A 57,671-nucleotide genomic window follows, 5' to 3' on the forward strand; every position below is an offset into this window, starting at 1 on the left:
GATGTTCACCACCAAGCAGTTCTTCTTCCCGGCGACCAAGGCCCTGCTGGCCGACCCGTCGTTCACCGGTGACGCGCCCGCCTTCTACGGCGGCCAGAAGGTCAACGAGGTGTTCAGCGCGGTCAGCGACACGGTTTCGCCGTCCTTCCAGTGGCCGCCGTTCCTGGACCAGGCGGTGACCGACTGGACCGAGACCGTCGGCAAGTCACTGGCCGACAAGACCGACACGGCCGCCGCGCTCGGCCAGTGGCAGACGCGGATCACGACGTTCGCCAAGAACCAGGGCTTCACGGTGCAGGGCGGATGAGCACGGTGAAGCACCGCTCCGCCGGGCCGTGGTTCGTGGCCCCGTTCCTCATCCTGTTCGCGCTGCTCTTCGTCACCCCGCTGGGCTACGCCGCCTACCTGAGCTTCTTCCAACACAAGCTGATCGGCGGCACGGTCTTCGTCGGGCTGGACAACTACGCCAAGGCCGTCACCGACCCGCAGTTCCTCCGCGGGGTGCTGCGGGTGGCCACGTTCTTCGTCGTCCAGGTGCCGGTGATGCTGCTGCTGGCGCTGCTGTTCGCGCTCGCGCTGGACAGCGGCCTGATGTGGCTCGCGAAGGTGGTCCGGCTGGGTGTCTTCGTCCCGTACGCGGTGCCCAGCGTGGTCGCGACGCTGATGTGGGGCTACCTCTACGGCCAGGACTACGGGCCGTTCGCCCAGCTGAGCCGGTTCCTCGGGCTGCCGGTGCCGAAGTTCCTCACCGACAGCTGGATGCTCGGCAGCCTCGCGAACGTCGTCACGTGGGAGTTCGTCGGCTACAACATGATCATCCTCTACGCCGCCCTGCGGACCATCCCGGGCGAGCTGTACGAAGCGGCCGAAGTGGACGGTGCCGGCGCGTGGCGCACGGCGTGGTCGATCAAGCTCCCCGCCCTGCGCCCGGCGCTGCTGCTGACCCTGCTGTTCTCGGTGATCGGCAGCTTCCAGCTGTTCAACGAACCGAAGCTGCTGCAGACGATCGCGCCGAACGTCATCGACAGCTCCTACACCGCGAACCTGTACGCGTATTCGCTGGCCTTCACCGGCCAGCAGGTCAACTACGCGGCGACGGTGTCGTTCCTCCTGGGAGCGGTGATCGTCGTCGTCTCCTACACCATCCTGATCACCGCCAACCGCCGGAGGCAGCCGTGACGCGCCGCCGCAGCGTGCCGCTGACCATCGCGATGCTGGCCGCGCTCGCGTACTTCCTGCTCCCGCTGTTCTGGCTGGCGATCGCCTCGACCAAGAGCACGCAGGACCTGTTCACCTCCTTCGGGCTGTGGTTCTCCAAAGCACCGCAGCTGTTCGCGAACATCGCGGACACGCTGACGCACGGCGACGGGATCTTCGGCCACTGGCTGCTGAACACGGTGCTCTACGCGGTGGTCAGCGCGCTCGGCGCGGCGCTGCTGGCGGCCACCGCGGGCTACGGCTTCGCGAAGTTCCGCTTCCGCGGCCACGGCGCCGGGTTCAACCTGGTGCTCGGCGCGGTCATGGTGCCCGCGACGGCGCTGGCCATCCCGACGTACCTGCTGTTCTCGCAGGTGGGCCTGGTCAACACGCCGTGGGCGGTCATCCTGCCGTCGCTGGTGAACCCGTTCGGGCTCTACCTGATGCGCATCTACGCCGAGGACGCCGTCCCGGACAGTGTCATTGAAGCGGCCCGCATCGACGGCGCGGGGGAGGCCGGGATCTTCTTCCGGATCGCCCTGCGGATGCTGGCACCGGGGCTGGTCACCGTCGTGCTGTTCACCCTGGTGGCCACCTGGAACAACTACTTCCTGCCGCTGATCATGCTCAACGACCAGAGCCTGTACCCGGTCACGGTCGGGCTCGCCTCCTGGGCCGCCCAGGCCCAGAACGGCGGGGCGGGGTCCAGCGGCGAGATGCTGCCGCTGGTCCTGACCGGTTCCCTGCTCTCGATCATCCCGCTCGTCGTGGCGTTCCTGGTCCTGCAGCGGTACTGGCAGAGCGGGCTCGCGACCGGTGCCGTCAAGCAGTGACAACGATCCATTGTGGAGGTTTCCCCATGGCGGTCCTGCCCGCCCGCGTCCTGTTCGGTGCCGCGTACTACCACGAGTACCAGCCCCACGAGCGGCTCAAGACCGACCTCGACCTGATGGCCGAGGCGAAGTTCACCGTCATCCGCGTCGGCGAGTCGGTCTGGTCCACCTGGGAACCCGAAAACGGCCGCTTCGACCTCGACTGGCTGCAGCCGGTCCTCGACGGGGCCCACGAACGCGGGATCTCCGTGATCCTCGGGACGCCGACGTACGCGGTGCCGCCGTGGCTGGCCCGGCAGTACCCGGAGATCACCGGCGAACGCGCCACCGGCCGGCGCATCGGCTGGGGCGCCCGCCAGGAGGTCGACTTCACGCACCCGGCGTTCCGGTTCCACGCCGAGCGGGTGATCCACGAGATCCTCGCCCGCCACGCCGGCCACCCGGCCGTGATCGGGTTCCAGGTGGACAACGAGCCGGGCCTGGAGCTGTTCCACAATCACGGTGTCTTCCAGCGGTTCGTCGACCACCTGCGGGCGAAGTACGGCGACGTCGAGACGCTCAACCGCGAGTGGGGCCTGGTCTACTGGTCGCACCGGCTCTCGACGTGGGCCGACCTGTGGACCCCGGACGGCAACGTCCAGCCGCAGTACGACGTCGCCTGGCGGGCGTTCCAGGCGCGCCAGACCACCGAGTTCATCGCCTGGCAGGCCGACCTCGTCCGCCGGTACGCCCGTCCCGGGCAGTTCGTCACCACGTGCATCTCCTACACGCGCCCGGCGGTCGAGGACGACGAGCTCACCGACCGCCTCGACATCGCCTCGGGCAACCCCTACTACGTCATGCAGGACGGGCTCGCGCTGCCGGACCCCACCCCGGCCGGCCACGAGCAGAAGTGGAAGACCACCGGTGTCTGGGCGCTGTACCAGACCGCGGACTGGATGTTCTCCTCGCGGCAGGCGCCGTTCCTGGTCACCGAAACCAACGCCATGCACATCGGCCAGACCTGGGACAACCGGCCCGCCTTCGACGGCCAGTGGCGCCAGGCCGCCTGGGCGCTGGTCGCGCGCGGGGCGCGGATGATCGAGTACTGGCACTGGCACACGCTGCACTTCGGCGCCGAGACCTACTGGGGCGGGATCCTGCCGCACAGCGGCCGGCCGGGCCGCACCTACGCCGAACTGGCCCGCCTCGGCGAGGAGTTCGAGCTCGCCGGAGCCACGGTCGCCGGGCTCGAGCCGGACGCGGACCTCACGATGGTGTACTCGACGCCGAGCAAGTGGCTCATGCAGAAGTACCCCGCACTGTCCACACCGGACGGCGAGCCGGACGCGGCGTCCTACCACCGGTTCTTCGATCCGTTCTACCGGGGCGCGTTCGACGCGGGGCGTCAGGTCCGGATCGTCCACATCAGGCAACTGCACGATCCCCACGGGGAACGGGAAGGCGTGGCGCCGGAAGAAGCCGCACGACGTCACCCCGTGCTGGTCGTCCCGGCGCTGTACCTCGCCGGGGACAGCACCCTGGACTGGCTCGCCGAGTACGCCCGGGCGGGCGGCCACCTCGTCCTCGGCCCCCGCACCGGCTACGCCGACCACGAGGGGCGGGCGCGGCCCGAACCGGCACCCGGCCGGCTCACCGACATCGCCGGCGTCCAGTACGACGAGTTCAGCAACCTCACCGCGGACATCCCGCTCGAGCCGGTCCCGGACAGCCCCCTGGAGCTGCCCCCGGACGCGGCGGCGACGCGCTGGGTCGACGGCCTCACCGTGCTCGACGCGAAGGTGCTCGCCGGGTACGACCACCCGCACTTCGGCCGCTGGCCCGCGGTGACCACGCGGACCGAAGGGGACGGCCGCGTCACCTGCGTCGGCACGGTCCCGGACGCCGCGTTCGGCCGGGCGCTGGCCCGCTGGCTGGTGCCGCTGCCCGCGCACGCGTGGCCGAACCTGCCGGAGTCCGTCACCGCGACCACCGGGACCGCACCCGACGGCCGCCGGGTGCACGTGATCCACAACTGGAGCTGGACGCCCGCGACCGCGACCGCGCCCGCGCCCCTGTCCGACCTGCTAGACGGCACGAGTGTGCCGACGGGGATGGCCCTGAGCCTCGGCCCGTGGGACGTCCGCGTGTTCGTGGAACGACCCCCGGTGAGGAAGTAGCGATGGTCTCCCGATCTTTCAAGGTGCTGCTGGTCTTCGCGGTCGTGGCGCTGCTGGGGCTGAGCCCGGCGGCGACCGCGCAGACCAGCGGCCCGACGACGATCTTCAAGCCGACGGCGGCCGCGGGGTACGTCGACCCCGGCGTGATGTACGCGCGGTCGATCACCCTGCACCACAACGGCGAAGCCAACGGGACCGTGGTTTCGACGTTCGAGGTCTACCGGAACGCCGGTGCCCCGGTGTTCCCGGTGTACCGCAGCGGCGACGCCGGGAAGAGCTGGACGTACGTCTCCCAGGTCACCGACACGGTCAACGGCTACGGCCTGCGCTGGAACCCGGAGATCTACGAGCTGCCGGCCCCGCTCGGCACGCTCCCGGCCGGGACCCTGCTCGTCTCGGGCCTGTCGGTGCCCGCGGACCTGAGCTCCACGGAAATCCTGCTCTACGCCAGCACCGACATCGGGAAGACGTGGAAGCTGCTGAGCTCGGTCGCGAAGGGCGGCGCGGCTTCCGTGGCCGATCCGAACACGCCGATCTGGGAACCCGTCCTGCTCATGCACGACGGCAAGCTGATCGTGTACTACTCGGACCAGCGCGACAACGCGAAGCACTCCCAGAAGCTCGTTCACCAGGTCACCACGAACGGCCGGACATGGGGGCCGGTGACCGACGACGTCGCCTACCCCGCGCAGCGGGCCCGGCCCGGCATGGCCACCGTCGCGCAGCTGCCGGGTGGCCGGTGGATCATGACCTACGAGTACTGCGGCGCGCCGCAGGGCAGCTGCCCGGTGTACTACAAGATCGCCACGGACCCGGAGAAGTTCCTGCAGGCCGAGGACCAGCAGATCATCCTCGACGACGGCACCAAGCCGTGCTGCCAGCCGTTCGTCGTCTGGACGCCGGCGGGCGGGCCGCAGGGCACGATCGTGGTCAGCGACGGCGGTCAGACGGCGCTCGCCGTCAACACCGCGGGCGGTGACCCGGCCCAGTGGCGCTCGCAGGCGTCCAACGCGCCCGGCGGGTACAGCCGCGGCCTGATGGTGCTGCCGGACGGCGTCACGGTCATGTCCGTGACCGGCGGCTACCACGACAGCACCTACCTCAACACGGTCGAGTTCGCGCTCGACCACGTCGCGCCGGGTCTCTCGAACGGGGCGACGTACACGCTGACGAACGAGCAGTCCGGGCTGAACCTCGGGGTGACCGGGACGTCGGTGGTCCAGCAGAGCACGGGTGCGCCCTGGGTGCTCACCCGGCAGCCGAGCGGGTACTTCACCGTAGCCGACGCCGGCCGCGTCCTGTCGGTCGTCGGAGCGTCCACTCTGGACGGTGCCTGGCTGGAGCTGCGCACGCCGGCGCCGGGGTCGGCGACCCAGGAATGGGCCGTCGCGCAGCAGCCGGACGGGACGTTCGAGCTGGTGAACCGCAAGAGTGGCAAGCTGCTCACCGCGTGGTCCACGGCGCCGGTGACGCAGGGGCCGGACACCGGCGGCCGCCACCAGCGGTGGACCCTGCACCAAACGGCCCGGCCCGACCTCACGACCGGCGACTTCACGATCCGGAACGCACTGGGCAGGTACCTGGAGATCCCGGGCGGCTCCACGGCACCCGGAACCCAGGCCGACCAGTGGTGGTACGCCAACCAGCCCTGGCACCTGTGGCACTTCGCGGCGGCGGACGGCGGTTACCGGATCCTGAACGCGAAATCGGGCCTGGCGCTGACGGACACCCACCCGGCGATCACCCAGGCGGCCGTCGACACGGGCAACGCGCAGCAGGTGTGGACGGTGGCGTCGGGCGGGGACCGGACGGTGATCAGGAACGTCGGCAGCGGACGGGTGGTCACGATCGCGAACGGATCGCCGTCGGATCTGGCGAAGGCGGTTTCCTGGGCGGAGCTGGGGACGCCGGACCAGGCGTGGACCGTGCGGCGGATCAACTGACGCCCGCCGGCTTCGCGGTGAAGGACCGGCGCCTCAGCGGAACCCGTGGCCCGCGCCCGAGCGCATCGGCGCCGGGCGGGGCCGCTGCGGGAGCGGCAACGAGCCCTGGTTCGGCGGCCACAGCGTCGTCTCCGGCACCTCCCGCAGCTGGGCGCGCAGCTTCGGCAGCGGCAACGGGCGCCGGCGGGTCAGCAGCGTCGTCGTGCGGGGGTGGAGGTCCACGAACGGGTAGGTCGTGTGCAGCGCCGCCAGCCGGTGCTCGAGGCGGCGGCTGCGCTCGGTCAGGTCGGCCGGCGACACCACGGGCTGGACCACGAGGAATTCGCCGGGCCCGAGCCGCACCGCGCGGTCGAGGGGACGCAGGCCCTCGCGGAGCAGGTCGGCGATGTTCTGCTCGGTGTGCATCCGGACGCGGGCGCCGTGCCGGCGTTCGACCGCGGCGGGGTCGTCGACCCCGATCAGCACCAGCCCCAGCGGCACGGTGTCGGTCGCGTCGCCGAGCCAGGCGGCTATCCCGGCGAGGGTGGCGAGCCCGGTGTCCGGGTCGACGGCGGGGCCGGTGACCGGCGGCGGGGTGGCGCGGTCGCGGGCTTCGTCCAGCCGGGCCGCCACGTGCCGCAACGCCGCTTCCGCCCGGCTTTCGACGTCGATGGCGGCCGGCGTGCCGACCGAGGCCAGCACCTCGTCGACCTTCCGCCGCACCGCCGGGGGCAGCCGGTCGCCCATCGCGTCGCGGAGCCGGACCACCTCGGCGTACGCCTCGTCACGACGCAGGCCCCAGCGGCCGCTGAACAACCGGGCGCGTTCGACGGTGGCCGCCTGCGGGTCGACCTCGTCGAGGTCCTGCGCGACGACGGACGCGCCGAACGTCGGCGACAGCACGGCGACCGACCACTCCCGCGCCATCGGTTCGTCGGGCCGCAGCAGCACCGGCGTGACGCCGTGCGGCAGGTCGGGGCGCCCGGAGTCGACCATGCCGACGACCGTGACGGCGGCCCGGCGCGCGATCTGCGCGTACACCTTGCGTTCTCGTTCGAAGTAGGGCAACCGCTGGAACAGGGCGAACACGACCGTGTCGTCGCCGACGCCTTCGGCGAGGGCGGCGCGCTCGACCGCGTGGGACGCCGTCACCAGGGCGCGCTTGGAGAGCACGCCGGCGCGCGCATCTGCCTGGGGCATCGTGATCGCCTTCGCGCGGGGGAGGGGGAGATACCGACCGTACTGACGAGCGCCGCTCACGGATAGTCACCCGATGGCGTTAACTTGGGTACTCACCGCGAGCGGCGCCCGGCGCGTCCGGTTACTTGCGGACCATCGGGTTGCCGTAGCCGATGACCAGCCCCGCGGTGAACGCGGTGACGCCGAACGTCTTGTTCAGCAGCGCCGCCGCCGGGGCGGTGAGGGCCAGCGTGACCCCGGCCGGGGTCGCCGCGCCGAGGGTGAACAGGTCGGCGCGGGCGCCGAAGTCGATCTTCCCGCTCAGCACGCCGCGGTTGAGGTCGATGGTGTAACCGGTCAGGTAAAGGCATTTCCCGCCGGCGCGCAGCAGCAGGCCGCCGACGTGCTCGATCGTCCCGTCCTTGGGGTTGCCGACGATCGTGAAGCCGAACACGGTCTTGCCGCCGGTGTGCCGCACCGTGGCCAGCACCGGGGACACCTTCACGCCCAGCGACGTCAGCGCGCTCGCCGCGGCCGCGTCGAGCGTCAGGTCGGTGCGGCCCTTGCCGAAGTGGTACCCGTGGTGGTGGTGCGAGACGGCGTGGGACGGTGCGTGGGCCGGCTGGGCCGCTTGGGCGGGGGCCGCGGCGACGCCGGCCAGGGCCGCGGCGGCGGCGAGGGACAGCCCGAGCATGCGAAGGCGCATGATCACTCCGTTTCCGTTGCTTCCTGGACACGAGGGGATACGCCGGGAAGCGGCCGGCCGGATGCAGCCGGGACCGGGGAACTTCGGCGGCCGGGCGGTCAGCCGCGGAACGTGCCCTGCAGCATGCTGACGCCGTGCTCCTGCTGGCCGAGGTGCTGAGCGGAGACGTCGACGACCGGGAACCGGCTCCAGGTGAGGGTGGCGGGCACGGCGACGTCGGCTTCGCTGCCCGCGGTGACGCCGAGCGGGATCATGGTCGTGCTGCCGTCGTAGAGCCAGATCTCGTACAGCCCGGCCGGCGCGGGCATGCCGGTCAGCTCGACCTTCAGCCGCAACGACCCGGAGCCCGCGTCGACGATCCGCACCCGGCCACCGGCACCGGCGGGCGCGGCGGCCTGGCGGGTCAGCTGCGCCTCGGCGACGACCCGCTCGCCGCCACCGGCGTCGACCGCGAGCACGGTGCCGGCCACACCGATCGCGGCCGCGGCCGCCGCGACGGCCGCGTAGCGAGCGCCGCGGGGCAGCCGCCGCCGGGCCGGTCGCCGCTCGTCCGGGGCGGGGTGGTCGGCGGCGCGCGGCTGGCCGGTTTCGGCGGCGATGCGGTCCCAGACGGCTTCGGACACCGGCGGCAGGGCGGTTTCGGTGCGGCTTTCGCGGCCCAGGGCCGCGACCGCGCGCAGGGACTCGACCTCGTCGCGGCAGTCGGCGCAGTCGTCGAGGTGGGCGGCGTCCGCCGGGCCGGGCGGCTGGTCGTCAAGGGCGAGCAGCACGAGCCGATCGGGGTCCGGGTGCGTCATCGGTCACCTCCTCCGGGGCGCGGTCGAGCTGGGAGCGCAGGTGCTGCATGCCGCGGCGGAGGTGGCTCTTGACCGTGCCCAGCGGCAGGCCGGTGCGCTCGGCGATCTGGGTGTGGGTGAGATCAGCGTAGAAGGCCAGGTGCAGGACTTCCCGTTGCGGGTCCGGCAGCCTGATCAGCTCGTCGGCGATGACCAGCCGGTCCAGCACGCGTTCCGGGGATTCGGCCACCCCCTCGGCCACGGGGGCGACGGCGGCGGCCGCGGCGGAATCGCGGTGCTGGCGGCCGCGGGCGCGCAGGAGGTCGACGATGCGGCGCCGGGTGATGCCCAGCAGCCAGGACAGCAGGCCCGCCTTCTCGGGGTCGTAGGTGTGCCGGCCGCTCCAGGCGGAGACGAAGGTCGCCTGCACGACGTCGTCGACGTCCGCGCCATCGCTCAAGCTGGCGCGAGCCAGCCGCTGCACGGCCGGGCCGTGGCGGTCGAACACCGCGCGCAACGCCTCCGGCTCGCCGGCGGCGAAGCGCCACGCGAGGTCGTCGTCGGACACAGCCGCCACCCTAGCCTGCGCGGACCGCCGCACGGCGTTCGCGCAGGCTGCGGGGTGGGTGGTGGCGGTGCGGTTCACCAGCGCGGGCCGTCGCGCCGGCCCGATCGCCGGCCTCAGGCCGTGGTCCGGGCCGCCGGTTCGCCGGCCGGGACCACGTGGCGGCGCCGGGTGGGGGCCGCCGACGTCGGGTGGCGGACGCTCCAAGCGGCGCTGCGGCAGATGAACTCCTTGAGCCGGGCGGCCGTCCGGCCGGTGAGTGCGGACGGTTTCGGCCGGTCGTCCGGGGTCACCCACTGCACGATGGCGTCGTGCCGGCCGAGGCTGATGCACTGGGCGGTGTAACCGATCTTGTTCGGCGGCAGCGGGCGCCCGGTCAGGCGGGCGGCGATCGCGTCGGCCGCGTGGTGGGCCGAAGGCACCCCCGACGCGCAGGACATCCGCAGCGGCGTGCCGTGCGCGCCCGGGGCGTACGCCGCGTCGCCGACGGCGTAGACGTCGGCGTGCGAGACCGACCGCATCGTGTCGTCGACGACGATCCGCCCCGTCGGCGACACCTCGAGCGCGGTGGCCGCGGCGATGGGGTGGACGGCGAAGCCGGCCGTCCAGACGGTCACGTCGGCCGGGATCGCGCGGCCGTCGGTCGTGACGACGCGGTCCGGTTCGACCGCCGCGACGGCGGTGCCCTCGTGCACGGTGACGCCGAGCCGGGTGAGCGTCCGCCGGAGGTGGCTGCGGGCCTTGTCGCTCAGCCAGTCGCCGAGGCCGTCGCGGGCGGCGAGGGAAACCGCGAGGTCCGGGCGGGCTTCGGCGATTTCGGTGACGGCTTCGATGCCGGTGAGCCCGCCCCCGGCGACGAGCACGGTGCCGCCCGCGGCGAGGCCGGCGAGCCGCTCGCGCAGCCGCAGCGCGGCCGTCCGGCCGGCGAGGTGGTGGGCGTGCTCGGCGACGCCGGGGACCCCGTCGAGGGCGGCGGTGCTGCCGAGGGCGTAGACGAGCGTGTCGTAGGCGAGCTCGCCGCCGCCGTCGAGGGCGACGGTCCGGCGTTCGACGTCGACGGCGGTGACCCGCGCCGTCCGCAGCTGCACGCCCGTGCCGGCGAAGACCTCGGCCAGCGGGCGCGGTTCGAGGTCCTGGCCGGTCGCGAGCTGGTGCATGCGGACCCGTTCGACGAACCCGGCTTCGGCGTTGACGAGGGTGATTTCGGTGTCGGCGGCGTGCAGCCGCCGCGCCAGGCGGCCGGCGGCGTTGGCTCCGGCGTACCCGGCCCCGAGGACGACGATGCGGTGCTTCATGGTGGTGCTCCTGTCCGGTCGGTTGTGCTCCCTGAACCGGGCAGGGGCGCGGAACCTGACAGCAGCGCGGTGTGATTCAGGTCACCAGTTGCCGGAGAGGGGTTCGCCGGGGCCGGACGCGGCCCACTGCCGCGTCGCGCGTTCGAGCTTGGCGGGGTTGGCCTGGGCGTGGACGGCCGCGACGCCCTCGGCGGTCACCTCCAGCGTGAAGACGGCGGCGACCCGGTCGCCGACCACCATGACCAGCGCGGGCCCGCCGTTGGCGACCGCGGCGAACAGCTCGGGCCGGCCGCCGATCATTTCCCACTTGGCGTCGGTGGGCCGGAACAGCGTGCGCAGGAACCTCGCCACCCGCAGGGCGCCGGTGACCGGGCGCGGCACCGAGAAGACCACGCCACCGCCGTCGCCGGCGCTGACCACGTCCTCGGTCAGCAGCTTCACGAGCGAGTCGGTCCGTCCGCTGAGGGCGGCGGCGAGGAACTCCTGGACGATCCGGCGAGCGGCGGCCGCGTCGACCTCCGCCCGGCGCCGATCGGTGGCCAGGTGCTGCTTGGCCCGCCGGTGGATCTGCTGGCAGTTGACCTCGGTGAGGTCGAGCAGCTCGGCGATCTCGCCGTGCGCGTAGCCGAACGCCTCGCGCAGCACGTAGACGGCGCGTTCCCGGGGCGAAAGCCGTTCCATCAGCGTGAGCACGGCGATCGACACCGACTCCCGCTGCTCGACGGTGTCGGACGGCCCGAGCATGCGGTCGCCGGCGAAGACCGGTTCGGGAAGCCATTGGCCCACATAGGTTTCCCGCCGCGCCCGCGCGGAGGTGAGCCGGGTGAGGCAGAGGTTGGTGAGCACCTTCGTCAGCCACGCCTCGGGCGTCGCGATGAGCGCGTGGTCGGCCGACTGCCAGCGCAGGTAGGTGTCCTGCACGGCGTCCTCGGCGTCGGCCGCCGACCCGAGCAGCCGGTAGGCGATGGCCTCCAGCCGCGGCCGGGCCCCCTCGAACGTCTCGACCTCGCGCGCGCCCACCAGCATGGGCCCAAGCTACAACAGGCCGGCCGGGCGGACGAGGATCTCGTTGACGTCCACTGTGGCCGGTTGGCCGACCGCGTACAGCACCGCGCGCGCGATGTCGGCGGGGTCGAGCTTGGGGTCCCCGGCCCGCTCGGCGGGGATGCCGCCGGTGTCCACCAGGCCCGGCTGGACCAGGGTGACCCGGACGCCGGTGCCGGCGCACTCGGCGCGGATGTTCTGGGCGAGGCCCGTGACGGCCCATTTCGTGGCCGAGTACAGGTTTCCCGGCCGCACGCCGCGGCCGGCGGCCGAGCCGGTCAGCACGAGGTGGCCGCCGGAGGCCACCAGGGCGGGGAGTGCGGCGCGGGCGGTCAGGGCGGGGCCGTAGACGTTGGCGAGCACCATGTCCCGCCACTCCTGCGGGGGCGCGCCGCGGTGGCCGAGGAACGACGTCACCACGCTGGCGCCGGCGTTCGCGAAGACCACGTCGAGCCGGCCCCACTTGTCCTGCACGCGGTCGACCAGCCCGCTGAGCTGCGTCCACTCGGTCACGTCGCAGGCGGCCGGCCACACCCGGCCGGGGTCGCCCAGCTGCGCGGCCAGGCCGGTCAGGCGGCTCTCGTCGCGCGCGACGAGGACCAGGCGGTAGCCGGCTTCGGCGGCGAGCCGGGCGGTGGCGGCGCCGATGCCCCGGGAAGCGCCGGTGATGAGGAACACGCGATCGGTCACGGGGCACAGGCTAGCCAACGAACCCCAAATGGTCTAGACCATAGGGGTACCCGTCACGTCAGCGAGGAGAACCCGTGGACTTCACCACCGACTTCGGCGCGGCGGTGCGCGAGCACCTCCGCCTGATCGAAGACCGCAACACCGCCACCCTCGACGCGGTGGCCGCCCGCCTCCTCGACACCGTCCGCGCGGGCCAACTGGTGCACACCGCGGCGGCGGGCCACAGCCTGGCCGCGGTCCTGGAGACGTTCTACCGCGCCGGCGGCCTGGCGTGCGTCCGCCCGCTGTTCCACCCCGGCCTGTTGCCGCTGCACGGCGCCCAGGCCAGCACGCAGCTGGAGCGCGTGCCCGGGCTGGCCGCGACCCTGGTCGCGCAGGCCGGGGTCCGGCCCGGGGACGTGGGGATCGTCTTCTCCAACTCGGGCGTCAACGCGTTCCCGGTCGAACTGGCCGGCGAGCTCCGGAAGCAGGGTGCCTACGTCGTCGCGTTCTCGTCCCGGCCCCACATGGAAAGCGCGCCGGCGCGATCGTTCGCCAAGCTCGGCGAACGGGCCGACGCCGTGGTGGACACCGGGATCCCGCCGGGTGATGCAGTTGTTCCCAGTGCCAGCGGTACCACCGGTGCGTTGTCGACGATTTGCTCGACTTATCTGTGGAATCTGTTGCTGGTCCGGCTGACTGCGCTGGCGGGGGACGAGGCGGTGCCGCTTTGGCAGAGTTCGAACCTGCCCGGCGGGGATGCGGCCAACGCGGGGTTCCTCGATCGGTACCGGAGCCAGGTGCCGATGCTCTGATGCCGCACCGGAGGTCGTCACCGCCTGCGGGTCACCTGCCCGACGACCGGCCCGCCAGCACCCGCCGCACCTCGTCCGCGCCCAGCACCACCGGGGAGCGCAGCGACCCGACCTCCCCGATCTCGATCTCGACCACATCGCCCGCCCGCAGCCCGGAATCGAGACCCGGCACGACCGACGTCCCCGTCGACAGCACGGCCCCGTCCGGGAAGTCGTTGTCCCGCCACAAATACTCGACCAGGGCCGCCGGTTCGCGCTTGAGCTGGGCCGTGCTGGCCTGGCCGGCGAACACCTCCCGGCCGTCGCGGAGGATGCGCATGGCCAGGTCCAACGACAACGGGTCCGGGACCTCCCACGCCGGCCGCACCCGGGCCGACACCGCGCACGCGCCGGTGTAGATCTTGGCCTGGGGGAGGTACAGCGGGTTCTCGCCCTCGATGCTGCGGGAGCTGACGTCGTCGACCACCACGTACCCGGCGATCTCGCCGCCCGCCGTCAGGAGGAGGCCGAGTTCCGGCTCCGGGACGTTGTTGGCCGAATCGGTGCGGAGGGCGATCGGCTCGTCGTCGGTGACCACGCGCCACGCCGCCGACTTGAAGAACAGCTCCGGCCGCTGCGCGCGGTACACGCGGGCGTAGACGTCCTCGTCGGTGCTCTCCTCGCGGCGGGCCTCCTCCGACCGCAGGTAGGTCACCCCGGCGGCCCACACCTCCATCCGGCCGTCCAGCGGCGGCAGCAGACGCGCTCCGGGCACGGGCTCCCCGGCCGCGTCCACGAGTTCGCGGATCCGCGCCACCGGGTGGCGCAGCAGCTCACCCATCGACGCCACCGCGAGCGGCCGCAGCTGCTCGCCGGTGAGCAGGCCGACGCGGGTGTCGCCGGCTCCGTCGGCGAACCGCACCAGGTGGCTCATCCCGGACCTCCCTCGCTCGCTGTCGAACCTACCGGGACGGCCCGGTGCCCGTCAGTACTCCCGGCGGTGGCCTTTCGGGGCGTCCGGCGGTGACCGGTGATCATCGGAAACCCGGGTCGCTAGCATCGTCGGGTGACCAACCCCCTCGTCGCCCAGCCGCAGGACTCCACCAAGGCATACTCGGGCATCTCCCTGCTGGAGAGCGCCGCCGACCTGAAGTCGGCCATCGAGAGCGGGGACTGGGCGTCGGTCGCGATGGGGGCCGTGGGGACCGCGCTGGACGCCCTGTCCATGGCGATGGACCCCTTCGGCGCGATCCTGGCGGCCGGGGTGGCGTGGCTGATGGAGCACGTCGGACCGCTGAAGCAGGCGCTCGACGGCCTCACCGGCAACGCCGACGAGATCGCGGCCCAGGCGGAGACCTGGAAGAACGTCGCCGGCGAGTTGCAGGCCGTCGGCACCGACCTCGGCGACATGGTGAAGGCCGACCTGCAGTCGTGGACCGGCCCGGCGGCGGACGCGTACCGGCAGCGCACCGAGGACGCCGTGGCCCTGCTGGAGTCCGCGCAAAAAGGCTGCGAAGGCGCCTCGAGCGGGGTGAAGACCGCAGGCGAGGTCGTGGCCGCGGTGCGCGCCCTGGTCCGCGACATCATCGCCGAGCTGATCGGCCACCTGATCAGCTGGGCCCTGCAGGTCGTCTTCACCCTCGGGATCGGGCTGACCTGGGTGGTGCCGCAGGTGATCGGCGCGGTCGCGAAGACCGCGTCGAAGATCGCCGACCTGGTCAAGCGGCTGGTCACCGCGCTGAAGAAGCTCGTGCCGCTGCTGAAGCGCGCCGGGGACCTGTTCGGTGACGCGGCAAAGGCGATGAAGGGCCTCAAGGGCGGCGGGAAGGTGTCCCCGCCGCACAAGGTCGGCCCCATCGACGCCACGCCGAAGGCGCCGAAGCCGCACGGCAGCGACTCGACGACCCCGTCCGGGAGCCACTCGCCGCCGAAGGGCGGCGACTCGACGACGCCGTCCGGCGACCACACGCCGCCGAAGGGTGGCGGCTCCACCACTCCCGGCGGGGACCACACCCCGGGCGGGGACCACCACACGCCCGGCGGAACATCCGGTGGCACCACGGCGTCCGGCGCGAAGGGCGGCGGGATCCGCGGCGGCAACAGCAACCCGCCGCACAACTCCACGCCGACCCGCGACCTGCCCGACTGCGGTGACCCCGTCGACGTCGCCGCCGGGCGGATGTTCCTGCCCCAGACCGACGTCGAGCTGCGCGCCGCGCTGCCGCTGATCGTCTCGCGCACCCACCTGTCGGACTACCGCTGCGGCCGGTCGTTCGGGCCGACCTGGGCGTCCACTTTGGACCAGCGGCTGGAGGTCGACGACGCGGGGATCAGCTTCGCCGCCGAGGACGGCGCGCTGATGACCTACCCGCTGCCGGGCGCCGCGGAGCCGGTGCTGCCCGAGTTCGGGCCCCGCTGGCCGCTGGCCCGCACCGCGGACGGCGGCTTCACCGTCACCATGCCCGAGCTGTCGCAGACGCTGTTCTTCGCCCCGGCCGCCGGTCCGGAGCGGCCGGTGACCGCCGTGCTGCGCGGTTCCGGCGCCCGGATCGACTTCGAGCGCGACGGCGACGGCGTCCTGACCGCGATCAGCCACTCCGGCGGGTACCGGCTCGCCGTCGAGTCCGCCGGTGGCCTGGTCACCGGGCTCGGCCTGGCCGGCGGTGCCCGGCTGCCGGACGGCTCCCCGGCGGACCTGCCGCTCGTCCGCTACCGCTACGACGACGCACGCCGCCTGGTCGAGGTCGTCAACTCCTCCGGCCGCCCGCTGCGCTTCGGCTACGACGCCGACGGGCGGATCACGAGCTGGGAGGACCGCAACGGCGTCTCCTACCGCTACCACTACGACGCCGCCGGCCGCTGCGTCCGCACCGAAGGCGACGGCGGCTACCTCGACTACACCTTCGCCTACGACCCGGCCGCGCGCGTCACCCGGGCGACGGACTCGCTCGGCGGCGTCATCACCTACCACTTCACCGAGTGGGGCCAGGTCAGCCGCGAGATCGACCCGCTCGGGCACGAGGTCCGCTCCGAATGGGACCGCCACCACCGGCTGCTGGTCCGCACCGACGAACTCGGCGGCGCCACCACCTACACCTACGACGACGCCGGTGACCTGGTCGCCGTCGGCCACCCGGACGGGACGAGCGACTCGGCGCGCTACGACGAGGCGCACCGCCCGGTGCTCACCGTGGACGTCGACGGGGCGCGCACGATCCGCGAGTACGGCGAGCTCGGCGAACTGGTCGCCGCGGTCGACCCGGCCGGCGCCCGCACCACCTACAGCTACGACAGCCTGGGCAACCTGGCCACGATCACCGACCCGGCGGGCGGCCGGACCACCGTCGTCTCCGACGCGCGTGGCCTGCCCGTGTCGATCACCTCGCCCACCGGCGCGGTCCGCACGTTCGAGTACGACGGCTTCGGCCGCCTGGTCGCGGAAACCGGCCCGGCCGGCGAGACCACCCGCTACGCCTGGACCGTCGAAGGCCGCCCGCTGCGCGTGACGCGCCCCGGCGGGGGCACCGAGCACTGGTCCTACGACGGCGAGGGCAACCTCCGCGAGTACCGGGACGCCACCGGCGCGCGGACGCTGCACGAGGTCGGTGCGTTCGACCTGCCGGCCGGGCGGATCGCGCCGGACGGCAGCCGGATGGAGTTCACGCACGACACCGAGCTGCGGCTGGTCTCGGTCCGCAACGAGCAGGGGCGCCGCTGGGAGTACCGCCACGACGCGGCGGGGAACCTGGTCGAGGAGACGGACTTCGACGGCCGGGTGCTCCGGTACGGCTACGACGCGGCGGGCAACCTGCTCAGCCGCACCAACGGCGCCGGCGAGACGCTCGAGTTCACCCGGGACGCGCTGGGCCGGGTGACCGAGCAGCGCGCCGGTGCCGACGTGACCCGGTGGACCTACGACGCCGCGGGCCGGCTCCTGCGGGCGGTCAACGCGGACGCCGACGTCACCTTCACCTACGACGTGCTCGGCCGCGTGCTGACCGAAACCTGCAACGGCCGGACCGTGCGGTCGGAGTACGACGTGCTCGGCCGCCGCGTCCGGCGCACCCTCCCGTCCGGGCTGGCCACCGAGTGGGCCTACGACGGCATCGGCGCGGCGACGGCGTTGCGGGTCGGCGGCCACACCATGAACCTGCGGCGCGACCAGGCGGGCCGGGAGGTCCAGCGCGAGTGGGGTGTCGCGGACCTGCGCCGGCACTGGGACGCGGCGGGCCGTCTCGCCGCACAGACCGTGGCGGCGGCCGGCGGTGCCCTGGTGCACCGGCGCGCCTACGACTACCGCGACGACGGCCTGCTCGTCGCGACGCACGACGCCGCCACCGGGACGCGGTCGTTCGAGCTCGACGCGCTCGGCCGGATCAGCGCGGTCACCGGCGCCGCGCACGCCGAGCGCTACAGCTACGACAGCACCGGCAACGTGACCGGCGGCCAGGCGGGTGCCGTTCCCGACGCGCTCGCCGGGCCGCGGACGTACGCCGGTGGCCGGATCACCGGCGCCGGCGCCGCCCGCTACACCCACGACCGGCAGGGCCGGCTCGTCGAGCGCACCGCGCCCGGGATCGACGGGCGGCCGCAGGTCTGGCGCTTCACCTGGAACGCCGAGGACCGGCTCACCGGCGTCACGACGCCGGACGGGCAGCAGTGGCGCTACCGCTACGACCCGCTGGGCAGGCGGGTCGCGAAGCAGCGCCTCGCGGCCGGCGGCGCGGTCGCCGAGCAGATCGACTTCACCTGGGACGGGCCGGCGCTGGCCGAGGAGCACCGGCTGACCGCGTCCGGGCAGCGGCACCTGCTGAGCTGGGACGTCGAACCCGGCAGCGAGCTGCCGCTGCTGCAGTGCGAGCAGGTGCTCGCGCCGGACGGGTTCCAGCGGGTCCTCGACCAGCAGTTCTACTCGATCGTGACCGACGTCGTGGGCACCCCGACCGAGCTGGTCGGGCTCGACGGCGTCGTCGCGCGCCAGCAGCCGCAGACGATCTGGGGCCGGGCGCTGGACACCGCGCCGGCCGTGACCCCGCTGCGGTTCCCCGGCCAGTACTTCGACGCCGAGACCGGCCTGCACTACAACTACCACCGCTACTACGACCCGGGCACCGCGCGCTTCCTCAGCGTCGATCCGCTCGGCCTGGCCGGCGGGCCGAACCCGCAGGCGTACGTGGCCAACCCGCTGGCGTGGATCGACCCGTCCGGGCTGACCCCGTGCGCCGACGCGGCGGCGTCCGGCAGCGGCGGCGGCAGCCGGGGCGGCGGCAGCCGGGGTGGCGGCACCCCGGGCGGCAACCGCGGCGGCAACGGCCGGGGTGGCAACGGCGGCAACGGCAACGGCGGGCCGAGCCGGCCGCCCCGCAACGGCAACCGGCCCCCGCCGCCGTACTACGACAACCCGCTGCCGACGACCCCGCACGCGACGGTCCCGCACACCCCGGACAACCCCAACGGGAGCCTGTACCACTACACCAACGAGGCCGGCATGAACGGCATCATGGGCAGCGGGCACGTCCGGCCGTCGGCGTGGACGCACGGCACGCCCGACAACCCGCTGGTCGGCTCGCACGCCAGGTACGGCTCGGGTGGCTACTTCACGAACATCGCGCCGGGCCAGCTGTCGCAGGAGGGGCTGTCCCAGGCCCTGGTGCTCAACCCGGGTTCCGGCGCGAGCTTCACCCACCACATCGAGGTCAGCCCGTCCGCGCTGGAGAGCCACGGGTACACGATCTCGCAGTCCGACCACCGACCGGACGTCTACGTAGTGCACCACAACGACCAGCCGACGAACCACCCGAACCCGCGCCCGGTGCAGATCGGCGACGCCCACGTCAGCCACGGCCCCAACCCGCCGGGCCCGCACCTGGGCAGCAGCATGGGCCAGGAAGACTGGGGCGACGCGGCCCGCCCGCGCCCGCCCCGGCAGCGGTGACCGGCGTGGACTACCTGCACGTGCACTGGCGGCACGAGGCGCCGGACGCCCCGGTGGACATCTACAGCGAACTCGACGAGGACCGCTGGGAGGTCCGCAAGGTCGAGGTGTTCGCCGACGGCACCGCCCAGTACGCCGACGACTGGCGCGCGACCGGGCGCACCGGGCTCAGCGAGGTGCCGCTCCCGTCGTTCGAGGAGATCGCGGCGCAGCGGGCGCTGACCCCGGCCGTGATCGACGGCGCGGAGTTCGAACGGATGTGGGCGCGGGCGACGGGGGACTGACGGCCCGCCGCCGCGCGATTTTCGAACAATTCCCATAACCTGTCCGGAACGAAGGGGAATTGTTTTCGAACGGGCGGGGGCAAGATCTTTCCCGGCCACTTCCGGTGCGCGCCGGACAGTTCTGTCGGGCGCCCCGGCCGAGGGGACACATCTGACCCAGGATCCCGGTACAGCAGGGGTTTTGCCGGGCCTGACCGGGGTTTGCGAAGGTCCCGGAATGACGGATGTGTCCGCCGCGGCGACAAATACTCCGAACGGGTGCAATGGATTCGTCGTGTGATAGCTGAACCGGGCTTTTGCGGGTACGCTCCCAGCCGTCTGCAGCGTTCACGGGGGAAACGCGATCAAATGGCAACCGGTGAAGAAATCCTCAGGAGGCTCGGTGTGCACGAACACCCCGGCAGCTGCCGCGGCACAGGAAAGTGCGGTGCAGCCAGGTTTCCGGCACCAGGGCTGCCTCTACGGCAGCGACGCCGAGTTCCTCGCGACGGCCGTTCCGTTCGCGGTGGGCGGGTTGCGCCGGGGTGAGCCGGTCCTGGTCACCACGACGGCCGGCAACCTCGGGCTGCTGCACGCGGCGATGGGCGCCGACGCCGACCGGATCGCCTTCGCCGAGTCGGACTACTTCGGGCGGCGCCCGGCGCAGCTGGCCGGCGCGCTGCGCCGCTACTGGGGGCGCCACCGGTCCACCACGCCGACCGGCACCGTCCGCGTCCTCGCCGAACCGGCCCGGACCGGCCGCTCCGGTGCCGAGAGCGCCTGGCAGCGGGCCGAGGCGGAGTTCAACGTGGCGCTGGCCGGCACCCGGATCTGGCTGATCTGCCCCTACGACACCAGGACCACCGGCCCCGGCGTGGTCGAGGTGGCACGCCGCACGCATCCCGAGTACGTCGTGGACGGCGAGGTCCGGCCGTCCGCGCAGTTCAGGGCGCCCGAGGAGGCCGGCGGACCCGCGGCGGCCGCGCCGTCGCGCACCGCCGAGGACCTCTTCCGCTTCGAGGGCGACCTGGTCGCGGTGCGCCGCCACGTGCTGGAGCGGGCGAGCGCCCTGCTGCGGTCCGAGGACACCGCGACGCTGTTCGGCATCGCCGTCGGCGAAGCCATCACCTACCTGCTCGAGCACGGCATCGACCGGGCGGCCGTGTGGGTGCGGCCGGCGGCGGGCCGGGTGGTGTGCACGCTGCACAGCGAGCGGCCCGTCGACGGCCCGGCGTTCTACGGTCCCCGGGCGGCGGCCTGCCCCGGCACGACGTTGTGGATGACCGACCAGATCTGCGAATGGCTCGACGTCAGCTCCGACACGGCCGGCTGCACCATCGAGCTGGCCATGCGGGAACGACCTGCCGGTGTGACGCACCCGGCCGAGGGATAAGGCCCGTCCGCGAAGCCGGTGGTTCAAGGCCAAGACAAGGTCCGGCCGTCGTGCGGGCGCGTCAGCTCGGCGTGCGCGGCCGGGACACATCTGTCCCTCAGTGCAGCCGCACGTCGCCGAAGCGGTCTTCGATGCGGCGCAGGTCGCGTAGCCGGGGCTCGGTCTGGCCGCCGAGCCAGCGGTTCATCGTCTTGGGGGACACCCCGAGCTCTTCGGCGGCGGACTCCTTCGTGATCCCGCGGCTGCGCAGGGCCTCGGCCAGCCACTCGGCGAAACTGGCGGCGGACGCGTCCGGCCGGGCCGGCGCCGGGGGTGGCTCCGCGCCGCGGGACGGGAGCACGTCGAACTCGACGCGCTGGGGGTACTTCCGGCAGGAGACCTCCAGCACCCCGGACGGCCCGGCCGCGGTCAGCAGGGCCCGCAGGATCGTGTTGCCCACTTCGCGTTCTTCGGCCTCGGCGAGCGGCGCGCCGGCGAGGCACTCCTGGACGAATTCCCGGATTCCCGGAACGGCGGACGGGCGGGCCGGGAAGATCTTGGTGATGATTTCGACCGGGACGACCTCGATCGCATTGCCGGCTGACCGGCCTGCCGATTCCACCACGATCAATGTCCCTTCCGCCGCCGGTCCAGTGTAGTCGTCCGGGCGATTTCCGGCTGCCCGCCGAACGCGTAAAACGCCGACGGCCGGTATTGTCCGCCGCCCCGGAGCAGGTGTGTCCGGGACGGCGGCCCGCCGGTCTTGCCGCGGCTGCCGGAGCGGTCTACGGTTGGCGTCCTTCGGGCCGCTCATCGGGGGAACCACGCACGCGGCCCGCGGCGCAGGGAAGGTGCCATCGATGGTCAGGGCCCCGCAGACCGGCAACGGCCCGGCGGACGACTCCGAGAACAACCCACCGGTCGTCCACATTCTCTGGATGAATGGCGGACTGAGCTGTGACGGCGAATCGGTCGCGCTGACCGCGGCCACTCAGCCCAGTATCGAAGAGATCGTTCTCGGCGGTCTGCCCGGGCTGCCCGAGGTCGCCATGCACTGGCCGTTCCTCGATTTCCACAGCGGGCCCGACGGGGGTTCCGGCAGCTTCATCGAATGGTGGCACCGCGCGGACCGCGGCGAGCTCGGGCCGTTCATCCTGATCGTCGAGGGGTCGATCGCCGACGAGACGAACAAGGCCGAGGGCTACTGGTCCGGGTTCGGCACGGACCCCGCGACCGGCCAGCCCGTGACGGCGAGCGAGTGGCTCGACCGGCTGACCCCCAAGGCGATGGCCGTCCTGGCCGTCGGCACCTGCGCGAGCTACGGCGGTGTGCACGCCATGGCCGGCAACCCCACCGGCGCCATGGGCGTGCCCGAGTACCTCGGCCGGGACTGGCGGTCGTGGGCCGGGCTGCCCGTCGTGTGCGTGCCGGGGTGCCCGGTGCAGCCGGACAACCTCTCGGAAACCATCCTGCACCTGCTCTTCCAGGTGGCCGGGTCGGCACCGGAGATCGACGTCGACGAGGCCCTGCGCCCGAAGTGGCTGTTCTCCAACACCGTCCACGAAGGGTGCGACCGGGCCGGGTACTACGAGCAGGACGAGTTCGCCGATCGGCACGGTTCGCCCAAGTGCCTGGTCAAGCTGGGGTGCTGGGGCCAGGTGGTCAAGTGCAACGTACCCAAGCGCGGCTGGATCAACGGCGTCGGCGGCTGCCCGAACGTCGGGGGCATCTGCATCGGCTGCACGATGCCGGGGTTCCCGGACAAGTTCATGCCGTTCATGGAGGACCCGGCCGGTGGCGGTCCGGCGGCGGCGAGCAGCGTGTCCGGGTCCGCGATCCGCATCCTGCGGGAGATCCGGACGGCGGCGGACCGGTGAGCGGGCCCGGCGCCCCGAGCCCCGGCGAACGCCTCGAGACGCTTCTGGGTGCCCTGCTCGCCGGGCCGCACCGGCGAGCCGCCGAAGAAATCGTCCGGCAGCTGACGGACCTCTACGGCGACGGCCTGACCCGGATCGTCGGCACGCTGCGCGAGCACGCCCCGGCGTCGGTCGGTGCGATCGCCGCCGACGACGTCGTCGCGAGCCTGCTGGCGCTGCACGACCTGCACCCCCTCGACGCGCAGACGCGGGTCCGGCGGGCCCTGGACCGGCTCCGCCCGCAGGTGGGCGCGGTCGGGTACCGGGCCATCGACGACGGTGTGGTCCGGCTGACCCTCGGCGCGAGCCGCGGCTGTTCGTCCGCGGCCCGCGCGACGGTCGAGGCGGCTGTCCGGGATGCCGCTCCGGAGCTGACCGGAGTCGAGATCGAAACCGCCCCGGCGCTGTACCGGATCGGCATGGGACCACCCGGCGCCGCACCGGAGGGGAGGGCGTCATGAGTGTCGGCACCGGGTCCGCGCGTCCCGCGTTCGCCCGGAGTTCCGCGTGGCAGGAGCGGTGCGAGCTCTGCGGGACACCGGTGGCCGCGCGGCACGGCCACGTGATCGACACCGGCCGCCGCGGCCTGCTGTGCGCGTGCCGCGCGTGCTTCCTGCTGTCCACCCGGTGCCCGACCGCCCGGTACCGCGCGGTGCCCGAGCGCTACCTGTGGGACCCGCGCCGCCCGATCGCCCGCCTCGACTGGCGCCGGCTCGGGATCCCGGCGCGCTTCGCGTTCTTCCTGCACTGCGGCACCCGCGTGACGGCGTTCCAGCCCGGCCCGGCCGGCGCGGCCGAGACGACCCTGCCGACCGGCCTCTGGGCGGAGCTCGCCGCGGCGCACCCGCTGCTGGCCACGGCCGAGCCGGACGTCGAGGCGATCGTGTTCCGCGGCGGCGAGCGCGGCACGGACTGTTTCCTCGTGCCGGTCGACGTGTGTTACCGGCTGGCGGGCGTGGTCCGCCGGTACTGGACCGGCGGCGACGGCGGCCCCGAGGTGCACGAACGCGTCGGCGAGCTGTTCGCGGAGATCGAGCAGCGGGCCCGCCCGCTGCGGTAGCGGCGCGTGGTGGCTCGGGCGCAGACTGGGCGGGTGCGGGTGGCCGTCCGGGTGGTCGGGGTGGTGCAGGGCGTGGGGTTCCGGCCCTTCGTCCACCGGCTGGCGGTGCGGCTCGGGCTCACCGGGTTCGTCGGAAACGACGTGCACGGCGTCTTCGCCGAGGTCGAAGGGCCGCCGCCGGAAATCGACCGCTTTATCGTTGCGCTCGAGGCCGAAGCACCGCCCTTGGCCGTGGTCGACGACGTGCGGGTGCGGGAGATCCCCGCCGCGGGCGGGGCCGGGTTCGGGATCGTCGGGAGTCCCCGGGGCGGCCCAGCCGACACGGTGGTCTCCGCCGACTCCGCCACCTGTGACGACTGCCTTCGCGAACTCACCGACCCCGCGGACCGGCGGTTCCGGTACCCCTTCGTGAACTGCACGAACTGCGGCCCGCGCTTCACCATCGTCCGGGGCGTGCCCTACGACCGGCTGCGCACCACCATGGCCGGCTTCGCGATGTGCGCGGAGTGCAAGCAGGAGTACGAGGACCCGGCCGACCGGCGGTTCCACGCCCAGCCCGTCTGCTGTCCGGCCTGCGGGCCCACGCTGCGGTTCGCGCCCGGGGGCGGCGATCCGCTCCCGGCGGCCGTCGAAGCCCTGCGCGCGGGCGCGATCGTGGCCGTCAAAGGGCTGGGTGGCTACCACCTCGCCGTCGACGCCCGGCACGAGGAAGCGGCTGAGCGGCTGCGCACGAGGAAACACCGCGAGGACAAGCCGTTCGCCGTCATGGTCGCCGATCTCGCGCAGGCCCGGGAACTGGCCGAAGTGGACGCGGCGGCCGAGGCGGCCCTCACGAGCCGGCGGCGGCCCATCGTGCTGCTGCCCAAGAAGGCCGAACTCGCCCGAGCCGTCGCGCCCGGGACCCGGCGGATCGGGCTGATGCTGCCCTACACCCCGCTGTACCACCTGCTGCTGGAAAGCGGGCCGATCGTGCTGACCAGCGCGAACGTCTCCGACGAACCGATCGTGTACCGCGACGAAGACCTCGGCCGCCTCGACGGCATCGCCGACGCCTTCCTCGTACACGACCGGCCGATCCACACCCGGACCGACGATTCCGTGGTGCGGATCGTCCGAGGACGGGAGCAGCTCCAACGGCGGTCACGCGGCTACGCGCCCGAGCCGGTCCGCCTCGAAACCAGGAAGCACCTGCTCGGCTGCGGTGCCGAACTCAAGAACACCTTCTGCCTGGCCAAAGGCCGGCACGCCTTCGTCTCGCACCACATCGGCGACCTGGAGAACTACGAGACTTTCAAGGCGTTCACCGAGGGCATCGAGCACTTCAAGCACCTCTTCGCCGTCGATCCCGTGCTGATCGCGCACGACCTGCACCCCGAATACCTCTCCACGAAGTACGCCCTCGACCAGGACGTCGACCTGCTCGGCGTCCAGCACCACCACGCCCACATCGCCGCCTGCCTGGCCGACAACGACCACCACGAACCGGTCCTCGGCGTCGCCTTCGACGGCACCGGCTTCGGTCCCGACGGCACCATCTGGGGCGGTGAGGTCCTCCTCGCCGACCTCACGAGCTACGACCGGCTCACCCACCTCCGGCGGGTGGCCATGCCCGGCGGGGCGCTGGCCATCCGGCAGCCGTGGCGGATGGCGGCGTCCTATGTGGACGAACTCGGGCGGCCGGCGCGCGAGGACATGGTCAAGCTCAAGCGCAGCGGCCTCAACTCGCCGTTGACCTCCAGCGCCGGACGGCTCTTCGACGCCGCCGCCGCGCTGCTCGGCGTCCGGGACACCATCACCTACGAGGGCCAGGCCGCCATCGAGCTGGAGCAGCTGGCCGACCCGGCCGAGCGCTCCGCCTACCGCGCGCGCATCGACGACGAGATCCACGGCGAGGACCTCATCGCCGCTCTCCTGGACGACCCGAGCGGCAGGCCGATCAGAGCCGCCCGGTTCCACAACGGCGTCGCCGACGCCATCGTCCGGGCCTGCGGCCGCTTCCGCGACCACAGCACCACGGTCGCGCTGTCGGGCGGGGTCTTCCAGAACGTCCTGCTGCTCGACCGGACCGTCGAAGCCCTCGAACGGGCCGGTTTCGCCGTCCTCACCCACCGGAGGGTGCCGACGAACGACGGCGGGATCAGCTTCGGCCAGGTCGCCGTAGCCAGTCGTACCACGCGCTGAGCCCGTCGCCGCGGGTCGCGCTGACCTGCAACATCGCCGCCGCCGGGTTCACCCGGTGGACGTCCCGTTCGAACTCGCCGACGTCGAAGTCGACGTGGGGCAGCAGGTCGATCTTGTTCAGCAGCACCAGGTCCGTCGCGGCGAACATGTGCGGGTACTTCAGCGGTTTCCCGGGCCCCTCGGTCACCGACAGCACCACGACCCGCGCGGCCTCGCCGAGGTCGAACAACGCCGGGCAGACCAGGTTGCCGACGTTCTCGACGAACAGCGTCGAGCCGGGCGCGGGCGAGAGCGCGTGCAGCGCCCGGTGCAGCATCGACGCGTCGAGGTGGCAGCCGGCGCCGGTGTTGATCTGCACCACCGGCGCGCCGGTGGCCTTGATCCGCTCGGCGTCCAGCAGCGTCTCCTGGTCGCCCTCGATCACCGCGCACGGCGTGTCCGAAGCCCGGATGGTCCGCTCCAGCAGCGTCGTCTTGCCGGCGCCGGGCGAGCTCATCAGGTTGATCGCGAAGACGCCCGACTCCCGCAGGTGCGCGCGGTTGTGCGACGCGAGTTCGTCGTTCTTCGCCAGGATGTCCTGCTCCACGACCACCGTGTGGGTGTGGTCGGTGATCCGGACGTCGGAATCCGAGCAGCCGCAGGTGTCACACATGGCCGACCTCCACCGAAGTGATGCGTAGTTCCCGCCCCGCGAGCACCGCCACGTCGGCGCTGCCGCAGGGGCACAGCAGGATGAAGTCGTCGAGGGCGAACTCCGCGCCGCACTCGCGGCAGCGGGCCCGGCCCGGCGGCTCGGCGATGTCCAGCCGGGCGCCTTCGAGGGACGTTCCCGTGCACAGCACGTCGAAGCAGAAGCGGACGCTGTCCGGCACCACACCGGACAGCCGCCCGATCTCCAGCTGCACGCTCGTCACCGCCGCCTCGCCGAGGCGCGAGACGATCGCGTCGACGACCGACTGCGTGATGGCCATTTCGTGCACTAGCAGATCCTCGGCAGCGGGTCCCCGACCAGCAGGTCCACGATCCGGGTGCCGCCGAAGGCGGTGTTCAGCAGCACGATCCCCGGCGGGTCGGCCGCGATCCGGCCGATCACCGCGGCGTCCGCGCCGAGCGGGTGCGCGCGCAACGCGGCCAGCGCGTCCGCGGCCTGCGCGCCGTCGACGACGACCACGATCCGGCCTTCGCAGGCGACGTACAGCGGGTCGATGCCCAGCAGCTCCGACGCGCCGCGGACCTCCGCCCGGACCGGGACGGCGTGCTCGTCGACGACCACGGCGACCTCGGCGGCCTTCGCGATCTCGTTGAGGATCGTCGCAACGCCGCCGCGGGTCGCGTCGCGCATCGCGCGCACCCCGGGCACCGCGGCCAGCAGCCCGGCCACCAGGTCGTGCACCGGGGCGGTGTCGGAGGCGAGGTCGGCGTCGATGTCCAGTTCGCCGCGGGCCAGCATGATCGTGACGCCGTGGTCGCCGATCGGCCCGGAGACGAGGACGGCGTCTCCGGGCTTCACGGTGGCCACGCCGAGCCCGGTGCGGGTGAGCACCCCGACCCCGGCCGTGTTGACGTAGACGCCGTCGGCCTTGCCGCGCTGGACGACCTTCGTGTCGCCGGTGACGATCTGGACACCGGCTCCGAGGGCGGCCGTCTTCATCGAGTCGACGATCTTCAGCAGATCCTCGACGGGAAAGCCCTCCTCGAGGATGAACCCGGCGGTCAGGTACAGCGGCCGCGCGCCGGCGACGGCGAGGTCGTTCACCGTGCCGTTGACCGCCAGGTCGCCGATGTTCCCGCCGGGGAAGAACAGCGGCGAGACGACGTAGGAGTCCGTCGTCAGGGCCAGCCGGGCGTCGCCGATGGTCAGCGACGCCGCGTCTTCGAGCGGCTCGAGCAGCGGGTTGCGGAACGCGTCGAGGAACACGGCCTCGATGAGCGTGTGCGTCGACTTGCCGCCGGCGCCGTGGGACAGCGTGATGCGCTCTTCACGCACCTTCGCGCGCCGGCGCCGGGCCCGCTCGATGCGGTCGAGGACCTGCTGCTCGCGCCCGGTGGTGGTCATGCGCGGCTCGCCTCCCGGACGCGCTGCCGGGTGAACCGGCCGAAGTTGTAGTACGCCGCGCAGGCGCCTTCGGGCGAGACCATGCACGTCCCGATCGGCGTCTCCGGGGTGCACGCGGTGCCGAACACCTTGCACTCCCACGGTTTCAGCACACCTTTGAGCACTTCGCCGCACTGGCACGCCTTCGGGTCGGCGACGCGCAGGCCGGGGATCTCGAAGAGGCGCTCGGCGTCGAAGGCGGCGTACTTCTCGCGGATCGCCATCGCCGAGTGCGTGATGAACCCGAGGCCGCGCCACTCGAAGTACGGCCGCAGCTCCATCACCTCGTTGATCACCTTCAGCGCCCGGAGGTTGCCGTTCCACGGCACGACCCGCGAGTACTGGTTCTCGACCTCCGACCGGTTCTCGGCCAGCTGGACCATCAGCAGGTAGATCGACTGCAGGATGTCCAGGGGTTCGAACCCGGCGACGACGACCGGCTTGCCGTAGTCGCGGGCGATGAACTCATACGGTCGGCAGCCGATCACCGTGGAGACGTGCCCCGGCCCGATGAAGCCGTCGAGCCGCAGGTCGGGGGAGTCGAGGATGGCCTTGATGGCCGGGATGATCGTGACGTGGTTGCCGAACACCGAGAAGTTCCCGATGCCCTCGGCGGCCGCGCGCAGCAGCGTCATCGCGGTCGACGGCGTCGTCGTCTCGAACCCGATGGCCATGAACACGACCCGCAGGTCCGGGTTCTGGCGCGCGAGCTTCAGCGAGTCCAGCGGCGAATACACCATGCGAATGTTGGTGCCCTCGGCGTTGGAGTCGAAGAAGTTCCCGCCGGAGCCGGGTACGCGCATCATGTCGCCGAAGGACGTCATCAGCACCCCGGGCTGCCGGGCGATGTGGATGGCGTCGTCGATGCGGCCCATCGGGATCACGCACACCGGGCAGCCCGGCCCGTGCACCAGCGTGATGCTTTCGGGCAGGTAGTCCTCGAGGCCGTGCTTGTAGATGGTGTGCGTGTGCCCGCCGCAGACCTCCATGAACTTGTAGTGGCGGCCCGGCTCGCACAGCGACGCGATCTTCGCGGACAGCGCCCGCGCCTTCTCGGCGTCGCGGAACTCGTCGACGAAACGCATGACGACTCCTCTCTTCGATCCGGGCTCAGTCGATCCGGGACTGCAGCAGCGCGGCCATCTCGTCCTCGTACGCCTTGCCGATGCTTTCGAGGAAGTCGAGTGCGGCGGCCGCCTCGGCTTCGTCTATTTTGGACAGTGCGAAGCCGACGTGGATGAGGACCCAGTCGCCCGGCACCGGCGGGTCGTCTTCGAGCAGGCCGATGTTGATCTGCCGCTTGACCCCGCTGACCGAGACCTTCGCGAGGTCCGGCCGTTCTTCGCTGATCTCGATGATCTCGCCGGGTATGCCGAGGCACATGGCTCAGACCTCCGTCGGTTGCAGCCGGGGGCAGGTGCCCCAGGCGAGTTCGGTGACGGCGCGGACCGCGGCCGGGACGGTCGCGGTCACCTCGGGCGACAGCCCGATCCCTTCGTCGAGGCAGGCCGGTTCGCAGCCGACGACCAGCACCCGGCCGGCGTCGCCGCCGAGCAGCCGGAGCAGCCGGAACACCGCGTCCGGCTGCATGCCGTGTGCGTCGATCGACGCGGCCTCCAGGTCCTCGGTGTCGGCTTCGATCAGCGAGAGCGTCCCGGGTGGACGGCCGTGCGGGGTCGCGTCGAGCAGGATCGTCGTGTCGTAGCCGCCCAGCAGGTCGTAGGCCAGGTGCATGCCGGCGATGCCGTAGTCGGCGAGCTGCACCCACGGCGGCAGGCCGGTCCCGGCCAGCTCCTTGACGACCTCGACGCCGAAACCGTCGTCGCCCAGGAAGATGTTGCCGATCCCGGCGACCAGCACTCGTGGCCTCATTCCGCGACCTCCAGCGGCTCGATCTCGTCGGGGGAGAAGTAGCGGTACCGGCCGTGCGCGTGCTGCAGGTCGGCGGCCGGGTCGTCGTCGAGGGTCACCGCGAGGTACGTCACACCGTCCACATCGGACAGCACGACCCGCACGGTGGCCGTCTTGCCGACCAGGAACATGTCCTGGGCGTCGGTCCCGCGCAGGTTCGGCCGCAGCCGGACCCGCGAACCTTCGGCGACGCGGACCCCGGCGACGGTCACCGAAGGCCGGACCGGCCGCACGGACCGGACCGCGCCGTGCAGCCGGCTCAGCAGTTCCGGCGGCATCGCGTCGACGCGGTCGACGATCGCCGCCGCGCGCGGGTCGGTGTCCCGGGCCTCGCGCTTTTCCTCGTCGGTCAGCGCCATCGTGCGCAGGGTCAGGATTTCGTCGATCTCGGTGCCGTCGAAGAGCTCACCCGGGCTCTCCGGCGCGATCGACGGGTCGTCGTAGAGGATGATCGGGGACGCGAGCACCACCGTGCTGCGCGAGGTGTCGCCGATCAGCACCGGCCACAGCCGTTCCTGCCGGCAGGCGTCGACGGCCGGTTTCGCCCACTCCGGCGGGTCGAGCATCGACAGGAAGTGCCCGGTGTCGACGCTGAGCACCAGGTGCGCGGCGAGCAGGGAATGCCGCAGCGCGTGCTCGCGGACGCCGTCCGAGGGCCACGACGTCGTGTTGTGCACTTCGACGCGCAGCCGGGCGCCGCCGAACGGCCCGTCGAGCGGGTCGGCCCGGGCGGTGAGGACGCCGGACAGGGCCCCGGCCGCGAACGGTCTCTCGACCGGCATCCCGGAAAGCGGCAGCTCGAAGTCGATCTCGTGCTCGTCGGCCTCGTCCCACGTCGTGCCGAGCCGCGTCCGCGCCCGCAGGAACCGCAGCTTGACGCGCAGGATCGTGCCTTCCCGGGGTTCGACGAGGCACTCGACGCGGGCGGACGCGTGCTCGCCGATCTCCGCCGACGCGTACGACGGCGGCACCAGCACACCCCACTGCCAGCGCACCCGGTTCTTCGGCGCCGACGCCCGGTACGGGTAGAGCAGGTAGCCCTCGTAGAGCACGGCGTCGCCGACCGCGCGGGCCTGGTCCCCGGCGGTCACGGCTCACCCGCCAGCAGGTGCTCGATCGCGGCTTCCCAGGTCGGGATCGCGTGCTGCGCCTTGTACTTGAGCAGCGCGTCCACCGTGTCCCGGGGCAGCTTGACCCACGCCACGTTCGGGAAGTAGCGGGACACCAGCTCGTCCCAGACGGCCACCGGCATCCGGCACTCGGCCTGCGTGTGCCACGGCACCTGCTCGACCCAGAACCCCGGCTCGCCCTTGCCGAACACGGTGCCGCTGAACAGCAGCACCATCGGCACGACGCCGTCGGACAGCGCGTGGAAGTACTTGCCGGCCGCGACTTCGAGGTCGTAGGTGCAGGGCACCTCGGCGTCCACCTCGGTGGCGCCGGTGAAGGCCGGCACGGTCACCGAAATCGTCGCGAACTGGAACGGCTTCAGCGTCTCGCCCCACCGGGACCGGTCGCCGAAGAGGTGGGTGAGCAGTTCCGACTCGCCGTCGGCGTACCGGCGGCGCTGCGGCTCGATGCGGATCTGGACGCGCAGCACCATCGCGTGCACGGGCTGCCCGGTCAGCTCGGAGATCCGCAGCTTGAACGCGAGCGTCGGCGCCGCGGCGTACTTCACCGGCCGGACGTCGATGCAGTCGAAGGTCAGCTCAGCCATCGGCCACGACCTCGCTGCGTTCCCGCAGGCGCGCGAAGAACCCTTCGATGGCTTCGTGGGCTTCGGTGCCGCCGTCGAAACCCCGCCACGTCGAGCGGACGAGGCCGACCAGCTCGTAGCAGGCGTCGATCGGCACCAGGAAGGCCTCGAAACCCAGGTCGAGCTGGTTGAGCAGCAGGGCTTCGACGTCGTCGGCGACGCCGGCCGACGCGAGCAGGTCGTCGCCCGTGCCCAGCGGGAGCAGGGACTCCGTCGCGCCCGCGGGGCTCGGGTAGAACGCGACCGTGCGATCCTGCACCGAGTTCCGGAACAGGAAGGCCGTCCTGACCGGGATCCCGGCGGACTCCCACAGCGCCGGGCCCGGGCCGAACCGGGGCAGGTGCCGGAACCGGTCCGGCACCGCGCGGTGCCGCTTCCCGCCCGCGCCGCGGTGGGTGAAGAGCAGGTAGCAACCCCGGCAGGTGCACAGGATCGTCCTCGATTCGAGGTCGATGACGTGCCCGTGCTCGCCGCCGATCGGTTCCGCGCACATCTCGCACTTCTCGCCGGGCGCGACGCGCGGCGGGGGCGTGCGGAACCTGCGCAGGCCGCCCGTCACGGGACCTCCACCGGACACGGCACCAGCGGCAGCAGCGGCCGGCCGCCGGGCCCGGTCCCTTCCGGCACGACACCTTCGACCACGACGTCGGAGATCTCCGGGGCGACCTCCCGCACCATCCGCTCGATCGCGTACTTCGCGGTGACCGTCGAGGACGGGCAGCCGTCGCACGAGCCCTGCAGCCGCAGCCGCAGCACGCCGTCCTCGATCCCGACGAACTCGACGTCCCCGGCGTGCGAACCCAGGTACGGCCGGACCTTGTCGAGGGCCTCGGTGACGCGCTCGTGCGTCGACCGCGGGTGCAGGTCGTGCAGCACGAGCAGGCCGCGGACGTGGTCGTCTTCGGCCAGGCGGTCCAGCAACGGCTCGCCGACGAGCTCGACGATCCGCGCGAGCCCGGCGCCGTAGAACTCGATCAGCGTGTGGACGAGGTCTTCGGCGAGTTCGGCGTCGGCGCCGTCGAACTCGCCCAGCAGCTGCTCGATGCGCTCGCCGACCCGGTCGACGTCGGACATCAGGCGAGCTCCCCGCCGAACGCGTGCGGGGTGTGCAGCCGCTCGATCACCTTGCCCTTGCCGGTGTACATGTGGACGCCGCAGGGCAGGCACGGGTCGAAGCTGCGGACCGCGCGCATGATGTCGATGCCCTTGAAGTTCTCCTGCGTGTTCTCCTCGAAGATCGGCGTGTTCTGCACGGCGTCCTCGTACGGCCCCGGCGTGCCGAAGCTGTCGCGGACGCTGCCGTTCCAGGGTGTCGGCGGGTACGGGTGGTAGTTCGCGATCTTGCCGCCCTTGATCACCATGTGGTGCGACAGCACCCCGCGGACCGCTTCGGTGAAGCCGCAGCTGACGCCTTCGTCCGGGACCTTGAACGGTTCCCACGTCTTCGTGTGGCCCTTGCGGACCTCACCGAGGGCCTGCTCGCCGAAGTGCAGCGCCATCGCGGCCGCGTACGCCTGGAAGTACGTCCGGGCGCGGTTGCGTTCGAGGGCGTTGCTCCACTGCGGAATCTTCCACTCGAACGCGGCTTCGGGTTTGGTCGCCGTGCGCGGCAGGGTGATCGTGACGCTGTGCCCGGTCGACTTGACGTACGGGGTGTCGACGAGCCCGGCGAGCGCGGTGACCCACAGGCGCGCGATCGGGCCGCCGCCGGTGTCGAGGGCCAGGTGGTCCTTGCCGTCGAACCAGCGCGGCGACATCGTCCACGAGTACTTGCCGTCGAAGTCGCGCTTGGCCGGGCGCGGGATGGTGTGCTGGTTCCACGGGTGGCGCTGGTCGACCGGGTTGCCGAGCGGGTCCTCGGTGACGAACATCGGCTGGTCGGCCCAGTCTTCGTAGAACGAGCTGCCGAGCAGGATCCGGATGCCGAGGTTGATGTCCAGCAGGCTGGTGGTGACGAGCTTGCCGTCGACGACCACCCCCGGCGTCACGAACATCTTGCGGCCCCAGGCTTCCATGTTCTCGTAGCTGAAGTCGCAGTGCTCGGGGTCGTTGAGGCTGCCCCAGCAGCCGAGCAGGATCCGCCGCCGGCCGACCTCTTCGTAGCCGGGGAGGGCTTCGTAGAAGAAGTCGAACAGGTCGTCGTGCATCGGCAGGCAGCGCTTCATGAACTCGACGTAGCGCATCAGCCGGGTCAGGTAGTCGGTGAACAGCTGCACGGTGGCGACCGTGCCGACGCCGCCGGGGTACAAAGTGGACGGATGGACGTGCCTGCCCTCCATCAGGCAGAACATCTCGCGCGTGCTGCGGCTGACCTGCAGGGCCTCGCGGTAGAACTCGCCCTCCAGCGGGTTGAGCGAGCGCATGATGTCGCCGATGGTCCGGTACCCGTGGTCGCGCGCGTGCGGCGCTTCGGTGCGGTTGGCCAGCTCCAGGACGCCGGGGTTGGTCTCGGCGACCATCTTCTCGCAGTAGTCGACCCCGACCAGGTTCTCCTGGAAGATGTTGTGGTCGAACATGTACTCGGCGGCCTCGCCGAGGTTGAGGATCCACTCGCCCAGGTGCGGCGGGCGGACGCCGTAGGCCATGTTCTGGGCGTACACCGAGCAGGTCGCGTGGTTGTCGCCGCAGATCCCGCAGATCCGGCTGGTGATGAAGTGCGCGTCGCGCGGGTCCTTGCCCTTCATGAAGATGCTGTAGCCGCGGAACACCGACGACGTGCTGTGACACTCGACGACCCGCTTGGCCGCCCAGTCGATCTTCGTGTAGATCCCGAGGCTGCCGACGATCCGGGTGATCGGGTCCCACGCCATCTCGACGAGGCCGGTTTTGTCCTTCATCTCGGTCATGACCGCGCCTCCGCCTGGTAGCCGGTGTCGAGCTTGCCGCCCTTGTGGCGCCACTTCGGTTCCTTGTCGGCCTTGCGCTCGGTGATCTTGCGCAGCCGCCGGATCACCGACCCGTACGCGCCGCTGGCCAGCGACGACACGTTCGCGCCCGGCGGCTCGTCCATGAACGGCATGAACTTGTCCGGGAACCCCGGCATGGTGCAGCCGATGCAGATCCCGCCGACGTTCGGGCAGCCGCCGACGCCGTTGATCCAGCCGCGCTTGGGCACGTTGCACTTCACGACCGGGCCCCAGCAGCCCAGCTTCACCAGGCACTTCGGGGAGCCGTACTCGGTGGCGAACTGGCCCTGCTCGTAGTAGCCGCCGCGGTCGCAGCCCTCGTGCACGGTCGCGCCGAAGAGCCACTGCGGGCGCAGCTGGTCGTCGAGCGGGATCATCGGCGCCTGCCCGGCGGCCTGGTAGAGCAGGTAGGTGATGGTCTCGGACAGGTTGTCCGGGTGGGTCGGGCAGCCGGGCACGCAGACGATCGGGATGCCGGCGCCGGACTTCCAGTCCCAGCCGAGGTAGTCCGGCACGCCCATCGCGCCGGTCGGGTTGCCCTCCATGGCGTGGATGCCGCCGTAGGTGGCGCAGGTGCCGACGGCCAGCACGGCCAGCGCCTTCGGTGTCAGGCGGTCGAGCCACTCGCTGGTCGTCATCGGCTGGCCGGTGTCGGGGTTGTTCCCGAACCCGCACCAGTAGCCCTCTTCCTTGATCGCCTCGTTCGGGATCGAGCCCTCGACGACCAGCACGAACGGCTCCAGCTCACCGCGGTCGGCCTTGTGGAACCACTCGATGAACGTGTCGGCCCCCTTGTCGGGGCCGCATTCGAAGTCGATCAGCGGCCAGTGGACCGCGATCTTGGGCAGGCCGGGCAGCGCGCCGAGGACGATTTCCTCGATGCTCGGCTGCGTGGCGGCCGTCAGCGCGACGGAATCGCCGTCGCAGGACAGACCGGCGTTGATCCAGAGGATGTGGATGGGCTGTTCGGCTGTCTCTTCAGCGTGCGTCACGGCTGATCACCCTTGGCGAGGTCGTCGAGCGCGCCGAGGGTGAGCTCCCACAGCGCGTGGTAGAGGGTCGTCTGGGCTTCCTGGATGCGGTGCACGGACGGGGACGGGACGACGAAGAGGTGGTCGATGCTGTCCAGCTCGGCCATCTTCCCGCCGTCGTAGCCGGCGATGCCGACGGTCAGCAGGCCGCGCCGGGCGGCTTCGTCGAAGGCGCGCACCAGGTTCGCGGAGTTCCCGCTGGTCGACAGGCCCACCGCGATGTCGCCGGGCCGGCCGAACGCGCCGATCTGCCGGGCGAACACGACGTCGAACCCGATGTCGTTGGACAGCGCGGTCACCACGGCGATGTCGTTCGTCAGCCCGAAGGCGGGCAACGGCCGGGCGTCGCCCGCCGGGCTCAGGAACAGGCTGGCCAGGTCCTGGGCGTCGGTCGAGCTGCCCCCGTTGCCGAAGGCGAGCAGCCGGCCGCCGCCGTGGAACGCGCGGGCGACGTCCTGCGCGCAGGCGAACAGGCGCGCCCCGCCGGCCGCGAGCACCTCGGCCCGCAGGGCGACGATCTCGTGCACCTTGTCCACAGTGGACTGTTCGACCTGGCGGAGGACGGCGTCGAGGTCGCTTTCACCCGAGTACAGGAACGGGTACAGCGCTTCGAGACCGTCCGCGCCCACGGGGGACTGTTCCCGTGTCATCGCGGGTCAACTCCTCGGCTGGGGGCTTTCCAGGCGGGCGATGGCTTCCCCGGCGTGCACCAGGATCCGGTCGCCGACGCCGGCCGCGACCAGCGCCACGCTGACCTCTTCCCGGCCCGAACCGGTGTCCACGACGGCGAACCCGAGGTCCAGCAGTTCGACCACGGTCACCTCGACCGCGGTGTCGGAGCAGGTGAGGCACACCCCGTCGGGGCAGACGGGGCCCGTTTCTCTGCCGGTCACGACACCACCTCCGGGGTCAGCGCACCGGGGTGTTCGAAGAAGACGTGCACCAGCTCCCACAACACGTGGTAGGTGGTCACGTGCACCTCCTTGACGATCCGCTGGTCGGCCGAGCGGGCGACGAAGACGTGGTCGAGGCCGGGAGCCGCGGCGATCGCGCCGCCGTCGCCACCGGTCAGCGCGACGGTCAGCATCCCGAGGTCCCGGGCGGTTTCGAGCGCGCGGCGGACGTTGGCGCACTCGCCGTCGGCGGAGATGCCCAGGGCGATGTCGGCGGGTTCGCCGATGATCCGCAGCTGGTGGGCGAAGACGTCCTCGAGGCCGACGCGGTTGGCGACGCCGGTGACGGTCGCGACGTCGGCGGTCAGCGAAATCGCCGGCAGCGCGCGCTTGCCGACGATCACGGGGTGGACGAACTCCACGGCCACGTGCTGGGCGTCGGTGCTGGGACCGCCGTTGCCGAACACCACGAGCTTCCCGCCGCGCCGGAAGCGCCGCGCCATGCCGTGACACGCCTCGGCGACCGTCCTGGCGTCCTCGGCCAAGGCGAGCACCGGTGCCTTCCGGCGCTCGAAGAGGGCGCCTACGGAGTCCGGGTGATTCGGTGACCACGACATCGCGGTCCTTCCTCCGGGATGCTGCTCGGCGGTGGAGCCCATCTCAGGCTAGAGCTGTGAGCTGGATCACACAATAGAATGCGCGGACAGAAGTGGGCCGCTGCGGTCGCAGTGGCCGTGCTCCGGGCGGGGGAGCCCGGGCTCGGCCGCCCGCCGGACCGGCGTGGCCGCGGCGGGCCCCGGAATGGCGGGTCACTCGTCGGACGATTCTCGAGGCGGCGAAACGTCCAGCGGCACCGAGTCCCCGGACTCCGCCTCCGCATCGGCGTACCGCTCCACGGCGGCGAGCAGGTCAGCCAGCTCCTCGCCGGTGCCGCGCGTACCCGGGTCGTCCGCGCCGCGGGTCCGCAGCTGCGCCTCGAGCACGGTTCGGTACTCGGCCACGGCGGCCTCCGATCGGCCCTGGGAAGCGAGGGCCCGGGCCAGCTCGAGGCGGGACAGCAGTGTCTCTTCGGCGTCGGCACCGAGCACGGCCGCCCGTGCCGAGACGACAGCTCGCAACTCGGCCGCCGCGGCCTCGGCGTCGCCGGTGCCGTGGAGGGCGACGCCCAGCTGGTGGTGGGTCATCAGGGTGCTCGGGTCCTGCGGGCCCTGCGTCCGGATCTCGCGCTCCAGCACGGTCCGGTACTCCGTCAGCGCCTCCGCCCACCGCCGCTGCTCGGCGAGGGCGAGCCCGAGGTTGTACCGCTGGGCCAGCGCCTTCGGGTGCTCCGGGCCGGCCACCCGGTCCCAGGTCCCGGCCAGCGTCCGGTACTCCGCTTCGGCCGCGGCCTGGTGACCCTCCTCGGCGAGCAGGTGGGCGAGGTCGGCCCGCTGGCGCAACGTCGCCGGATCGGCCGCCCCGAGCGTCCGGCTCATGCTCGCCAGTACCGACCGGAGCTGCTCTTCGGCCTCGTCCGGCCGCCCGAGGTCGCGCAACGCGAGCGCCAAGCGCCGGAGGGTCTCCTGCGTGCCCGGGTCGTCCTCGCCGAGGGCGCGGCGCTGGCCGTCCGCCGCAGCGCGCAGTTCGGCGACCGCCGCGGCCGGGTCGCCGCGGGCGTGCAGCACCGTGCCGACGTCCATGCGCGTGGCGAGGGTCCAGGGGTGGTCCGTCCCCAGCGTCCGGGCCAGGGCCGCGAACACCGCGCGGAACTCCACTTCCGCGGCCGCCAGGTCGTCCACCTGGTAGAGGAGCCCGGCGAGCTGGTGCCGCGTGGTCAAGGTGTTCCGGTCGTCCGGGCCGAGTTCGCGCTCCAGGCCGGCCAGCGCGGCGCGGTACTCCGGCTCGGCGGCGTCGAGCGCCCCGGCCTCGCGCAGGACGAACGCCAGCCGCTGGCGGACGGGTGGCAGGGCCGGGTCGCCTTCGTCGAGGGCGGCGATGCCCCGGCGGCACTCGGCTTCGGCGGCTTCGAGGTCGCCTTGCTCGATCAGGGCGTCGATCAGGTCGTTGCGGGTCGTGCGCGGGTTCGGGTGGTGCTCGCCGAACACCCGCAGCTCCCGCTCCAGCACGGCCCGGTACCCGGCCACCGCTTCGTCCCAGCGGTCCTGCGCGGCAACCGCGCCGGCGAGGTAGTACTCGGCGTACAGCGTCTTCGGGTCGTCCGGGCCGGATGCCTGCGCGCGAGCCCGGGCGGCGAGGCGGTATTCGGCCTCCGCCGCCGCCCACTCGTGCCGGGTGCCCAGGACCCGGGCCAGCTCGATCCGCGCCGAGGCGGTGCCCTCCGCCTCCGGGCCGAGTTCCCCGGCGAGCCCGGAGACCACCGCGCGCAGCTCCGCCACCGCGGCCGCCGGTTCGTCCATGGCGGCCCGGGCCACGCCGATTTCGAACCGCGCGGTCAACCGCTCGACGGCCGTGGGCAGCGTGTCCGCGGCGGTGCCCAGCTCCGCGAGGGCCTCGTCGAACCGCCCGGCTTGGCGCAGGACGACGCCGAGCTGGAGGTGCGCGACGGGTTCCGCGGGATCGTGGCCGGCCGCGCGGCCTTCGGCCACCCGGCGGTACTCGGCCTCGGCGCCGGCCCAATCACCCCGGGCCGCCAGCAGCGCGGCCAGCTCCCAGCGGGCGGCGAGCGTCTCGGGGTGGTGCTCGCCCAGCACCCGGGCCGCGGTCCCGGCCAGGGTCCGGAACTCGCCCTCCGCCGCCCCGGTCCGCCCGGCGGAAGCCAGGAAGACGGCCAGGTCGAACCGGGCGCCGAGGGTGGCGGGGGCCTCGGCGCCCGCCGTCCGCAGCCACGCCGCCAGCACCGCGCGGTGCTCGGCCTCGGCGCCGGGTCCGTCGCCACCGGCGTCCAGGCTGATCGCCAGTTCGCGGCGCGTGGCCAGGGTGTTCGGGTCGTCTTCGCCGTCTCGTGCGGTGTTCTCGGCGAGCACGGCGTGCAGCTCCGCCACCGACTCCGCCTCGTCGCCCACCAGCCGCAGCAGCACCGCCCAGTCGTGCCGGACGCCGATCGTCTGCCGGTCGTCGTCGCCGAGGGCCGCCCGCATCGAGTGCACCAAGGCGCGGTACTCGGCCTCGGCAGCCGCGTAGTCCCCCTGCCGGAACAGCGCGAACGCGACGTCCCGCCGGGCCGTCAGGGTCGCGGGCGCCTGCGCCCCGGCCGTCTCCGAGAGCGCCGCGGCGACCGCGCGGTACTCCTCGACGGCGGCGGCGAAGTCTTCGCTGTTCAACAGGACGGTGGCGAGCTCGCGGCGGCTCGTGACCGTGGCCGGGTCGCCCGGGCCCAGGACGCGCTCGCCGGCCTCGGCCACGGCGGCGAACGCGGCCGCCGCGCCCGCGAGGTCGCCCTGCTGGGCCAACGCGAGACCGAGCTGGTGGCGGGTCGCCAGGGTGTCGGGGTGCTCAGAGCCCAGGAGTTCGTCCTGCCGGGCCAGCAGGGGGGCCAGCCGGGACGCGGCCGTCGCCGGATCGCCCGCCAGCCGGAAGGTCACCGCTTCCTGGACCCGGGCCTGGACCGCCGCCGGGTCGCCGGGGCCCAGCCGCCCTTCCAGTCCGTCGGCCGCGGCCCGGAACTCGGCCCGTGCCGCCGCGTAGTCCTCCCGGGCGACGAGCGTCTGACCGAGTTCACGCCGGATGGTGAGGGCGTCGGGGTCGTCGCCGTAGCCCGCCAGCACGCTCCGGTACTCCTGCTCGGCCCGGGCCCAGTCGTCGCCGCGGTAGAGCACCCAGGCCAGCTCGGCCCGTGCGGAAAGGGTCGCGGCGTCGAGATCGCCCAGCACCCGCTGCCGTGCTTCGGTGACCGCGCGGTGCTCGGCCTGCGCTTCGGCCCAGTCGCCGCGCGCCTGCAGCACCCGCCCGAGTTCGTGCCGCGTGGTGAGGGTGTCCGGGTGGTCCGGGCCGAGCGCCGCGGCCCGGGCCGCGGCCACCGCCCGGTACTCCTGCTCGGCTTCGGCCAGCCGGCCCGCGGAGTGGTAGAGCGCGGCCAAGCTGTGCCGCCCGGTCAGGACCAGGTCTTCGGGCGAGGCCGCGCTCGGTTCCCAGGCGTCGACCAGGCGCTGCCATTCCACCGGCTCGGCGATCATGGCCAGGCCGACCTGGCAGATCGTCGCCGCGGGGAGGAGACCGGCGTCCCGGCAGAGCCGGACCGCCTGCGCCAGCTGGTCGTCGGCGTCGGGGCAGCCGTCCAGCACGGAGAGCACGTGCAGCCGGATCCGCGCGTACGCGTTCGTCTCCGCGGTGCCGCCGAGGTCCGCCGCGGTCCGGTACAGCCCGCCCGCCCGTGCGGGGTCGCCCAGGATGAAGTGGATGTCGCCGAGCAGCAGTTCCGGCGGGTGCGGGCTGATCCGCCGGGACCCCGCCCGGCGCAGCTCGGCCAGCGCGTCGGCCAGTTCGCCGGTGTGGGCGGCGACTTCGTCCGGTGCCGTGTCGGCGAGCTGGCCGAGTTCGCCGGCGACGACCGCCAGGGCGGCCTCGACTTCGGGGAACGCGGCCAGATCGCGGATCAGCCCGCGGTAGCCCGAGATCGCGTCCGACCACGCCCGGTTCCGGACGGCCAGCCGGGCGCGGACGGCTCGTGCCACGACGGTGGCGTCCGCCCGGCTTTCGCCGGCCCGCTCGGCGGCGAGGGCGGTGAGCCGGTCGAGGTCACCGCTCGGACCGAGCGGCCAGCCGCCGGCGGCGAGGCGGGCCTCGGCCTCCCGCCGGAGGCGGGTGAACGCACCGCCGGGCGGGTCGCCGAACCGGGTGGCGAGGACCCCGAGCATCGCGTCCATGGTCAGTACGTCCTCGTACGACGCGGTCCCGGCGATGAACCGGCGGACTTCCCCTTCGGCCTTCCCGTCGTCGGGCTCGTGGTCGGCCAGCCGGCAGAGCGCCACTTCCACGGCCGGATCGGTGAGCCACGAGTCGGTGCCGGCCAGGCCGGCGAACAACGCCATCGCCCGGCGCGCGTCGCCGGAGAGCAACCACATCCAGCCCGCGAGCCCGGGCCAGTCCTCCGCTTCCGGGACGGCCGCTTCCGCACAGCGCACGGCGTCCGCTTCGAGCGCCGCCCGATCGCCCAGCTGCCAGTCGGCCATCACCCGCAGCCAGAGGTGGTACATCGGCGAGCCGTCGCCGGGCGTGAGCGCGTCGAGCTGCTCGAGGGCGGCCGCCGGGTCGTTGCTCAAGACGTGGTAGCGGGCCTGGTCCGCGTGCCAGCCGGTGCCCTTCAGCAGGTAGCGCTGCGCGGGCAGGGTGGCGCGCATCCGGTCCAGGTCGCCGCCGTTCGCGGCCGCGATGACCAGCTGCTCGATCGGCAGCGGCTCGATGCCGCGCTGGGCGGGCGGGCCGACCGCTTCGGCGAGCACGTCGGTCAGCAACCCGTACAACCCGAGCAGCCGGCACGCGCTGCCGAAGACGAGGAAGTACGGCTCGGTGCCCAGGCTGCACACGGCGAAGCATTCGCAGAACCTCAGGGCCTCGACGAGCAGCGGGTACGGATCCGGCGTGATCCGGGCCAGCTGCACGTTGATCCGGGCCCGGGACACGTACGCCCAGATCAGGTCGAACTCGGGCAGCCCGCGCGCGAACGCCTCCTGCCACGTCCGGAGCGCCTGCCGGATCTTGTCCTCCGCGACGCCGTACGGTTCGGCCGACGCGAAGCTCAGGAAGAACAGGGCTTCGGCCAGGGTCCAGCGGGACGGCTGGTCCAGCTCGTGCAGTTCGCCGGCCCGGGTGAGCAGGGCGACCGAAAGCTCGTAGCTCTCGTGGTCGAACGCCAGGAGCCCGGCGGTCGTGTACGCCGCCGCCGCGGCGGCGGGGTCGTCCGGTTCGAGCAGCTGCGCGCGGAGCCGGTGCACCAGCGCCGAAACCAGCCGCGACTCCGGGGCCGGCCGGTCACCGAGCAGGCCGGCCGCGCGGTCGAGGGCCGCGAGCGCGGTGTCCGGCCGGGCCATGGCCTGGGCCAGCATTCCCCGGAAGTAGTGCACGGCCGGGTCGTCGGCGGGCCGGGTCCGCACGCTGCGGTTCACGTAGAGGTCGATCTCGGCCGGGTCCAGCTTGCGGAGGAACCGGGACAGCCGCCGGTCGATCCGGTCCAGTTCCTCGCCGGCCTCCAGGATCGCCTGGAACCGCAGGAACGCCAGGGCCTTGTGCTGCGGGTGCCGGGCGAGGCCGGTGTCGGCGCTGTCCTTCGCCCGCCCGTAGTCGTGGCCGGCCAGGTGGACACAGGCGGCGGCCACCGCCGCCGCGGCCGACGTCGGTGCCGTGGCCGACGCGGTCTCGGCGACCTCGCGGGCGCCGTCGGGATCACCCAGGTGCAGCAGCGCCAGCGCGCGCAGCGCGTGCAGTTCGGCCGCGACCGCGGGCTCGGCGGCCGGGACGTCGCGCACCCGGGCCAGCAGCTCGGCGGACCGGCCGAGCTGCTCGTACAGCCGCGCCAGCCGCAGGGTGACCTGCAGCTCGTCCGCCGGGGTGGCGGCGACCCGGTCCGCCTGCGCGAGCACCTCTTCGGCCGGGCCGGGCTGCCACAGGCGAAGCCGGGCGTCGGCGAGCAGCAGGAGCAGCCCGGCGTCGTCGTCGACGATCTCCCGGTGCGCCTCCAGGACGGCGGTGGCGCGGTGGGGCTCGTCGAGGACGAGCAGGGCCCGGCCGAGGAAGGTCAGCAGCCCGCGGCGCGCGGGCACGCCGACTTCGCCGTCGGCGAGCAACGCCCCCCACTCCACGCCGGTGAGCTGGTCGGCCACCGGCTGCAGCAGGCTCGCCCGCAGCACCGGCGTCAGCTGCACGAGGGCCGGCACGACCGCCGCCGGCGCGGTGGCCGCGAGCTCCAAGCCGGTCCGCAGCGCGCCGCCGCGGTCGTCGGCCGCGAGCAGCTGCCCGAGCAGGGCGCGCGTGATGGTGTCGACGGACTTCTCTTCCGGCTCCGCCAGCGCCTTCCGCAGCGCCTGGACGGCCTCGGCGTGCCGCCCGCGCCGGCCCAGCTCCAGGCCGAGGGCCAGCAGCAGGGGAACGAGCGGGGTGCCGCCGGGCGCCGGTTCATCCGTGGTTGCGCGCACCGCTCACCGTCCGTGTGCTCCGCTGGGGTTCCAGGAGCTCGTCGCCGCGCAGCAGGGATTCGCCCGTGCGCAGCCGCGGATCCGGCGGCGCCGTCGCCGGCTCGCCGCCGCGAAGCGTGACGCCGCCGCTCTTCGAGCTCGGCGCGCCCGGCCGGGCCGTGAGCAGCGGGCTGTACTCCCGCAGGTACAGCACCGGCATGCCGAAGTTGCGGCCCTCGGCGGTGCTGCTGGCGGCCAGCCGCAGCGTCCGGCGGCCGGCGTGCAGGGCCACCTCGATGGACTTGTGCTGCACGAGCGGGTCGTAGAACGCGCGCGCGAACTTGTTCGCCACCACGCTCTTCACTTCGAAGTGCATGCCGATCACCGCCGGGATGCCCCGCTGGGCGAGCGACTGCGCCATTCCGGAGATGGCCTGGTGCGGGTGGGACGACGTGGTGGCCGTTTCGCACGCCTGGAAGAACACCAGGCGCAGATCCGGGGTGCCCCGCAGCTCTTCGGCCAGTTGCGAGTCGTCCACCCACTGCGGTTTCGCGTCGAGCGGGAAGGCCAGCTGGCCGCGTGCCTCGTGGTTGTCGCCGTGGACGTACCGGCCGTGCCCGATGATGTGGATGACGTGCGGGTTGAACTCGGACACGGCGTCGGCGAACGACGGGTAGGTCAGCTCGTCCGGGTCGACCGGATCCTGGTAGGGCGTTCCGTCCTGCGCGTGCCGGGGGCTGAAGATCCGCAAGTGGGCCTGGGAGGGCTTGCTGTCCCGGAAGCGGAGGAACATCCGCATCACCGACTCGTAGTCGACCTCCGCCAGGCCTTCGGGGCTCAGCGCGGCGAACAGCACCTTGAGCGGCGGCTGCACGTGGATTTCGCCGGCCGGGGTGTCCACGGTCATCCGCCGGGTGAGCACCATCTTGGTGCTGCGGCTGAGGAAGAGGTTGCTTTCCGGGTCGTTGTGGCGCGGTGGCACGAACAGGTATTCCCACGGCCAGGACGCGTACTTGCCGTTGTCCGCGTCGAATTCGAGCGACACCCGCAGCATCGGCTCACTGGACTCGTCGGGCGACCCCTTGCCCTGCATGGCCTGGCGCAGCAGGGCGCCCGGGCCGTTGTCCTCGCCGTCCGGGGTCTTGAACAGGGTGACGTACAGGTGCTCGCCCAGCAGCTTCAGCTCGTGGTCCTCCTGGAGGCGGTTGCGGCGGAGCAGGCCGACCAGCACCTCGACGGTCCGCTCGCGCAGCGGGTCGATGTTGACCGGGTCGGCCTCGCGCTCCGACGAGCCCTGCCGGCGCCACTGGGCCGAAACCAGGTGCCGCGGCCCGGTGATCCGGAGGCTGAACTCGTCGGCCGGGAGGGTCATCCACGCGCTCCGGTGCCGGTCGCCGAGCTCAGGTCGTAGCGGGCGACGGCCTGGACGGGTGCGCCACCCCGGAAGAACGTCCGCAGCGCGTCCGGCAGCTCGCTGATCATCGAGCGCAGACCGGCGGGGAACAGGGTGAACCGGCGGTAGGCCCGCAGGACCGCCTGCAGCTCGACGCCGCCGGCGGACTTGGGGACCTGGAGGACGATGATCAGCTGCGGCGGGTTCTCCTGGAAGAATTCGGGCCCGTCCAGGCGCCAGAAGACCTTCGACAGGCCCTCGGCCGAATGGTCGACCCGTGAGGCCGCCATCCGGTACCGCACCGGGGTGATCGCCACGTCGACCTTGATCCCGGCCTCGGCGTTCGCCTTGGCTCCGAGCGGAATTCCGGGCGGAATTCCGGGCACCGCGCCGGTGTCGACGGAAAAGTGCCCGTCCGCGCCGAGCCCGACGACCAATTCGGCGCCGGCCCGCATGATCGTGTCGAACCGGCGGTTCGGGAGGATGTCGAACACCTTAGGCTTGCGTGTGGGGTCCGGTTCACCGGCGTTGAATTCCGCCCGGACCTCGAGCCTGGTGAACGCCCAGCCGCGCCGCGGGAACAACAGCAGCGGGAGGCGGATCCACCAGAACGTGAATTCCGCGTCGCGCGCGGCCTGCCACGCGGCCGACACCCGATCGGCGTCCGGGAGTTCGAGCAGGGGAACGGGGTGGACGTCGGGGAAATCCCCGAATTCCACGACGTCTTCGACCAGCCCGCGCACCAGCTCGCCGTAGCCGGCATCCGGCTCGCCGGGGACGGTGTCCGCGCCGGCGTCGGCCGGTTCGCCCAGGTGGGCCGAGAGCGCGTCGATCCGCCGGGCTGCTTCCAGCAGGAGCGCGGCGCGGTCGGCCGCCACTTCACCGCCGAAATCAAGATCGTCGCCCGGCATCCCCGTACTCCCATTTCGTGTGGACCGAAGCGTGGTGGCAAGTATAGCGAAGCAGCAATTGAGCAGGGCGCGGTGAAATTGATCAAAATCGGCGGACCGCGCCCCCGTGTCCTCGGACAGTCGCCGGAGGCCCGCCCGCTGTTACGCCGGGCGGCGCAGGTGGCGGAAAAGCCACTGGTGGCCACCCGGAAACGGGTGTCAGGCTGAACTCACATCGTCCGTCCAGACAGGACGCAAGCGGAGGCTCGGGCGGCTCGCCGGCTTCCCGCGGTGGCGAACTCGTCGCGCCGGCCCCGGGGGCCGGGCGGTCAGCTGTGGAGGTTCCCGATGAGCTTGCCCGTGCTCAACCCGTACGGCGAAGAAGTGACCACCGAACGGGGCGCGACGTCGCCGTTCGCGCCGGTGAGCCTGTCGGGCGTGGCCGAGCCCGCCGCCGCGCCGCCGGCCGGTCAGGTGCTGCATTCCCCCTTCGCCGAGGCCGCCGTGGCCGCCGGGGACGGTGATCGGGCCGCCGAGGCGACCGATGCCCTGCTCGCCGAGCTCGAAGATCCCGGGTTCACCGAGGCGCTCGAGGCGCTCGCGGACGAGGCCGCCGCCCGGCACCTCAAGTCGGTCGGCACCTGGTCGAACGACTCGGAAGCGCCGGCGCTCGCCACCGCCGACACCACCCAGTGGCTGGAGCACCTGGCCGGCGAGGCCGACCGGGTGCTGGGCGCGCTCGAGGCGTACTTCGGCGACCGCCCGGCGGACACCCTGCAGGAAGGCGAGATCGAGGCGGCCACCGGAATCGACGGGTTCACCGATCCGGCGGACATCCAGCAGCTGTTCTTCGGCAGGCTGCTGGACAAGGCGAAGAAACTCGCGAAGGGCGCGGTCAAGCTCGCGAAGTCCGGCCTCTCCGTCGTCGGGAACCTCGCGCTGGGACCGTTGTTCGGCAAGCTGCGCCAGCTCGTCAAGCCGCTGCTCAGGCGCGTGCTCGACACCGCGATCGGCAGGCTGCCGGAATCGTTGCGCCCGGTGGCCACCCAGCTCGCCGCCAAGCTCCGCGGCGAAACCGGCAGCCACGAGGAGGAGCTCGCGGAGAGCTTCGACCGCAGCCTCGCCGAGCTGGTGACCGCCCCCGACGACGCCTCGGCTGCGCACCTGCTGGCCGAGTTGCAGCCGGCGGGCGAGGACCCGTACGCGCCGTCGGCCGCGCACGAACTGGACTCGGCGCGCGCCCGGCTGGCCCGTGAGCTGACCGAGGCCGACCCCGGCGTCCCGCCCGTCGCACAACTCGAGCAGTTCATCCCCGTGGTGATGGCGGCGATGCCGTTGATCCGCGCGGGGGTCCGGCTGATCGGGCGCGACCGGATCGTCGACGGGATCGCCAAGCCGCTCTCGCAGCTGATCGCGGGCATGGTCGGCCCGGACGCGGCCACCCTGCTGTCCCGGCACATCGCGAGCGCCGGGCTGGGCCTGCTCGGCCTCGAAGCCGGGGGCGACCCGGCGCTGGGCGGCGAGGCGCTCGCCGCGGCGGCCGAGGACACCGTGCGGAAGGTGCTGACGCTGCCGCCGGAGTCGATGGGGAACGAGCTGCTGCTGGAGACCGAGATCCAGGACGCGTTCGCCGAGGCGGCCGCCCGCCACCTGCCCGCGGCCGTGCTCCGCTCCGAGCTGGCCGAGCCGGGCGTCGACGGCGAGCACGGCGTGTGGCTGATGATGCCGCGCGCCACCCGGCCGTGCTTCCGCTACAAGAAGTACAGCCGGGTCATCCCGGTGCGGATCACCCGGCCGATGGCCCGCGCGGTGATCCTGGCCGGCGGCGACTCGCTGGAACGCCGGCTGCTCGACGACGGCGCCGGGACCTGGCCCGTAGAGGGCGAACTGGAGCTGTACGAGCTCCTGCCCGGTGGCGGGCTCGGGCACGTCTCGGCGTTCGAATCCGCCGACGGGGCGGCCGGGGAGTTCGAGGAGCTCACCGAATCCGCCGCGACCGTGCTGGCCGGCAACCCGCGCCTGGCCCACGTCGGGCACCACGGCACGCCGGGACGGCACCGCCGTCCCGGCAGCCGCTACTTCCGGTTCCGCCACCGCGGGCGGCCGCTGCACCGCCGGCACTTCCTCGGCGTGCTGTTCGACCTCACCGCGCCGCAGCCGGTGGTGCGGGTGAACCTCCTGTTCGACGAGCGGGAGACCCACGAGCTCGCCGCGCACCTGCAGCGGCGGCACTTCGTCCAGGTGGTCTCGCTGGTCCGGCGGCTGCTCGGCCCGGCCGCGCTGCGGGCGATCGAACACCGGCTGACCCGGCTGCTGGCCAAGCACGGCATCCCCGTGGAGGCGGGGGCCGCGGCCCGGCTCGCCCAGCGGCTCGTCGACGGCGTCCTGCGCACGGTGTCGGACCAGCTGCCCGCGGCCGCGGCCACCCTCGCCAAGGCCGCCCAGGACCCGGCCCCCGGCGCCACCCTGACGTTCACGTTCGGGTTCGCCGACCGGGCGGCGCTCGCCGCGGGCACCCCCGCGAGCGACCCGGCCGTCGCGATCCGGGCGGGCCGGCACCGTGACTGAGGCGGTGGACCGGCAGACGGAGGCGGAGCTGGCCCACTGGCAGCTCGCGGTCGAGGCCCTCGCCGACCTGGACACGGTGGCCGCGCCCGAGGCGTGGCAGGCGCTGGAGGACTACCTGCAGCGCCGGGTCCGCGATCGGCTCTCCGAGCTGGTCGCCGTGCTGGTGGGCGAGGGCAAGGCGGCACGCCGCCTGCTCGGCCAGGGCGGCGACCCGGGCGCGGTGCGCGCGGCGGTGCTGAAGCTGCGCACCCGGTACCTCCAGGTGGAGACGATCCTCGACTTCTACGGCCACGCGGTGAACAGCCGGACCAACCCGGCGCTGCGGGCGGTGCTGCGCGGGTACGACACGCTCGCGGGCGACAGCATGGCCGCGATCCTGACCCGGGTCGGCATCGAGCCGCCGCCCGCCCTGGTGTACCTGGACCACGGGCTGGGGGCGTCGATCCTGCGGGCCGGCATCCGGCTGTGGGACCACAGCCACCCGTCACCGGCCGCGGCGATCAAGCTGACCCGGCACAACCTGGCCTACCCGACCGCGCTGCTGCACGAGACCGGCCACCAGGTCGCCCACCTGACCGGCTGGCACACCGAACTCGCCGACGCGCTGGCGGTCCGGCTCGCGCCGCGGTCCGCCGAACTGGCGCGGACCTGGCGGGACTGGGCCGGGGAGATCGCCGGTGACGTCCACGCCTTCGTCCAGGCGGGGTGGGCGCCGGTCGCCGCGCTGGCCAACGTCGTCGACGGCCCCACGCCGTCGGTGTACCGGATCAGGTTCGGCGACCCGCACCCGTTCCCGTTCCTGCGGGTGATGTTCAACGTCGAACTGTGCAGCCGCTGGTTCGGGGCCGGGCCGTGGGACGACCTCGCGGCGGCGTGGCACCACCGGCATCCGGTCGAGCGCGCCGACGGGGACGCGGGTGCGCTGACCCGGGCGAGCCTGCCGGTGCTGGGGGACCTGGTCGACGTGTGCACCCGCCGGCCGATGGCGGCGTTCGGCGGCGAACCGCTCTCGGCGCTGCTCGACCCGGGCCGGGTGTCGCCATCGGCGCTGGCCGCGCTGGCCCGGCAGGCCGGTCCCTCGCTGCTCACCTCGGCCTACCTGCGCCGGCGCGAGCCGCTGCGGATCCTCGCCCTTCTGTCCACGCGCGCGGTGCTCGCCCCCGAAGCCGCGGCGGACCACCAGGCGGCCCTGCTGGCCTGGGTCACTTCCGTCGGTGCGGACGCCGCACCGCTCGCCCCCCATCGTGCAGCCTGACCGGAACGAGGAACCCATGACGAACCCGAAGACAACCGAGTCCCGCGCGGTGGCCGGTCGCACGAAACCGGCCGCCGCGGAGGTCCGGCCGGCCGGCGACCACGACGCCATGCTGGCCCAACTGGTTTCCCTGACCAAGTCGATCGGCGAACTGGCCCAGCGGAACGGCTCCGGCGAGCCGGCGCCGGCCACGACGGCCGACGCCCCCGCGGACCAGGAACAGGTCAGAGTCCGCTTCGCCTACAACTTCCTCGGCTTCGCGCTGGGCCGGCGCGCACCGAGCGTGTTCCAGCTGACCACCGTGGTCGTCGACCGCGACACCCGCACCCTCACCTTCACCGGACTCGGCGCGGCGACCGCGGCGAGGATCCGCGCGGCGAACGTTTCGCAGTTCCTGGAAGGGCTGGTGGACGGCAGGCCCGTGCTCATCGACGAGGGCGAGAACGCCATCCGGTACGACCAGCGGATCGACTCGATCGTCACGTTCACCGCGAAGGGCGGGGTACCGGTCGCGATCGGCCCGTGCAAGGACCCGGTACCGGGCGAATGACCCCCTAGACAACGGAGACAGCGTCATGTTCTTTCCCCTGGCCAAGATCCTCGGCACGCAGCGGGTGTTCCGGCTGCATCCCTGGCAGATCGCCTACTTCCTGGACGAGGTGTGGGGCGGGGCCCGCCGGACCCCGCAGATCCCGGACCCGACCGGGCAGACCGACCTCAGGTTCTTCACCACCTTCTTCGACGACACGGTGCTCGACGCGCTCGACCTGCCGACCCAGCCGGGCGACGACCCGTTCCCCTCGACCAACGGGATCAACGCGTTCCTCGCCCCGTCCGGCATCAACTCCGGCGGGCCGTTCGAGTGGAGCGGGCGGCCGAACCAGCTGTTCTGCCCGCCGCTGCTCTGGCACCACCTGGCCTACGCCTACGTCCTCGAAAGCACGGGGATCGTCGAAATCTTCGCCGAAGTCGTGCGGCGGCTGCTGGTCGGCGAGACGCTCGGCGTGCTGTCGCCGGACAGCATCGCCTGGCTGCGCGCGACCGAGCAGCTGTTCTTCCGCGACAGCCCGACGTTCTCGGTGGCCAGCGTGCTCAGCGAAGTCCGCCCGTACGACCGGACCAACCGGCGCAACGCCTACTGGCGCATGTTCGGCCTCGATCTCGCCCACCCGGTGCCGCCGGTGTGGGCCGGCTCCGGCCCGCTCGCCGACTGGAAGGCGCTGACCGGACCGGTGAACCTCGACTTCCGGCAGAAGTGGAGCGAATTCCTGCGCCAGGTCTGGATCGGACTGGAGAACACGGCGAACAACAGCGGCCCCAACCCGACCGACCCGGGCTACATCGCCCTGCTGTCGACCGCGATCAAGGACCTGCTCGGCAACCGCCGCCGCGGCGGCGCCCTCGCCCGCGAGGAGTTCGCCTACGTGACGATGCTGAACTGGTTCCACCTGACGATCGACACCGACACGTCGGTGATCACCGACCTGCAGGCGCAGGCGAGCAACGCGGCCGACCGGCTGGGCGCGCTCGGCCAGAAGGTGGGGATCACCCCGGCGCTGCGCTCGCGGGAGCTGTTCGACCTCGCCGAACCGATGTCGACCCTGCTGCGCGGCATCGAGCTCGGCCTGTTCGACACCGAAGAGACCGCGGCGAGCCTGTTCACCGGCAAGAACAACCTCGTGAGCGACGCCCGTTCGGTGATCAACAACTGGCAGTCGGCCACCGGCGAGCGGGTCAAGGAGTCGCCGGCCTACCCGCGGCCCGTCGTCACCGGCACCCAGCCGCTGCGGGTGCCCGTGCCCGCGGCGCCGCCGGCCACCGGGACCGCCCCGTCGCCGAACGGGGCGACCCTGGCGCCGTCGCTCAACGGCCGCAAGGAGTGAGGGAGGTGCGCGGCTGGACCCTCCCCGAACCCCGGTGGGAATGGGAGTGGACTCACCCGTCCGTGGCCGAACCGCCGGAGCGGGAAAGCCCGCCCCGGCGGCCGCCGAGCCCGGCGGGCACCGTGCGGACGTGGGCCGGCTCGTTCACCGTCGGCCGCTACACCCTCACGAACGTGTCGATGGACGACGGCGATCTGCTCGTCGGGTACGGGGCGGACATCGCCCTCTCGTTCAAGCCCGACGTACCCGTCGACGCCGACCGGATCGAGTTCGTCCAGCTGGCGCGAACGGTGCTGAACGACCTGCCGCACAACAAGTACACCGCCGGCGAGAAGGAGCGGAAAACCGCCGAAAGCCGGATGGTGCCGGGCGACGGCGCGCACATCGACCAGCTACCGCGCAGCGCGGTGCCGTGGTACGCCCCGGCGAGTCCCGGTTTCCGCCACAAGGACGCGAACGGCAAGGGGGAGGCGGCCGACGCGTCGATGAACGACCAGCCGACCCTGACCTCCGGCGACATCGGCACGTCGGCGGAGGCGGCGCACACCGGGGGCTGGAGCCAGCAGTTCGAGACGGCGGCCCTCGCGACCGCGGGAGCCCAGAAGGGCACCTACTACGGCTCGGTGCGGTGGGGCTGGCGGTGGCCGGACCCCCGGACGTCTCAGGCGCCGGCGCTGCTGAAGTTCGAGATCGGGTCGGCGAGCGTGCCGTCGCCGGCCTTCCTGGTCGCGGCCCGGCTGTGGAACGACAGCACGACGACCACCGGCGCCCGGCCGGAACCGGTGCCGATCGCCGAAGACCGGAAAGTGAAGGCGAAAAGCGCCCGGTTGTGGGACGACCCGGTCACGCGCAGGACGATCGCCACCCTGCCGAAGGGCACGCCGGTGCAGCGGATCGACATCCGCCCGAGGTCGCTCGTGGCGTCCCGGGCGTGGTTCTGGGCGAAGGTCACCGTGACCGGCGGGCGGTACGCGGGACGGACGGGCTGGCTGTGGCTGACGGATCTTTCCTAGCTCCGAGCGGCCGGCTCGGCCTGTTCGCGCCGGACTGTCCGATGTGGACAAGCAACTCCCGGTGGCGTGGAACCGGAGGACCGACGACGCCGGCCGGCTGTCGACGGATTGTCGACGGGACCTGGGACCGTGGGGGGCAGCCGGCGGTGCGGACGCACGGCGGGTGGCCGGGTCGAGGGGGAAACGTGGAAACCGGAGTGCCGAGTGGGCCGTTGGGTGTTTTGAGCGAGCGAGAACTCGAAGTGCTCGCGATCGTCGCGGAGGACAAGACCGACCGCGAAATCGCCCACCGGCTGGCGATCAGCGAGCGCACGGTGCGGGCGCACGTCAGCCGGATCATCCGGAAGCTGGGTGTCGCCTCCCGCGTCGGCGCGGCGGTGGTGTTCGTCGAAGGGAAGGCCCGCATCGAGCCGGTCCGGGTGCCGGCCGGGGCACCGATGGTGGCCTGCCACGTTTGATCCGCGCGGTTCACCGTCCCCGCCGGCGACCACCGGCCGCAAGGTGCGCCGGAACCACGACGCCGTTGTTCCGGCCGGGGCGCAGGTGCTATACCGGCTGCAGCCTGGTGCCGCGACGATGCGGTGCCACTCAGCGAGTGGGGTGTCCGGTGGCGAACCGTGCTTTGCGCTCATCCGTCCTGGTGGCCGCCCTGGTCACGCCGCTGCTCCTGCCGGGGGTCGCGACCGCGGCGCCCGGGCGGCCGCTGACCATCGAGACCGTGTCGAACCCCCGGCCCGCGCTCGTCAGCGGCGGACAGGTCCTGGTCAAGGTGGCCCCGGCGGGCCGGCGCGTCACCGTCAGCGCCAACGGCCACGACGTCACCCCGGGTTTCCGCGCCCAGCCGGACGGCAGCCTGCTGGGCCTGGTCACCGGCCTGCGCGACGGACCCAACGAACTGAGCGCGAAGAGCGCCGACCGGCGGGCGACGCTGCGCGTCACGAACCACCCGATCACCGGGCCGGTCTTCTCCGGTGCGCAGCAGCTGCCGTTCTATTGCGAGACCACGGCGTTCGGCCTGCCCGCGGCGTCGCCGCCGCTCTGCAGCGCGCCGACGCAGGTCAGCTACCAGTACCGGACCACCGCCGGGACCTTCGCGCCACTGGCGGACCCGGCGAGCCGGCCCGCGGACCTCGCGACGGCCACCGTCGGCGGACGGGCGGTGCCGTACGTGGTCCGCGTCGAGCGCGGCACCATCGACCGGGCCGTCTACGAGATGGCGGCCCTCTACGACGGCCCGCCGTCGCCCGTCGCGCCGGACCGCGGCTGGAACGGGAAGCTGGTCTACACCTTCGGCGGCGGCTGCAACGCGGGCTACCACCAGGGCACCGCGACCGGCGGGGTGGTCAACGACCTGTTCCTGGCCCGGGGCTACGCGGTCGCGTCCTCGACCCTGAACGTGCTCGACACCAACTGCAGCCCGATCATCTCGGCCGAGGCGGCGATGATGGTCAAGGAACACTTCGCCGAGACCTACGGCCCGGTGGCCCACACCATCGGCTGGGGCGGCTCGGGCGGGGCGATCCAGCAGTACGACATCGCGGAGAACTACCCCGGCATCGTCGACGGCATCATCCCCGGCGTCTCGTTCCCGGACCCGCTGAGCACCGGCGGCCCGGTGTCGGACTGCCGCCTGCTGGAGCGGTACTTCGCCGGGCCGGGCGCGTCGTTCACCGCCGCGCAGAAGCAGGCCGTCGCGGGCTTCGGCAGCTATGACACCTGCGTGTCCTGGGACAGGACCTTCGCCAGCCGCGCCACCGCGACCGGCAGCTGCAACGCGGCCATCCCGGTCGCCGCGCGCTGGGATCCCGTCACCAACCCGGGCGGGGTGAAGTGCAACTCGAACGAGCAGCTGGTCAACCAGCTCGGGCGCGACCCGCGGACCGGGTTCGTGCCCAGCCCGCTGGACACCACCGGCGTGCAGTACGGCTTGGCCGCGTTGCAGGCCGGGACGATCACCGCGGCCCAGTTCGTCGACCTCAACGCGTCGATCGGCGGCCTCGACCACACCGGAACCCCGGTGCCGCAACGGATCGCGGCCGACCCCCGTGCACTGTCCACAGTGTACGCCGAGGACGTCGTGAACTCCGGCTCGCAAGGGCTCCGGGAAACGCCGATCATCGACCAGCGCACCGACCTCGACTTCGCCGGGTTCGGCAACGACATCCACACCACCGAGTGGTCTTACGTGATGCGGCAACGGCTTCTGCGCGCGAACGGCACCGCGGGCAACCAGGTCATCATCGAAAACCACGCCACCGCCGCCGAAGCCGCGGCCGCCGGTGCCTACGAGCTCGACGCCATGGACCGCTGGCTCACCGCGATCGACGCCGACGGTTCGCACCGGAACCGGCCGCAGAAGGTACTCGCGAACCGGCCGGCCGACCTCGGCGACGGCTGCTACCTGTCGCCCGCGTCGCGGATCACCGAGCCGCTGACCTACCCGGCGAGCGGCCGGTGCGGCGCGCAGTACCCGGTCGCGGCCAACACCCGGATGGTCGCGGGGGAGAGCCTCGCCCTCGACGTCCTGAAGTGCCGGCTCCGGCCGCTGGACTTCCGCGACTACCCCGTCGCCTTCACCGCGGCGGAGCGGACCCGGCTGCGATCGGCGTTCCCCGGCGGCGTCTGCGACTACCGCCGTCCGGGCGTCGGCCAGCGGGCGCCGATCGGGACCTGGCTGAGCTACGGCGACGAACGGACCGGCACCACGCCGCCGACGAAGCCGCGCTGATTGCGGTATACCCGGAGCGGTGGAGGAAATCCGGACCGAATTCATCCAGCCGTTGCCGACGTCGCTGGCCGCGCACCCCGCGGACCGCCTCGCGTACTCCGACGGCCGGCGGACGCTCACCTACGGCGAGCTGAACCGCGCGAGCGCCGAGCTCGCCGCGGGGCTCGACGTCTCCCGCGGCGATCGCGTGCTGGTGCACGTCGGCAGCCGGGTCGAGTTCGTCGTCGCGCTGCTGGCGGTGCTGCGCGCGGCCGCCGTCGGCGTGCCGGTGAGCGCGCGGTCGACCGAGGCCGAGCTCGCCCGCCTGGCCGCCGGCTCGGGCGCGACGCTCCTGATCACCGAGGCGCGCCACGCCGCGGTGGCGGACCGCCTGGGCCTGCGGGTGCTCTTCGTCGAGGATCCGCCGCCGCCCGGGACCGGACAACCGCGGGACGATCTCGGGCTGGACGAGCCGGCCTGGCTGCTCTCCACCTCCGGCACCACCGGGCAGCCGAAGGGCGTCCTACTCTCGCAACGGGCGTTGCTGTGGTCGACCGCCGCCTGCTACAACCCCCTCTTCGGGATCGAGGCCGGGGACACCGTGGTGTGGCCGCTGCCGCTGCACCACGCCTACGCCCTGTCGCTCGCCTTCACCGCCACGATCGCGCTCGGCGCCCACACCCGCCTCGCCGACGGCTGCTCGCCGGACCTGCTCGCCGAGCACCCGGGCTGCGTGCTCGCGGGGGTGCCGGCCACCTACCACCGGCTCCGCCAGGAGGCCGGCGGCCCGGTGGCCGCGCCGAGGCTGTGCCTGACCGGCGGTGCGCCGTGCACGCCCGCGACCCGCGCCGCGGTCCGGGACCTGTTCGGCCTTCCCCTCGTCGACGGCTACGGGAGCACCGAAACGGGCGGCAAGCTCGCGGCCGAGCGGCCCGGGGCGCCGGGGCTGGTCCCGGTGCCCGGCATGGAGGTCCGGATCGACGCGGGGGAGGTGCTCGTCCGCGGCCCGGGCCTGCTGCTGGGCTACCACGGGCAAACGGCGTCGCCGCTGGTGGACGGCTGGTACCGCACGGGCGACGCCGGCCGGTTCGAAGACGGCCGGCTGGTGCTGGCCGGCCGGGTCGACGACGTGATCGTCTGCGGTGGCCAGAACGTCCACCCCACCGAGATCGAGGCGGTGCTCGAAGAATCGCCGTCGGTGCGGGAAGTCGTCGTGACCGGACGGCCCGACGACGTCGTCGGCGAGGTGCCGGTGGCGTTCGTGGTCGCCGGGCCGGACGGCTTCGACGCCGAGGACCTGCGTCGCCGCTGCCTCAGCCGGCTTTCGCTGCACAAGGTCCCGGTGGCCTACGTCGAGATCGACGCGATCCCGCGGACCGCGTCGGGCAAACCGAGGCGGAACGCCTTGAAGCAACCGGATCTCGCCGCGGTGGTGCGGGCCGAGCTGACGGCCCTCTGCGGCCACGACGGCGGCGAGGGCTGGCGGGACCGGCCGTTCACCGACCTCGGGCTGTCCTCCCTGGCCGGCGTGCAGTTCCGGCACCGGATCACCGCGCTGACCGGCGTGCCCGTCCCGCACTCGCTGATCTACGACTTCCCCACGCCGCGCGCGGTGATCGCCGAGCTGACCCAGCTCGGCTCGGCACGCCCGGCGATTCCGGCGATTCAGCCGGTTCCGGTGGGGACGGCCCCGGCGCCGCCCGCGGAACCGATCGCCGTCGTGGCGATGGCGTGCCGGTTCCCCGGCGGGGTGCGCTCGCCGGAGGACCTGTGGCGGCTCGTGGCGGACGGGGTGGACGCGACCGGGGAGTTCCCCGCCGACCGCGGCTGGGACGTGGCCGGGCTGTACGACCCGGATCCGGACCGGATCGGCCACTCGGTGACCCGCCGCGGCGGGTTCCTCGACGGCTTCGCGGACTTCGACGCCGGGATGTTCGGCATCTCGCCGCGGGAGGCGCTGGCGACCGACCCGCAGCAGCGGCTGCTGCTGGAGACCTCCTGGGAAGCGTTCGAGCGGGCCGGCATCGACGTCGGCGCCCTGCGGGGCAGCGACACGGGCGTGTTCGTCGGCGTGATGAACGAGGACTACGCGAGCCGGTTCACCACCCACCACGAACTCGAGGCGTGGCTGGGCATCGGCTCTTCGCACGCGGTGGCCTCGGGCCGGATCTCCTACACCTTCGGGCTCACCGGGCCGGCCCTCACCGTCGACACGGCCTGCTCGTCTTCGCTGGTCGCGCTGCACCTGGCCGCGAAGGCGCTGCGCGAGGGGGAGTGTTCGCTCGCCCTCGCCGGCGGGGCCACGGTGATGGCCACCCCGCGGACCTTCCTGGCCTTCAGCCGGCAGCGCGGCCTCTCCCCGGACGGCCGCTGCCGGTCCTACGCGGCCGGGGCGGACGGCACGGCGTGGTCGGAAGGCGCCGGGGTGGTCCTGCTGGAACGGCTGTCCGACGCCCAC

48 protein-coding genes (2 of these 48 running past the window's edge) are annotated in these 57,671 nt (G+C 72.9%); 21 read left to right on the plus strand and 27 right to left on the minus strand.

Features of this window, described 5'->3' with window-relative positions:
• The 5 genes in view from ABZW17_RS22715 to ABZW17_RS22735 are tightly spaced (at most 32 nt apart) and all read left to right on the plus strand, a layout consistent with a single transcriptional unit that may run on beyond the window.
• Positions 1–307: the 3' end of an extracellular solute-binding protein gene (locus ABZW17_RS22715; protein WP_354817394.1), read on the plus strand. 1,073 nt of this gene lie to the left of the window's left edge; only the last 307 of its 1,380 coding nucleotides appear in the window; the start codon falls outside the window, past its left edge; its stop codon occupies positions 305–307.
• Positions 304–1,179, plus strand: coding sequence for a sugar ABC transporter permease (locus ABZW17_RS22720; RefSeq protein ID WP_354817397.1), 876 nt, complete (start codon positions 304–306; stop codon positions 1,177–1,179). Before ABZW17_RS22715 ends, ABZW17_RS22720 begins: the two co-directional genes overlap by 4 nt.
• A gap of 32 nt (positions 1,180–1,211) precedes the next feature.
• The gene (locus tag ABZW17_RS22725) at positions 1,212–2,030 is read left to right on the plus strand and encodes a carbohydrate ABC transporter permease (RefSeq protein WP_354817675.1); all 819 of its coding nucleotides are present in this window, start codon (positions 1,212–1,214) and stop codon (positions 2,028–2,030) included.
• A gap of 26 nt (positions 2,031–2,056) precedes the next feature.
• Entirely contained in the window at positions 2,057–4,189 is a 2,133-nt protein-coding gene (locus ABZW17_RS22730) for a beta-galactosidase (RefSeq protein WP_354817400.1), read from the plus strand.
• Positions 4,190–4,191: 2 nt separating this feature from the next.
• Complete coding sequence (locus tag ABZW17_RS22735) at positions 4,192–6,132, plus strand: RICIN domain-containing protein (RefSeq protein ID WP_354817403.1); 1,941 nt, start codon at positions 4,192–4,194, stop codon at positions 6,130–6,132.
• 33 nt (positions 6,133–6,165) lie between these two features.
• Here the strand turns inward: ABZW17_RS22735 and ABZW17_RS22740 are convergent, their stop codons facing one another.
• From ABZW17_RS22740 to ABZW17_RS22770, 7 genes are all read right to left on the minus strand, one after another.
• Complete coding sequence (locus tag ABZW17_RS22740; RefSeq protein WP_354817406.1) at positions 6,166–7,311, minus strand: DICT sensory domain-containing protein; 1,146 nt, start codon at positions 7,309–7,311, stop codon at positions 6,166–6,168.
• 121 nt (positions 7,312–7,432) lie between these two features.
• On the minus strand, positions 7,433–7,996 hold the full coding sequence (locus ABZW17_RS22745) for a hypothetical protein (RefSeq protein WP_354817409.1): 564 nt from the start codon (positions 7,994–7,996) through the stop codon (positions 7,433–7,435).
• 98 nt (positions 7,997–8,094) lie between these two features.
• Positions 8,095–8,793, minus strand: coding sequence for an anti-sigma factor (locus ABZW17_RS22750; RefSeq protein ID WP_354817412.1), 699 nt, complete (start codon positions 8,791–8,793; stop codon positions 8,095–8,097).
• Positions 8,750–9,340, minus strand: a complete 591-nt coding sequence (locus tag ABZW17_RS22755) for an RNA polymerase sigma factor (RefSeq protein ID WP_354817415.1) — start codon at positions 9,338–9,340, stop codon at positions 8,750–8,752. Before ABZW17_RS22755 ends, ABZW17_RS22750 begins: the two co-directional genes overlap by 44 nt.
• A 113-nt stretch (positions 9,341–9,453) precedes the next feature.
• Positions 9,454–10,632, minus strand: a complete 1,179-nt coding sequence (locus tag ABZW17_RS22760; protein ID WP_354817418.1) for an FAD-dependent oxidoreductase — start codon at positions 10,630–10,632, stop codon at positions 9,454–9,456.
• A gap of 81 nt (positions 10,633–10,713) precedes the next feature.
• Positions 10,714–11,658, minus strand: coding sequence for an RNA polymerase sigma-70 factor (locus ABZW17_RS22765; RefSeq protein WP_354817421.1), 945 nt, complete (start codon positions 11,656–11,658; stop codon positions 10,714–10,716).
• Positions 11,659–11,667: 9 nt separating this feature from the next.
• Positions 11,668–12,366: an SDR family oxidoreductase gene (locus ABZW17_RS22770; RefSeq protein WP_354817424.1), complete on the minus strand. Its 699-nt coding sequence runs from the start codon at positions 12,364–12,366 to the stop codon at positions 11,668–11,670.
• A 74-nt stretch (positions 12,367–12,440) separates the two neighbouring features.
• On the opposite strand from ABZW17_RS22770, the gene ABZW17_RS22775 reads away from it, so the two are divergent.
• The gene (locus ABZW17_RS22775; RefSeq protein WP_354817427.1) at positions 12,441–13,160 is read left to right on the plus strand and encodes a sugar isomerase domain-containing protein; all 720 of its coding nucleotides are present in this window, start codon (positions 12,441–12,443) and stop codon (positions 13,158–13,160) included.
• A 31-nt stretch (positions 13,161–13,191) separates the two neighbouring features.
• On the opposite strand, the gene ABZW17_RS22780 is transcribed toward ABZW17_RS22775, so the two are convergent.
• On the minus strand, positions 13,192–14,073 hold the full coding sequence (locus tag ABZW17_RS22780; RefSeq protein ID WP_354817430.1) for a fumarylacetoacetate hydrolase family protein: 882 nt from the start codon (positions 14,071–14,073) through the stop codon (positions 13,192–13,194).
• Between the two features lie 132 nt (positions 14,074–14,205).
• Between ABZW17_RS22780 and ABZW17_RS22785 the strand changes: the two genes are divergently transcribed.
• From ABZW17_RS22785 to ABZW17_RS22795, 3 genes are all read left to right on the plus strand, one after another.
• A complete protein-coding gene (locus tag ABZW17_RS22785) occupies positions 14,206–19,074 on the plus strand; it encodes an RHS repeat-associated core domain-containing protein (RefSeq protein WP_354817433.1) in 4,869 nt (1,622 codons plus the stop codon).
• Positions 19,075–19,079: 5 nt separating this feature from the next.
• Positions 19,080–19,358, plus strand: a complete 279-nt coding sequence (locus tag ABZW17_RS22790; protein WP_354817436.1) for a hypothetical protein — start codon at positions 19,080–19,082, stop codon at positions 19,356–19,358.
• Positions 19,359–19,785: 427 nt separating this feature from the next.
• Positions 19,786–20,730: an MEDS domain-containing protein gene (locus tag ABZW17_RS22795; RefSeq protein WP_354817439.1), complete on the plus strand. Its 945-nt coding sequence runs from the start codon at positions 19,786–19,788 to the stop codon at positions 20,728–20,730.
• A 97-nt stretch (positions 20,731–20,827) separates the two neighbouring features.
• Here the strand turns inward: ABZW17_RS22795 and ABZW17_RS22800 are convergent, their stop codons facing one another.
• Positions 20,828–21,334, minus strand: a complete 507-nt coding sequence (locus tag ABZW17_RS22800; protein ID WP_354817442.1) for a helix-turn-helix transcriptional regulator — start codon at positions 21,332–21,334, stop codon at positions 20,828–20,830.
• Positions 21,335–21,569: 235 nt separating this feature from the next.
• Between ABZW17_RS22800 and ABZW17_RS22805 the strand changes: the two genes are divergently transcribed.
• The 4 genes from ABZW17_RS22805 to hypF are packed head-to-tail and all read left to right on the plus strand — an operon-like array spanning position 21,570 to position 25,866.
• Positions 21,570–22,586, plus strand: coding sequence for a hydrogenase expression protein HypE (locus ABZW17_RS22805; protein WP_354817445.1), 1,017 nt, complete (start codon positions 21,570–21,572; stop codon positions 22,584–22,586).
• Positions 22,583–23,086 (plus strand): NifU family protein, encoded by a 504-nt coding sequence (locus ABZW17_RS22810; protein WP_354817448.1) that lies wholly within the window; start codon positions 22,583–22,585, stop codon positions 23,084–23,086. The genes ABZW17_RS22805 and ABZW17_RS22810 overlap by 4 nt, the downstream gene beginning before the upstream one ends.
• Positions 23,083–23,685, plus strand: a complete 603-nt coding sequence (locus ABZW17_RS22815) for a DUF5947 family protein (protein ID WP_354817451.1) — start codon at positions 23,083–23,085, stop codon at positions 23,683–23,685. Before ABZW17_RS22810 ends, ABZW17_RS22815 begins: the two co-directional genes overlap by 4 nt.
• A 33-nt stretch (positions 23,686–23,718) precedes the next feature.
• Complete coding sequence (gene hypF, locus ABZW17_RS22820; protein ID WP_354817454.1) at positions 23,719–25,866, plus strand: carbamoyltransferase HypF; 2,148 nt, start codon at positions 23,719–23,721, stop codon at positions 25,864–25,866.
• Here the strand turns inward: hypF and hypB are convergent.
• The 18 genes from hypB to ABZW17_RS22910 form a co-directional block, all read right to left on the minus strand.
• Positions 25,823–26,518 carry a hydrogenase nickel incorporation protein HypB gene (hypB, locus tag ABZW17_RS22825; RefSeq protein ID WP_354817457.1) on the minus strand — a complete coding sequence of 232 codons (696 nt, stop codon included), beginning with the start codon at positions 26,516–26,518 and terminating at the stop codon, positions 25,823–25,825. The two genes, hypF and hypB, sit on opposite strands and share 44 nt — an antisense overlap.
• Entirely contained in the window at positions 26,511–26,846 is a 336-nt protein-coding gene (locus ABZW17_RS22830; protein ID WP_354817460.1) for a hydrogenase maturation nickel metallochaperone HypA, read from the minus strand. The genes hypB and ABZW17_RS22830 overlap by 8 nt, the downstream gene beginning before the upstream one ends.
• On the minus strand, positions 26,846–27,922 hold the full coding sequence (gene hypE / locus ABZW17_RS22835; RefSeq protein ID WP_354817463.1) for a hydrogenase expression/formation protein HypE: 1,077 nt from the start codon (positions 27,920–27,922) through the stop codon (positions 26,846–26,848). The genes ABZW17_RS22830 and hypE overlap by 1 nt, the downstream gene beginning before the upstream one ends.
• Positions 27,919–29,046, minus strand: coding sequence for a hydrogenase formation protein HypD (gene hypD / locus ABZW17_RS22840; RefSeq protein ID WP_354817466.1), 1,128 nt, complete (start codon positions 29,044–29,046; stop codon positions 27,919–27,921). The genes hypE and hypD overlap by 4 nt, the downstream gene beginning before the upstream one ends.
• 25 nt (positions 29,047–29,071) lie before the next feature.
• Positions 29,072–29,344, minus strand: coding sequence for a HypC/HybG/HupF family hydrogenase formation chaperone (locus tag ABZW17_RS22845; protein ID WP_354817469.1), 273 nt, complete (start codon positions 29,342–29,344; stop codon positions 29,072–29,074).
• A gap of 3 nt (positions 29,345–29,347) precedes the next feature.
• Positions 29,348–29,833, minus strand: coding sequence for a hydrogenase maturation protease (locus ABZW17_RS22850; protein ID WP_354817472.1), 486 nt, complete (start codon positions 29,831–29,833; stop codon positions 29,348–29,350).
• Positions 29,830–30,963: a hypothetical protein gene (locus ABZW17_RS22855; RefSeq protein ID WP_354817475.1), complete on the minus strand. Its 1,134-nt coding sequence runs from the start codon at positions 30,961–30,963 to the stop codon at positions 29,830–29,832. The genes ABZW17_RS22850 and ABZW17_RS22855 overlap by 4 nt, the downstream gene beginning before the upstream one ends.
• Entirely contained in the window at positions 30,960–31,589 is a 630-nt protein-coding gene (locus tag ABZW17_RS22860) for a DUF6084 family protein (protein WP_354817478.1), read from the minus strand. The genes ABZW17_RS22855 and ABZW17_RS22860 overlap by 4 nt, the downstream gene beginning before the upstream one ends.
• Positions 31,582–32,187 (minus strand): DUF5947 family protein, encoded by a 606-nt coding sequence (locus tag ABZW17_RS22865; RefSeq protein ID WP_354817481.1) that lies wholly within the window; start codon positions 32,185–32,187, stop codon positions 31,582–31,584. The genes ABZW17_RS22860 and ABZW17_RS22865 overlap by 8 nt, the downstream gene beginning before the upstream one ends.
• Complete coding sequence (locus ABZW17_RS22870) at positions 32,184–32,702, minus strand: NifU family protein (RefSeq protein ID WP_354817484.1); 519 nt, start codon at positions 32,700–32,702, stop codon at positions 32,184–32,186. Before ABZW17_RS22870 ends, ABZW17_RS22865 begins: the two co-directional genes overlap by 4 nt.
• On the minus strand, positions 32,702–34,474 hold the full coding sequence (locus tag ABZW17_RS22875; RefSeq protein WP_354817487.1) for a nickel-dependent hydrogenase large subunit: 1,773 nt from the start codon (positions 34,472–34,474) through the stop codon (positions 32,702–32,704). Before ABZW17_RS22875 ends, ABZW17_RS22870 begins: the two co-directional genes overlap by 1 nt.
• Positions 34,471–35,526 (minus strand): hydrogenase expression protein HypE, encoded by a 1,056-nt coding sequence (locus tag ABZW17_RS22880; protein WP_354817490.1) that lies wholly within the window; start codon positions 35,524–35,526, stop codon positions 34,471–34,473. Before ABZW17_RS22880 ends, ABZW17_RS22875 begins: the two co-directional genes overlap by 4 nt.
• Positions 35,523–36,215 (minus strand): SIS domain-containing protein, encoded by a 693-nt coding sequence (locus ABZW17_RS22885; RefSeq protein WP_354817493.1) that lies wholly within the window; start codon positions 36,213–36,215, stop codon positions 35,523–35,525. Before ABZW17_RS22885 ends, ABZW17_RS22880 begins: the two co-directional genes overlap by 4 nt.
• A gap of 6 nt (positions 36,216–36,221) precedes the next feature.
• The gene (locus ABZW17_RS22890) at positions 36,222–36,458 is read right to left on the minus strand and encodes a HypC/HybG/HupF family hydrogenase formation chaperone (RefSeq protein WP_354817496.1); all 237 of its coding nucleotides are present in this window, start codon (positions 36,456–36,458) and stop codon (positions 36,222–36,224) included.
• Positions 36,455–37,075 (minus strand): SIS domain-containing protein, encoded by a 621-nt coding sequence (locus tag ABZW17_RS22895; protein WP_354817499.1) that lies wholly within the window; start codon positions 37,073–37,075, stop codon positions 36,455–36,457. Before ABZW17_RS22895 ends, ABZW17_RS22890 begins: the two co-directional genes overlap by 4 nt.
• A 192-nt stretch (positions 37,076–37,267) precedes the next feature.
• Positions 37,268–43,525 (minus strand): tetratricopeptide repeat protein, encoded by a 6,258-nt coding sequence (locus tag ABZW17_RS22900; protein WP_354817502.1) that lies wholly within the window; start codon positions 43,523–43,525, stop codon positions 37,268–37,270.
• Positions 43,506–44,876 (minus strand): CHAT domain-containing protein, encoded by a 1,371-nt coding sequence (locus ABZW17_RS22905; protein WP_354817505.1) that lies wholly within the window; start codon positions 44,874–44,876, stop codon positions 43,506–43,508. The genes ABZW17_RS22900 and ABZW17_RS22905 overlap by 20 nt, the downstream gene beginning before the upstream one ends.
• Positions 44,873–45,808, minus strand: a complete 936-nt coding sequence (locus ABZW17_RS22910) for a hypothetical protein (RefSeq protein WP_354817508.1) — start codon at positions 45,806–45,808, stop codon at positions 44,873–44,875. Before ABZW17_RS22910 ends, ABZW17_RS22905 begins: the two co-directional genes overlap by 4 nt.
• A 327-nt stretch (positions 45,809–46,135) precedes the next feature.
• Between ABZW17_RS22910 and ABZW17_RS22915 the strand changes: the two genes are divergently transcribed.
• From ABZW17_RS22915 to ABZW17_RS22950, 8 genes are all read left to right on the plus strand, one after another.
• Positions 46,136–48,355: a hypothetical protein gene (locus ABZW17_RS22915; protein WP_354817510.1), complete on the plus strand. Its 2,220-nt coding sequence runs from the start codon at positions 46,136–46,138 to the stop codon at positions 48,353–48,355.
• 4 nt (positions 48,356–48,359) lie between these two features.
• A complete protein-coding gene (locus ABZW17_RS22920) occupies positions 48,360–49,610 on the plus strand; it encodes a hypothetical protein (protein ID WP_354817513.1) in 1,251 nt (416 codons plus the stop codon).
• Positions 49,611–49,626: 16 nt separating this feature from the next.
• The gene (locus tag ABZW17_RS22925) at positions 49,627–50,160 is read left to right on the plus strand and encodes a hypothetical protein (RefSeq protein WP_354817516.1); all 534 of its coding nucleotides are present in this window, start codon (positions 49,627–49,629) and stop codon (positions 50,158–50,160) included.
• Between the two features lie 25 nt (positions 50,161–50,185).
• Positions 50,186–51,493 (plus strand): hypothetical protein, encoded by a 1,308-nt coding sequence (locus ABZW17_RS22930; protein WP_354817519.1) that lies wholly within the window; start codon positions 50,186–50,188, stop codon positions 51,491–51,493.
• Between the two features lie 5 nt (positions 51,494–51,498).
• Positions 51,499–52,506, plus strand: coding sequence for a hypothetical protein (locus tag ABZW17_RS22935; protein ID WP_354817522.1), 1,008 nt, complete (start codon positions 51,499–51,501; stop codon positions 52,504–52,506).
• Between the two features lie 221 nt (positions 52,507–52,727).
• Positions 52,728–52,964: a helix-turn-helix transcriptional regulator gene (locus tag ABZW17_RS22940; protein ID WP_354817525.1), complete on the plus strand. Its 237-nt coding sequence runs from the start codon at positions 52,728–52,730 to the stop codon at positions 52,962–52,964.
• A gap of 149 nt (positions 52,965–53,113) precedes the next feature.
• The gene (locus tag ABZW17_RS22945; protein WP_354817528.1) at positions 53,114–55,234 is read left to right on the plus strand and encodes a DUF6351 family protein; all 2,121 of its coding nucleotides are present in this window, start codon (positions 53,114–53,116) and stop codon (positions 55,232–55,234) included.
• A gap of 19 nt (positions 55,235–55,253) precedes the next feature.
• On the plus strand, positions 55,254–57,671 hold the start of the coding sequence (locus ABZW17_RS22950; RefSeq protein WP_354817531.1) for a type I polyketide synthase. Its footprint extends 3,927 nt past the window's final position; the window shows 2,418 of its 6,345 coding nt (coding positions 1–2,418); the start codon lies at positions 55,254–55,256; its stop codon lies beyond the right edge, outside the window.

The organism is Amycolatopsis sp. NPDC004625, assembly GCF_040609695.1.
Classification (GTDB): domain Bacteria; phylum Actinomycetota; class Actinomycetes; order Mycobacteriales; family Pseudonocardiaceae; genus Amycolatopsis.

Excerpts from the sequence above, each read along its gene's own strand:
- hypB (WP_354817457.1), bottom strand. The coding sequence starts at position 26,518 with ATGTGTGACACCTGCGGCTGCTCGGATTCCGACGTCCGGATCACCGAC.
- ABZW17_RS22870 (WP_354817484.1), bottom strand. The coding sequence starts at position 32,702 with ATGTCCGACGTCGACCGGGTCGGCGAGCGCATCGAGCAGCTGCTGGGC.
- ABZW17_RS22875 (WP_354817487.1), bottom strand. The coding sequence starts at position 34,474 with ATGACCGAGATGAAGGACAAAACCGGCCTCGTCGAGATGGCGTGGGAC.
- ABZW17_RS22760 (WP_354817418.1), bottom strand. The coding sequence starts at position 10,632 with ATGAAGCACCGCATCGTCGTCCTCGGGGCCGGGTACGCCGGAGCCAAC.
- ABZW17_RS22895 (WP_354817499.1), bottom strand. The coding sequence starts at position 37,075 with ATGTCGTGGTCACCGAATCACCCGGACTCCGTAGGCGCCCTCTTCGAG.
- hypD (WP_354817466.1), bottom strand. The coding sequence starts at position 29,046 with ATGCGTTTCGTCGACGAGTTCCGCGACGCCGAGAAGGCGCGGGCGCTG.
- ABZW17_RS22780 (WP_354817430.1), bottom strand. The coding sequence starts at position 14,073 with ATGAGCCACCTGGTGCGGTTCGCCGACGGAGCCGGCGACACCCGCGTC.
- hypE (WP_354817463.1), bottom strand. The coding sequence starts at position 27,922 with ATGACCACCACCGGGCGCGAGCAGCAGGTCCTCGACCGCATCGAGCGG.
- ABZW17_RS22910 (WP_354817508.1), bottom strand. The coding sequence starts at position 45,808 with ATGCCGGGCGACGATCTTGATTTCGGCGGTGAAGTGGCGGCCGACCGC.
- ABZW17_RS22730 (WP_354817400.1), top strand. The coding sequence starts at position 2,057 with ATGGCGGTCCTGCCCGCCCGCGTCCTGTTCGGTGCCGCGTACTACCAC.
- ABZW17_RS22725 (WP_354817675.1), top strand. The coding sequence starts at position 1,212 with ATGCTGGCCGCGCTCGCGTACTTCCTGCTCCCGCTGTTCTGGCTGGCG.
- ABZW17_RS22740 (WP_354817406.1), bottom strand. The coding sequence starts at position 7,311 with ATGCCCCAGGCAGATGCGCGCGCCGGCGTGCTCTCCAAGCGCGCCCTG.
- ABZW17_RS22845 (WP_354817469.1), bottom strand. The coding sequence starts at position 29,344 with ATGTGCCTCGGCATACCCGGCGAGATCATCGAGATCAGCGAAGAACGG.
- ABZW17_RS22765 (WP_354817421.1), bottom strand. The coding sequence starts at position 11,658 with ATGCTGGTGGGCGCGCGCGAGGTCGAGACGTTCGAGGGGGCCCGGCCG.
- ABZW17_RS22925 (WP_354817516.1), top strand. The coding sequence starts at position 49,627 with ATGACGAACCCGAAGACAACCGAGTCCCGCGCGGTGGCCGGTCGCACG.
- ABZW17_RS22805 (WP_354817445.1), top strand. The coding sequence starts at position 21,570 with ATGGTCAGGGCCCCGCAGACCGGCAACGGCCCGGCGGACGACTCCGAG.
- ABZW17_RS22735 (WP_354817403.1), top strand. The coding sequence starts at position 4,192 with ATGGTCTCCCGATCTTTCAAGGTGCTGCTGGTCTTCGCGGTCGTGGCG.
- ABZW17_RS22905 (WP_354817505.1), bottom strand. The coding sequence starts at position 44,876 with ATGACCCTCCCGGCCGACGAGTTCAGCCTCCGGATCACCGGGCCGCGG.
- ABZW17_RS22915 (WP_354817510.1), top strand. The coding sequence starts at position 46,136 with ATGAGCTTGCCCGTGCTCAACCCGTACGGCGAAGAAGTGACCACCGAA.
- ABZW17_RS22930 (WP_354817519.1), top strand. The coding sequence starts at position 50,186 with ATGTTCTTTCCCCTGGCCAAGATCCTCGGCACGCAGCGGGTGTTCCGG.
- ABZW17_RS22885 (WP_354817493.1), bottom strand. The coding sequence starts at position 36,215 with ATGACACGGGAACAGTCCCCCGTGGGCGCGGACGGTCTCGAAGCGCTG.
- ABZW17_RS22750 (WP_354817412.1), bottom strand. The coding sequence starts at position 8,793 with ATGACGCACCCGGACCCCGATCGGCTCGTGCTGCTCGCCCTTGACGAC.
- ABZW17_RS22815 (WP_354817451.1), top strand. The coding sequence starts at position 23,083 with ATGAGTGTCGGCACCGGGTCCGCGCGTCCCGCGTTCGCCCGGAGTTCC.
- ABZW17_RS22850 (WP_354817472.1), bottom strand. The coding sequence starts at position 29,833 with ATGAGGCCACGAGTGCTGGTCGCCGGGATCGGCAACATCTTCCTGGGC.
- ABZW17_RS22745 (WP_354817409.1), bottom strand. The coding sequence starts at position 7,996 with ATGCGCCTTCGCATGCTCGGGCTGTCCCTCGCCGCCGCCGCGGCCCTG.
- ABZW17_RS22860 (WP_354817478.1), bottom strand. The coding sequence starts at position 31,589 with ATGGCTGAGCTGACCTTCGACTGCATCGACGTCCGGCCGGTGAAGTAC.
- ABZW17_RS22720 (WP_354817397.1), top strand. The coding sequence starts at position 304 with ATGAGCACGGTGAAGCACCGCTCCGCCGGGCCGTGGTTCGTGGCCCCG.